Origin of the sequence: Pedobacter caeni (assembly GCF_900129215.1) — a bacterium.
Taxonomy (GTDB): domain Bacteria; phylum Bacteroidota; class Bacteroidia; order Sphingobacteriales; family Sphingobacteriaceae; genus Pedobacter; species Pedobacter caeni.
Window position 1 is genome coordinate 403700 of record NZ_FQUQ01000004.1, and the last position, 57671, is coordinate 461370.

53 protein-coding genes, 1 tRNA gene and 1 other RNA gene (1 of these 55 cut by a window edge) are annotated in these 57671 nt (G+C 40.8%); 19 read left to right on the forward strand and 36 right to left on the reverse strand.

Annotated features, from left to right (window positions below; genetic code table 11):
• Together BUC20_RS21225 and BUC20_RS21230 are read right to left on the reverse strand one after the other, a co-directional pair.
• Positions 1–833 carry the 5' portion of a site-specific integrase gene (locus BUC20_RS21225; protein WP_073233051.1) on the reverse strand. It extends 469 nt beyond the left edge of the window, so the window shows 833 of its 1302 coding nt (coding positions 1–833); its start codon is at positions 831–833; the stop codon falls past the left edge of the window.
• Positions 834–1015: 182 nt separating this feature from the next.
• Positions 1016–1089 (reverse strand) — tRNA-Ile (locus tag BUC20_RS21230).
• A gap of 437 nt (positions 1090–1526) precedes the next feature.
• Between BUC20_RS21230 and BUC20_RS21235 the strand changes: the two genes are divergently transcribed.
• The 3 genes from BUC20_RS21235 (at position 1527) to BUC20_RS21245 (ending at position 4132) form a co-directional block, all read left to right on the forward strand.
• On the forward strand, positions 1527–2162 hold the full coding sequence (locus tag BUC20_RS21235; protein WP_073233052.1) for an HAD family hydrolase: 636 nt from the start codon (positions 1527–1529) through the stop codon (positions 2160–2162).
• Between the two features lie 50 nt (positions 2163–2212).
• Complete coding sequence (locus BUC20_RS21240) at positions 2213–2530, forward strand: Mpo1-like protein (protein WP_073233053.1); 318 nt, start codon at positions 2213–2215, stop codon at positions 2528–2530.
• 99 nt (positions 2531–2629) lie between these two features.
• The gene (locus BUC20_RS21245; protein WP_073233054.1) at positions 2630–4132 is read left to right on the forward strand and encodes a catalase; all 1503 of its coding nucleotides are present in this window, start codon (positions 2630–2632) and stop codon (positions 4130–4132) included.
• A gap of 63 nt (positions 4133–4195) precedes the next feature.
• Here the strand turns inward: BUC20_RS21245 and BUC20_RS21250 are convergent, their stop codons facing one another.
• Positions 4196–5380 carry a proline dehydrogenase family protein gene (locus BUC20_RS21250; RefSeq protein WP_073233055.1) on the reverse strand — a complete coding sequence of 395 codons (1185 nt, stop codon included), beginning with the start codon at positions 5378–5380 and terminating at the stop codon, positions 4196–4198.
• A gap of 97 nt (positions 5381–5477) precedes the next feature.
• Here BUC20_RS21250 and BUC20_RS21255 point away from each other — a divergent pair, with 97 nt between their 5' ends.
• From BUC20_RS21255 to aroC, 6 genes are all read left to right on the forward strand, one after another.
• Positions 5478–5684: an RNA-binding S4 domain-containing protein gene (locus BUC20_RS21255; protein ID WP_073233946.1), complete on the forward strand. Its 207-nt coding sequence runs from the start codon at positions 5478–5480 to the stop codon at positions 5682–5684.
• Positions 5685–6749, forward strand: a complete 1065-nt coding sequence (gene aroB, locus BUC20_RS21260; protein WP_073233056.1) for a 3-dehydroquinate synthase — start codon at positions 5685–5687, stop codon at positions 6747–6749.
• A gap of 402 nt (positions 6750–7151) precedes the next feature.
• Positions 7152–7988, forward strand: a complete 837-nt coding sequence (locus tag BUC20_RS21265) for a prephenate dehydratase (protein WP_073233057.1) — start codon at positions 7152–7154, stop codon at positions 7986–7988.
• Between the two features lie 47 nt (positions 7989–8035).
• Positions 8036–9175, forward strand: a complete 1140-nt coding sequence (locus BUC20_RS21270) for a chorismate mutase (RefSeq protein WP_073233058.1) — start codon at positions 8036–8038, stop codon at positions 9173–9175.
• A 2-nt stretch (positions 9176–9177) separates the two neighbouring features.
• On the forward strand, positions 9178–10431 hold the full coding sequence (gene aroA, locus BUC20_RS21275) for a 3-phosphoshikimate 1-carboxyvinyltransferase (RefSeq protein ID WP_073233059.1): 1254 nt from the start codon (positions 9178–9180) through the stop codon (positions 10429–10431).
• A gap of 23 nt (positions 10432–10454) precedes the next feature.
• Complete coding sequence (gene aroC, locus BUC20_RS21280; RefSeq protein WP_073233060.1) at positions 10455–11549, forward strand: chorismate synthase; 1095 nt, start codon at positions 10455–10457, stop codon at positions 11547–11549.
• 71 nt (positions 11550–11620) lie between these two features.
• On the opposite strand, the gene BUC20_RS21285 is transcribed toward aroC, so the two are convergent.
• Entirely contained in the window at positions 11621–14044 is a 2424-nt protein-coding gene (locus tag BUC20_RS21285) for an alpha-ketoacid dehydrogenase subunit alpha/beta (protein WP_073233061.1), read from the reverse strand.
• Between the two features lie 132 nt (positions 14045–14176).
• On the opposite strand from BUC20_RS21285, the gene BUC20_RS21290 reads away from it, so the two are divergent.
• The 6 genes from BUC20_RS21290 (at position 14177) to BUC20_RS21315 (ending at position 19077) form a co-directional block, all read left to right on the forward strand.
• The gene (locus BUC20_RS21290; RefSeq protein ID WP_073233062.1) at positions 14177–14569 is read left to right on the forward strand and encodes a DUF1573 domain-containing protein; all 393 of its coding nucleotides are present in this window, start codon (positions 14177–14179) and stop codon (positions 14567–14569) included.
• A 62-nt stretch (positions 14570–14631) separates the two neighbouring features.
• Positions 14632–15834 (forward strand): pyridoxal phosphate-dependent aminotransferase, encoded by a 1203-nt coding sequence (locus tag BUC20_RS21295; protein WP_073233063.1) that lies wholly within the window; start codon positions 14632–14634, stop codon positions 15832–15834.
• 30 nt (positions 15835–15864) lie between these two features.
• Positions 15865–16231, forward strand: a transfer-messenger RNA (tmRNA) gene (gene ssrA / locus BUC20_RS21300).
• Between the two features lie 568 nt (positions 16232–16799).
• Positions 16800–17369 (forward strand): hypothetical protein, encoded by a 570-nt coding sequence (locus BUC20_RS21305; protein WP_143166868.1) that lies wholly within the window; start codon positions 16800–16802, stop codon positions 17367–17369.
• Positions 17370–17730: 361 nt separating this feature from the next.
• Entirely contained in the window at positions 17731–18360 is a 630-nt protein-coding gene (locus tag BUC20_RS21310) for a hypothetical protein (RefSeq protein ID WP_073233065.1), read from the forward strand.
• A 144-nt stretch (positions 18361–18504) separates the two neighbouring features.
• Positions 18505–19077, forward strand: a complete 573-nt coding sequence (locus BUC20_RS21315) for a hypothetical protein (protein ID WP_143166870.1) — start codon at positions 18505–18507, stop codon at positions 19075–19077.
• Between the two features lie 831 nt (positions 19078–19908).
• Here the strand turns inward: BUC20_RS21315 and BUC20_RS21325 are convergent.
• Positions 19909–20619: an SPFH domain-containing protein gene (locus BUC20_RS21325; RefSeq protein WP_143166871.1), complete on the reverse strand. Its 711-nt coding sequence runs from the start codon at positions 20617–20619 to the stop codon at positions 19909–19911.
• Positions 20620–21240: 621 nt separating this feature from the next.
• Here BUC20_RS21325 and BUC20_RS21335 point away from each other — a divergent pair.
• On the forward strand, positions 21241–21486 hold the full coding sequence (locus BUC20_RS21335; protein WP_073233070.1) for a hypothetical protein: 246 nt from the start codon (positions 21241–21243) through the stop codon (positions 21484–21486).
• Positions 21487–21745: 259 nt separating this feature from the next.
• On the opposite strand, the gene BUC20_RS21340 is transcribed toward BUC20_RS21335, so the two are convergent.
• The 22 genes from BUC20_RS21340 to BUC20_RS33960 all read right to left on the reverse strand — a co-directional run bounded on the left by BUC20_RS21340 (position 21746) and on the right by BUC20_RS33960 (position 42880).
• On the reverse strand, positions 21746–22315 hold the full coding sequence (locus tag BUC20_RS21340; protein ID WP_073233071.1) for a hypothetical protein: 570 nt from the start codon (positions 22313–22315) through the stop codon (positions 21746–21748).
• A gap of 81 nt (positions 22316–22396) precedes the next feature.
• Positions 22397–23701, reverse strand: coding sequence for a hypothetical protein (locus tag BUC20_RS21345; RefSeq protein ID WP_073233072.1), 1305 nt, complete (start codon positions 23699–23701; stop codon positions 22397–22399).
• Between the two features lie 104 nt (positions 23702–23805).
• The gene (locus tag BUC20_RS21350; protein WP_073233073.1) at positions 23806–23988 is read right to left on the reverse strand and encodes a hypothetical protein; all 183 of its coding nucleotides are present in this window, start codon (positions 23986–23988) and stop codon (positions 23806–23808) included.
• Positions 23985–24362 (reverse strand): hypothetical protein, encoded by a 378-nt coding sequence (locus tag BUC20_RS21355; protein ID WP_073233074.1) that lies wholly within the window; start codon positions 24360–24362, stop codon positions 23985–23987. Before BUC20_RS21355 ends, BUC20_RS21350 begins: the two co-directional genes overlap by 4 nt.
• On the reverse strand, positions 24362–24832 hold the full coding sequence (locus BUC20_RS21360; protein WP_073233075.1) for a M15 family metallopeptidase: 471 nt from the start codon (positions 24830–24832) through the stop codon (positions 24362–24364). Before BUC20_RS21360 ends, BUC20_RS21355 begins: the two co-directional genes overlap by 1 nt.
• A 133-nt stretch (positions 24833–24965) precedes the next feature.
• A complete protein-coding gene (locus BUC20_RS21365; protein WP_073233076.1) occupies positions 24966–25364 on the reverse strand; it encodes a hypothetical protein in 399 nt (132 codons plus the stop codon).
• A 2-nt stretch (positions 25365–25366) separates the two neighbouring features.
• Positions 25367–25645 (reverse strand): hypothetical protein, encoded by a 279-nt coding sequence (locus tag BUC20_RS21370; RefSeq protein WP_073233077.1) that lies wholly within the window; start codon positions 25643–25645, stop codon positions 25367–25369.
• A gap of 83 nt (positions 25646–25728) precedes the next feature.
• Positions 25729–26886, reverse strand: coding sequence for a hypothetical protein (locus BUC20_RS21375; RefSeq protein WP_073233078.1), 1158 nt, complete (start codon positions 26884–26886; stop codon positions 25729–25731).
• Positions 26887–26888: 2 nt separating this feature from the next.
• Positions 26889–33065: a shufflon system plasmid conjugative transfer pilus tip adhesin PilV gene (gene pilV / locus BUC20_RS21380; RefSeq protein ID WP_073233079.1), complete on the reverse strand. Its 6177-nt coding sequence runs from the start codon at positions 33063–33065 to the stop codon at positions 26889–26891.
• 3 nt (positions 33066–33068) lie between these two features.
• On the reverse strand, positions 33069–33536 hold the full coding sequence (locus BUC20_RS21385; RefSeq protein WP_073233080.1) for a hypothetical protein: 468 nt from the start codon (positions 33534–33536) through the stop codon (positions 33069–33071).
• 3 nt (positions 33537–33539) lie between these two features.
• Positions 33540–37667 carry a tape measure protein gene (locus BUC20_RS21390; RefSeq protein WP_073233081.1) on the reverse strand — a complete coding sequence of 1376 codons (4128 nt, stop codon included), beginning with the start codon at positions 37665–37667 and terminating at the stop codon, positions 33540–33542.
• A gap of 1 nt (position 37668) precedes the next feature.
• Complete coding sequence (locus BUC20_RS34320) at positions 37669–37794, reverse strand: hypothetical protein (protein WP_262497434.1); 126 nt, start codon at positions 37792–37794, stop codon at positions 37669–37671.
• Positions 37795–37898: 104 nt separating this feature from the next.
• Positions 37899–38402 carry a hypothetical protein gene (locus BUC20_RS21395; protein ID WP_073233082.1) on the reverse strand — a complete coding sequence of 168 codons (504 nt, stop codon included), beginning with the start codon at positions 38400–38402 and terminating at the stop codon, positions 37899–37901.
• Positions 38403–38458: 56 nt separating this feature from the next.
• Positions 38459–38977, reverse strand: coding sequence for a hypothetical protein (locus BUC20_RS21400; protein WP_073233083.1), 519 nt, complete (start codon positions 38975–38977; stop codon positions 38459–38461).
• Positions 38978–39001: 24 nt separating this feature from the next.
• Positions 39002–39430 (reverse strand): hypothetical protein, encoded by a 429-nt coding sequence (locus BUC20_RS21405; protein WP_073233084.1) that lies wholly within the window; start codon positions 39428–39430, stop codon positions 39002–39004.
• Positions 39431–39641: 211 nt separating this feature from the next.
• Complete coding sequence (locus BUC20_RS21410; protein ID WP_073233085.1) at positions 39642–39965, reverse strand: hypothetical protein; 324 nt, start codon at positions 39963–39965, stop codon at positions 39642–39644.
• A gap of 35 nt (positions 39966–40000) precedes the next feature.
• Positions 40001–40459 (reverse strand): hypothetical protein, encoded by a 459-nt coding sequence (locus BUC20_RS21415; RefSeq protein WP_073233086.1) that lies wholly within the window; start codon positions 40457–40459, stop codon positions 40001–40003.
• Between the two features lie 72 nt (positions 40460–40531).
• Positions 40532–40774 carry a hypothetical protein gene (locus BUC20_RS21420; protein WP_073233087.1) on the reverse strand — a complete coding sequence of 81 codons (243 nt, stop codon included), beginning with the start codon at positions 40772–40774 and terminating at the stop codon, positions 40532–40534.
• Positions 40764–41627 (reverse strand): hypothetical protein, encoded by an 864-nt coding sequence (locus BUC20_RS21425; RefSeq protein WP_143166872.1) that lies wholly within the window; start codon positions 41625–41627, stop codon positions 40764–40766. The genes BUC20_RS21420 and BUC20_RS21425 overlap by 11 nt, the downstream gene beginning before the upstream one ends.
• A 2-nt stretch (positions 41628–41629) precedes the next feature.
• On the reverse strand, positions 41630–42478 hold the full coding sequence (locus tag BUC20_RS21430) for a hypothetical protein (RefSeq protein ID WP_073233089.1): 849 nt from the start codon (positions 42476–42478) through the stop codon (positions 41630–41632).
• Positions 42479–42512: 34 nt separating this feature from the next.
• Entirely contained in the window at positions 42513–42719 is a 207-nt protein-coding gene (locus BUC20_RS21435; protein ID WP_073233090.1) for a hypothetical protein, read from the reverse strand.
• A 14-nt stretch (positions 42720–42733) separates the two neighbouring features.
• Complete coding sequence (locus tag BUC20_RS33960) at positions 42734–42880, reverse strand: hypothetical protein (protein WP_159441140.1); 147 nt, start codon at positions 42878–42880, stop codon at positions 42734–42736.
• Positions 42881–43115: 235 nt separating this feature from the next.
• Between BUC20_RS33960 and BUC20_RS21440 the strand changes: the two genes are divergently transcribed.
• Genes BUC20_RS21440 through BUC20_RS21450 form a run of 3 tightly spaced genes read left to right on the forward strand, consistent with a single transcriptional unit; the run spans position 43116 to position 45255 of the window.
• The gene (locus tag BUC20_RS21440; protein ID WP_073233091.1) at positions 43116–43898 is read left to right on the forward strand and encodes a helix-turn-helix transcriptional regulator; all 783 of its coding nucleotides are present in this window, start codon (positions 43116–43118) and stop codon (positions 43896–43898) included.
• 8 nt (positions 43899–43906) lie between these two features.
• The gene (locus BUC20_RS21445; RefSeq protein ID WP_073233092.1) at positions 43907–44281 is read left to right on the forward strand and encodes a helix-turn-helix domain-containing protein; all 375 of its coding nucleotides are present in this window, start codon (positions 43907–43909) and stop codon (positions 44279–44281) included.
• Positions 44282–44289: 8 nt separating this feature from the next.
• A complete protein-coding gene (locus BUC20_RS21450; RefSeq protein WP_073233093.1) occupies positions 44290–45255 on the forward strand; it encodes a polysaccharide deacetylase family protein in 966 nt (321 codons plus the stop codon).
• Positions 45256–45411: 156 nt separating this feature from the next.
• Here BUC20_RS21450 and BUC20_RS34325 read toward each other — a convergent pair whose 3' ends face one another.
• The 9 genes from BUC20_RS34325 to BUC20_RS21495 all read right to left on the reverse strand — a co-directional run bounded on the left by BUC20_RS34325 (position 45412) and on the right by BUC20_RS21495 (position 57619).
• A complete protein-coding gene (locus BUC20_RS34325; RefSeq protein WP_084529131.1) occupies positions 45412–46125 on the reverse strand; it encodes an Rdx family protein in 714 nt (237 codons plus the stop codon).
• Positions 46126–46157: 32 nt separating this feature from the next.
• The gene (locus BUC20_RS21460) at positions 46158–46523 is read right to left on the reverse strand and encodes a hypothetical protein (protein WP_073233094.1); all 366 of its coding nucleotides are present in this window, start codon (positions 46521–46523) and stop codon (positions 46158–46160) included.
• Between the two features lie 48 nt (positions 46524–46571).
• Positions 46572–47936 (reverse strand): aldehyde dehydrogenase family protein, encoded by a 1365-nt coding sequence (locus BUC20_RS21465; protein ID WP_073233095.1) that lies wholly within the window; start codon positions 47934–47936, stop codon positions 46572–46574.
• A complete protein-coding gene (locus BUC20_RS21470) occupies positions 47923–48645 on the reverse strand; it encodes a gamma-glutamyl-gamma-aminobutyrate hydrolase family protein (protein WP_073233096.1) in 723 nt (240 codons plus the stop codon). Before BUC20_RS21470 ends, BUC20_RS21465 begins: the two co-directional genes overlap by 14 nt.
• Positions 48646–48784: 139 nt before the next feature.
• Positions 48785–49933, reverse strand: coding sequence for an iron-containing alcohol dehydrogenase (locus BUC20_RS21475; protein WP_073233097.1), 1149 nt, complete (start codon positions 49931–49933; stop codon positions 48785–48787).
• A 12-nt stretch (positions 49934–49945) separates the two neighbouring features.
• On the reverse strand, positions 49946–51304 hold the full coding sequence (locus BUC20_RS21480; protein WP_073233098.1) for a glutamine synthetase family protein: 1359 nt from the start codon (positions 51302–51304) through the stop codon (positions 49946–49948).
• Positions 51301–52617, reverse strand: coding sequence for an ethanolamine permease (gene eat / locus BUC20_RS21485; RefSeq protein WP_073233099.1), 1317 nt, complete (start codon positions 52615–52617; stop codon positions 51301–51303). Before eat ends, BUC20_RS21480 begins: the two co-directional genes overlap by 4 nt.
• A 63-nt stretch (positions 52618–52680) precedes the next feature.
• On the reverse strand, positions 52681–54243 hold the full coding sequence (locus tag BUC20_RS21490; protein WP_073233949.1) for a SusD/RagB family nutrient-binding outer membrane lipoprotein: 1563 nt from the start codon (positions 54241–54243) through the stop codon (positions 52681–52683).
• A 52-nt stretch (positions 54244–54295) separates the two neighbouring features.
• On the reverse strand, positions 54296–57619 hold the full coding sequence (locus BUC20_RS21495) for a SusC/RagA family TonB-linked outer membrane protein (RefSeq protein ID WP_200800983.1): 3324 nt from the start codon (positions 57617–57619) through the stop codon (positions 54296–54298).
• Positions 57620–57671: the final 52 nt, after the last annotated feature.

Sequence of the window (57671 nt, forward strand, 5' to 3'; positions counted from 1 at the left end):
TTTGTTATATGATAAAAATCTACCGCATTCATCCCGCATAGATAAAACGAAAGCATATAGAGTTCCTTCGCCATTTCTGCCCGGCTTCCTGGTTTTGTTTCGCAATCACGGATGGCCCTTATTTGATCTAAAGTATTGTTTCTCTTTTTTGTTAGGGGAGAAGAACCAATTTTATACTTTTTAAAGGGATAATGCTTTATACGGTAGATGCCAAGGTCTTCATTATTGTACATATTTCGAGCAGCATTAAAAAGTGTTCGCAAATCACGCATGTGATTGAAAAGACCACTATCTGACAAACCTTTGCTTGTTGTTTCTTTGGTGATATTCTTCTGCCCACTTTGACGAATCATTGTTCGCTCACTTCGCAAATAACGCTCATAGGAAACAAGCATATTTGAATTGATTTCCGTTATGGAAACAGCTTCTCTTTTAAAATAGTCAATTAAGCTGTTACGTATTACGCGATGATTATGAGCAGTACCCTTTTTTCCGTCCTTGTCGCTTTGGGCAATGTGTTCTGAGCAAAATTTGATAAAATCTACATCAGCATCTTTTTCGCGTAAATATTCGCTTAAGGATTCGACATTGAAGTAGTTGAGCTTTTCGCCAAGTTCACTAATAATTCTTCGATAGCCTTTGAGTTGTTCATCGACTAGATCATTTACAAAACTGTCCTTGATTTTTAGTTTTGCAGTTAACTGTTTCTTGACTACATAGTGAACAGTATCGAAATACTTTCTTTGGCTTTTGTGATGGACGCAGATTTTCACATTGTAGGTTCCATCTGTTTTTTTGTGGTGTTCAAACACCTTGGCGCTAACGGTTGCCATAATTCTTTTAGGTTAGCACGCAGAACCGTAACTATTTCGTAACGATTTTACGTGGAGTTAAACAAAAAATTATGTAAAACCTGCTTTCAGGGGGATTCCTGAAGGCATAGCTGCTGGCAGTAACCAGCACTAGAAAAAATAATAAAACCGTCCTCAAATTTCTTTGTAGAACGGTTTTATAGTGGGCCCAGCTGGGCTCGAACCAGCGACCAAGAGATTATGAGTCTCCTACTCTAACCAACTGAGCTATAGGCCCGTACGCATTTTTTTGCTACCTGCGTGAGGCAAATCTAAACAAAATTTTTAAGACCTTAACATCTTTTTTTCCCTCAGAAAATTTTCGAAAATTTTCTGAACTTTTTTCAAAACGTCAAGCTTAAAAAGCTTATTTTCAATTCATTAGCCCGTAGATTATGAGTCTTCTACTCTAACCAGCTGAGCTAATGGCCCTGGTCTGTAGTTATTTTCTACAGGCCGCAATATTACAGCTTTTTTTTTATTCCTCAAAATTTCTGTATTAGCTATCTCCTGTCTTTTCTTAAAACCATTGATCTATAACATGATAATTTTTACATGATACAGGTCGACCAAAGCTGAATCCACCTTAAATCCAAATTTTCCCTATTCAACAAATGAATTGATTTTGCGGTTACAATACCTCATCTTTGGAGCGAATTTTGGAAACCGTCTGACATGAAAGAAATAAAAAACATCATTTTTGATTACGGGAATGTAATCTTTGAAATCGACTTCAAAAAAGCGCAGCAAGCATTTGTAGCGCTTGGCATCACCGATATAGAAGCCTTCTTTGCCCATAAAAGTCATCATGATATTTTCAACAACCTGGAAACCGCAGCGATTAGCCCTGCAGAATTCAGAGCAGGAATTCGTGAAGCATCCTCCAATAAAGAGATCACAGACGAACAGATTGACGCGGCATGGAACAGTTTATTGATTGGTGTTCCTCCAAATGTTCATCAAGTCCTGTTAAAAGTAAAGGAGAAATACCGTACGTTTTTGCTGAGTAATAACAATGAAATCCATTACAACTGGATCGTAGACTATTTGAAACGGGAATTCAATATGCCGGATAACAGCAGCTTATTTGAAAAGGCTTATTATTCTCAACAAATGTTTCTGAGAAAGCCTCATGTAGAGATCTTCGAAAAAGTGCTGGCAGAGAACAACCTTGATCCGGAAGAAACCCTGTTTATCGACGATAGTCCGCAACATCTGGTCGGTGCCAAACAAGCTGGCATGCAGACCTTACTAATGACTAAACATCCAAAAGATCTGGAAGAGGTATTAAGGGAGCACCATATATTATAAGGCTTCGTTAAAATATCGTAAATTGCAGGTCTAAATAAAACTCAAATACGATGACGGAAAAAAGGTTCAAAACTCTGAAAGAATTCTATCCATTCTATTTAACAGAGCATAGAAATTTAACCAGTCGTGTATTACATTTTATTGGAACAGGCCTGGTTGTCCTTTCTGTATTTACAGGAATCCTGTTTCATGAATGGCGTTTCATTTTAGCGACGCCATTCCTGGGATATGGTTTTGCCTGGGTAGGGCATTTCTTTTTTGAGAAGAACAAGCCTGCCACTTTTCAGTATCCCCTCTTCAGCCTGGCCAGCGACTTCCTTTTGTTTTGGGACTTACTCACAGGAAATCAGCCATTTAAGGTGAAATAATTTTCCAGCATAGAAAGGCTCTATATCTGTATAGATATTTGGTGTTTGATCCCCAGTCCATTTAGCCATAGTTTTACATCAACACTAAAATCATTGGTTATGGAAAACAACACGAACAAGCGCAAACTAACGACTGCCTCCGGCAGGCCTTATGCTGAGCATGAAAACACACAATCTGTAGGAAGCAGAGGACCTTTATTACTTCAGGACTTTATCCTTCATGAGAAAATGGCTCATTTTAACCGTGAAAGAATCCCTGAACGTGTAGTCCACGCAAAAGGTACCGGGGCCTATGGTACCTTCACGGTTACTCATGACATTACTAAATATACCAAAGCTAAAATCTTCGGTAAAATTGGCAACACCTGTAAAACATTTCTACGCTTCTCTACAGTAGGTGGAGAAAAAGGAAGTGCCGATTCTGAAAGAGACCCACGCGGTTTTGCCCTTAAATTTTATACAGAGGACGGAAACTGGGACCTTGTAGGTAACAACACTCCTATCTTCTTTATAAAAGACCCTAAAAAATTCAGTGATTTCATTCACACACAGAAAAGAGATCCAAGAACAAACCTGAAAAGCCCAACCATGGTGTGGGACTTCTGGTCCTTAAATCCGGAAAGTTTACACCAGGTGGTGATCCTGATGTCAGATCGTGGAACTCCTTACTCTTACCGTCATATGGATGGTTTCGGAAGTCATACTTACTCTTTTATCAATAGTGAAAACGAGCGGGTATGGGTAAAATTCCATTTCAAGACCCAGCAGGGGATTAAAAACTTCACTGGTCCGGAAGCCGATGCCATGCGTACTCAGGATATGGACCATTCTCAACGTGACCTTGTAGAGGCGATTGACCGTGGTGATTTCCCGAAATGGAATGTAAAGATCCAGGTGATGACGGAAGCGGAATCCAAAACTTTCAGATGGAACCCTTTTGACCTGACCAAAATATGGCCTCATGCAGAGTTTCCTTTGATTGATGTAGGTGTACTGGAATTAAACCAAATCCCTAAAAACTACTTCGCTCATGTGGAACAAGCTGCTTTTGCACCTTCCAACACCATAGATGGAGTTGGTTATTCTCCGGATAAGATGCTTCAGGGACGGATATTGTCTTATGCTGATGCTCATCGTTACCGCTTAGGGGTAAACTACGAACAGATCCCTGTAAACAGCTGCCCGTTCCTGGTTGCCAATTACCACCGTGATGGACAAATGCGCATAGATGACAATGGAAACGACGATCCGAACTACTACCCTAACAGCTTTGGGGATGTCATTCCTGACGAAAGCTATAAAGAACCGGCATGGGAACTGGATTCAAATGTTGCAGACTGGTACGACAGAAATGCTGGTCCCGGCGACAATGACCATTATACCCAGCCTGGAGACCTTTACCGCAAAGTATTGAGCCCGGAAGACAAAGTTAATCTGGTCAACAATATTGTAGGTTCAATGAGTGGCATCACCGGTCCTAGAAAAGAACAGATCATCAATTTACAATTGTGTCATTTCTTCAGAGCAGACATTCAGCTTGGAATGGCCATTGCAAAAGGATTGGGTGTGGATATAGATCAGGCTATGGTGAGCAAACACTAAAATTACCCCATAAAAAAAGACCGGCCTGATGATCATGCCGGTCTTTTTTAATATCAAATGAGCTTATAATTTTCTACGTTTCTTCTCTTTCATGATCAGGCCAAGCTCTCTGCTCGTTGCTCCCGCGATAGAAGTATTTTCCTGTGCTCTTCTGAAAAGATAAGGCATTACTGCTTTTATCGGTCCGTAAGGAACATATTTAGCCACATTGTATCCTGCGTCAGATAAGTTAAAACTCAGGTTATCGCTCATACCCAGCAATTGTGCAAAATATACATGAGGGTGGTTATGGTCAATCTGGTGTTTGTCTAATAATTCGGCCAATACACGGCAGCTCTCTTCATTGTGCGTACCACATACGATCGCAATTTCATCAATATGCGCCATACAATAGTTCAAAGATTCGTTATAGTCTATGTCTGAAGCTTCTTTTGTAGGTTGAATCGGAGATAAATAGCCCATTTCTTCGGCTCTTTTTCTTTCTTTCTCCATATAGGCTCCTCTTACCATTTTAACACCAAGGATATAACCGGAAGCTTTGGCAATGAGGTGATCTGCTTTTAAATCAGCCAGTTTATCATGACGGTACATCTGATAAGTATTATAAACGATGATCCTTTCTTTGTTAAACAGACGCATCATATCTACTGCCAGCTCATCAATGGTATCCTGGATCCAGGTTTCCTCTGCATCCACCATGATCGGTACATTTTTATCGAATGCCCTTCTGCAAATCTTTTCGCATCTGGCTTTTACCTTATCAAATTCAGCCTGTTCTGCTGCTGTTAATTCCTGTTTTGCATCCAGTTTCTCCAATAGCGCAAAGCGGCCAATTCCGGTCACCTTAAATACTGTGATCGGAATGCGTGGATCTCCTGCAGCTCTTTCTATGGTTCTGATGATCTCCTCGCAGGTGAAGTCGAATACAGATTCCTCTTCTTCCCCTTCTACAGAATAATCTAAAATGGTTCCTACATTACCTTTTGTCAGCTGCTGAATGGTGTGTTCGCATTCGGCAATCGTTTCTCCCCCGCAAAAATGTTTAAAGATGGTTGCCTTGATGATCGATTTTATTGGCAGGCCTATATTCAGAAAAAAATTAGTGATTGGCGGGCCTACTTTTGTCAGAAAATTACTGCTGATTACTTTAAAAAGCCAATATCCGGCATTTAGTTCTGAATTTGACTGGTTACGAAAAGCGATTTCAGTGTTGTCAAAGTTCAAGGTTTTTTTGGGGAAAGTTTCCATTTAATTCTTATGGTTAGTCAAATTGCATGCAAAAGTATAAATTCCAAGGCTATCCATGGTAAAACACTTTATAAATAATTGTAAATTTGCTGGTATAATGATAGAATTCAAATTAGAAGGTGAATTTATTCCCCTTATTCAGTTGCTAAAAGCAACTTCACTGGTACAAAGTGGCGGCGAAGCACAAACTGTTGTTGAAGACGGCCTGGTAAAATACAATGGTAAAGTTGACTTTCGTAAGAGACTGAAAGTTCGCGTTGGCGATGTAATTGATTTTATGGGACAAAAAATAACAGTAATCTAAATGAACGTAATAGAAAGTTCAGGCCATCGCATTCATTTTGAATCAGAACTTGCGCCATTAGCAGAAATCATAGAAAATGGCAAATACAGTAAAGTATTTGTCTTTGTAGACCGCAATACTTCCGAATTTTGCCTGCCTTTCTTTCAGGAAATGCTTGGAGATTTTACAGGATTTGACCTGATTGAAACTGATCCGGGAGAAGAAAACAAGAACATTGATTTTTGTATTGGTATATGGAAGACCTTACTTGATTTTGAAGCAGACCGCAAATGTCTGATGATCAATCTGGGTGGAGGTGTCATTACTGATATGGGAGGATTTATTGCATCAACTTATAAACGCGGCATTGATTTCATCAATATTCCAACCACCCTTTTATCTCAGGTAGATGCTTCTGTAGGGGGCAAAACCGGAATCGATATCGATAATGTAAAGAATATGGTGGGTACTTTTGCGCTTCCACAGGCGGTATTTATAGAAAGCTCTTTCTTAAACACCCTGCCTGAAAGAGAATTACTTTCCGGATTTGCAGAAATGATCAAACATGGTCTGATTGTAGACGGGACTTATTACAATGACCTGAAAGCTGCCGACTATAAACACATCCAACCCATCGCCATTCATCGTTCTGTAGAGATCAAAAACGAAGTGGTCACAGAAGATCCTCAGGAAAAAGGAAGACGTAAGATCTTAAACTTTGGTCATACCATCGGCCATGCCGTAGAAAGCTACTCCTTAATCAATGACAAAGCTCCTCTGACTCATGGGGAAGCAATTGCCATAGGAATGATCTGTGAAGCCTTTTTATCAGTGAGCAATAACACGCTGAGTCAGGAAGAACTGGAAGACATTACCAGGTATATTTTGAGTCTTTACCCTGCTTATGAGATCAAAAGCAAGAGCTTTACAGATCTTTTAGGCTTCATGCAAAGCGATAAAAAGAATGAACACGGACAAATTCTGTTCTCATTACTGAACAAAATCGGAGCCTGTGATTACAATTGTATCGTGACGGAGAAGGATATCCTGGAGAGTTTAAACTATTACAACAATCAGGTTAAATAGTACTGCCAAGGGATTTAGCACTAAATTTTAGCAATAAAATAAACAGCAGAAAACCCCTGCAAGTACCTAATGTTTTGTTGTACAGGGATTCACAGCTTTGGGACAATAAATAATTTTTTTTATTAAAGTATTGACAAATTAAATTTTGTTAGTACATTTGGCAAAACGAAAAACGAAAAAACAATCGAATGAAAAATGTTACTACATATTGGTTTGGCTACTTTTACTACTTTAGTAAGAGCCGGGACTGATATGCAACATAAATCATAAGATAAAAGTGTATATGAAAAGTCCCGGCCTAAAGCCGGGACTTTTTTTGTTTAATGCAAAAACCGAGACCTGCAGAAGTTCAAAAAACAAGCCTTCCGCAAGCTTCATGACCATAGAAACTCAATAGCTAAAATGAAACAGAAAAAAACAAGAGTAGCGATTCAAGGTATTAAAGCGTCATTTCACGAAGAAGCCGCTTTCAAATTCTTCGGAAAAGACATTGAAACCATAGAATGTAATTCCTTCAAACAGACTTGCGAGAGCCTGGAGAATAAGGAATCTGACTTTGTGATCATGGCTATTGAAAATTCTATTGCAGGCAGCCTTTTACCCAACTACACTTTGATTCGTGAATACAATTTCGCAGTTGTAGGAGAAGTTTATCTGCCTATCCAGTTGCACCTGATGGCTTTGCCAGGAGTGAAATTTGAGGACATTAAGTATGCCACCTCCCACCCTATTGCGATCCGCCAGTGCGTAGATTTTTTCGATGATTTCCCGCACATTCAGGTGATTGAAAGTAACGATACCGCAGCTTGTGCAAAACGCATTAAAGAAGAACAATTAACAGATACAGTGGCCATTGCAAACACGCTGGCTGCAGAATTATACGGATTAAATATCATCGAAAGAAGAATTGAGTCCAACAAAAAGAACTATACCCGTTTCCTTGTGCTTAGAAAAGATAAAACAGAAGAACTTCAGGACATCAATAAAGCCTCAATTTGTTTCCAGGTAGGAAACCATGTAGGTGCACTTTCCAAAGTGCTCAACATCTTCGCCGAACAGGAGGTGAATTTAACAAAGATCCAGAGTATGCCTGTTCTGGGAAAAAGAAACGAGTATTACTTCTACGTAGATATGGAATGGAATAACATGGAACAATACGATAAAGCCATCCGACAGACCTTAAAATACACGGTAAACTTCAACATTCTGGGAGAATACCAGAAAAACGATAAAGTATAAAAGATAAAACACCTTCATAAAACATACAAAAATTAAACCCCAAAAAAATGAAATTACAATTGAACATCCAGCCATTAAATACCTGGCTTAACACCAACAACGAGCCATTGATCATCTCAGGACCATGCAGTGCAGAAACTGAGGAACAACTATTAACTACTGCACATTTATTGGCTGCAACCGGAAAAGTATCGGTTCTGAGAGCTGGTATCTGGAAGCCACGTACCCGTCCGGGAGAGTTCGAAGGTATTGGCAGCATCGGATTAGAATGGTTGAAAAGAGCAAAAGCAGAAACAGGATTACCAACTGCTGTTGAGGTTGCAAATGCGAAACACGTTGAAGAAGCTTTAGCTGCTGGTGTAGATATCCTATGGATTGGTGCACGTTCGACTGTAAATCCGTTCACAGTTCAGGAAATTGCTGATGCTTTAAAAGGTGTTGACATTCCGGTATTGGTTAAAAACCCGGTAAACCCTGATCTTCAGTTATGGGTTGGTGCATTAGAGCGTATCAATGGTGCAGGAATCACCAAATTAGGAGCGATCCACCGTGGTTTCTCTTCATTCGAGAAAAGCTCTTTCCGTAATGAACCAATGTGGGAACTTGCCATTCAATTGAAAACTTTATGTCCTGATCTTCCGATCATCAATGATCCAAGTCATATCTGCGGTAACCGCGAACTGATTCCTTACATTTCTCAAAAAGCACTGGATTTAGACATGCAAGGTCTGATGATCGAATCACATGTTGATCCTTCAGTAGCCTGGACAGATGCAAAACAACAGGTAACGCCTGCTGCTTTAAGCGAATTGGTAGAGCGTTTAACGGTACGTGAACCAGAATCTCAAAACGAAGCTTTTGTAGATCAACTGGCTGATTTACGTAAGCAAATTGATAAAATTGATGATCAGTTGTTGCAAAAACTAGGTGAGCGTATGGCCATCGTAGGCAAAATTGGTGAGTTCAAACGCGATAACCAGGTAACGATTTTACAGGTAAACCGTTGGGATGCGATCATGAACAAAGGAATTTCCTTTGCTAAAGCTTTAAAATTAGACTTAAACTTTACGGAGAAATTCTTAGAATTGGTTCACGGTGAGTCTATCCGCAAACAAACAGAAATTATGAATGCAGGCAAAGCAGAAAAAGGCATTGCAGCAGAAACACATACAGAAGTTAAATCTTAATAATGAGTAAGCATGCACTTGTTTCTTTTACGGGAAACACAAAAATCCATACAGAGATCGCGCTTACGGGCTCTAAAAGCGAGTGCAACAGGGCATTAATCATTAGTGCTGCAAGCAAGGGGACAGTAAAAGTAGACAATATGTCTATCGCAGCGGACTCCGTTACGCTTGACCGCATTTTAAAACAGATTTCCAGCACAGCTCCACATCAGCAAACCGTTGATGTGGGCCCTGCCGGTACGGCCATGCGCTTCTTAACCGCTTACCTCCCTACCCTTCCGGGTAATTTTTTACTGACAGGAACGGAACGGATGAAACAACGTCCGATCGGGATCCTTGCTGAGGCTTTAAAAACAATCGGTGCAGAAATCAGCTATGCAGAAAAGGAGGGTTTTCCTCCATTGAGCATTACCGGTCCACTGCCTCAAAGCAAAGGGACGGTTAAAATCAAAGGCGACATCAGCAGTCAGTATATTTCTGCGTTATTGATGATCGCCCCTACATTGGAGCAAGGTTTAACCTTACAGATCGAAGGAGAATTAACCTCTCTTCCTTATGTAAATATGACCCTGAATATGCTGGAAGAAGCAGGAATCAGTCATAACTGGGATGGCAATAACATCAGCATCAAACCGCAGCCTTTCAAAGCAGCAACGCTGGTGGTAGAGCCCGACTGGAGTGCGGCATCTTACTGGTACAGCATCGCATGTTTAGCAAATGAAGCAGAAATTTCTTTACCCTATTTAAAGGAACAAAGTTTACAGGGAGACAGCAGAATCCGGTCTATCATGACTGCATTCGGTGTGCAAACTGCAACCACAGCTACAGGAATTACCTTAAGCTCCTCAACCACTGATTTTACTGATGCCATTTTAGATTTAAAAGATTGCCCGGATCTGGCACAGACCATTATCGTATGTGCTGCCGCTTTAAAGAAAAACCTTTCCTTTACCGGACTGGAAACTTTAAAGATTAAAGAAACCGACCGCATTAAAGCTTTACAAAATGAACTCGCCAAAATTGGTGTAACTTTAACTGAGGATAACCTCGTTTACACGTTAAATTGTGATGGGCTTCATTTCCCTGATCGTGTGACTTTTGGTACATATGAAGATCACCGCATGGCGATGGCATTTGCACCGCTTAGTCTCCTGATTAAAGAAGTGGTATTGGAGGAAATGGATGTAGTAGAGAAATCTTACCCTGACTTCTGGAAAGACCTGAGCAAAGCAGGATTTACAGTGGCAGCGATTTAAATTAACTTATAAAACTAACAAAAATGGCAGGTAATACATTCGGACAACTATTTCGCATCAGCACCTTTGGCGAATCCCACGGTGCAGCTATTGGTGTTATATTAGATGGTTGTCCGGCACAATTGCCAATTGACCTGGATTTTATCCAGTCTGAATTGGATAAACGCAGGCCAGGGCAGTCAAAAATCACTACTCAAAGGAAGGAAAGTGATACTGTTCAGATCCTTTCAGGAACTTTTGAAGGTAAAAGCACAGGTACTCCTATTGCCATGCTGATCCCTAATGAAGACCAAAGAAGTAAGGATTACAGTCATAATACAGATGTTTACCGTCCTTCGCATGCAGATTATACTTATGATGCAAAGTATGGCATCCGTGATCACCGTGGTGGTGGCCGTTCCTCTGCAAGAGAAACTGCTGCCCGCGTTGCTGCAGGGGCCATTGCCAAATTGCTGTTAAAGCACCATGGCATAGAAATTTTCGCCCATGTTTCTGCCGTAGGAAAAATCAACGCACCTAACCTGGAATCGTCCTTAACTGTAGATCAGTTATTGGAGATCAGGGAAGAGAATATTGTCCGCTGTGCAGATCCTGCAACGGCAAGAGAGATGATTGAATGTATTGATGGCATCAGAAAAGACGGAGATACTATTGGTGGTAAGGTCAGCTGTATCATCAGAAACTGTCCTGTAGGCCTTGGTGAACCCGTATTTGATAAATTACATGCAGATTTAGGTAAGGCCATGCTCAGCATCAATGCCGTTCATGGTTTTGAATACGGATCCGGTTTTAGCGGAAGCGAAATGAGAGGTTCTGAACATAACGACATCTTTATTCCGGGAGATGATGCCCCTAAAACCTTAACGAATTTCTCCGGAGGAATCCAGGGAGGTATCTCTAATGGGATGGAAATCAATTTTACTGTTGCATTTAAGCCTGTAGCAACGATCATGCACAACCAACAAACGATCAATGCAGCCGGTGAGGCCGCAGAGATTAAAGGGAAGGGCCGTCATGATCCATGTGTGGTGCCGCGTGCGGTAGTTATCGTGGAAGCCATGGCTGCTTTGGTACTGGCTGACCAGTTGCTTAGAAATAAGAGCAGCAAGTTGGATTAGCAGAGATCTTAATTGTATAAAAAAAGGTGTTCCATTTATGGAACACCTTTTTTTATGTGGTATGTTTTTGATTAAAATATAGCAGGGTATTTAACTGCATTGTGATCGTGCATCATTTGATATACCGCTTCTACCACATCATCTACGGATGGTTTGCTGAAATAATCACCATCAGAACCATAAGGAGGACGGTGTGCTTTAGCCGTCAGTGTTTTCGGCTGTCCATCAAGGTGATAATATCCTTTTTGTTCTTCTAAAATCTGTTGCAGAATAAATGCGGCTCCACCACCGGGAACATCTTCATCAACCACTAATAATTTATTGGTTTTACTTAAAGATTTAGCGCAAAGCTGGTCTGTATCAAAAGGCAACAGGGTTTGTGGATCGACAATCTCTACAGAGATCCCGAACTGAGCCAGTTCTTCAGCCGCTTCTTCTACGATCCTGAGTGTAGATCCATAAGATACGATCGTGAGGTCGGATCCTTCTTTAACCACTTCAGCTTTACCCAATGGAACGGTATAATCGCCCACATTTTCCGGAAGTTTTTCTTTTAATCTGTATCCGTTCAGACATTCAATTACCAGGGCAGGTTCATCAGATCTGAACAGCGTATTATACATTCCCGCAGCCTGGGTCATGTTGCGGGGCACACAGATGTGTAATCCACGTAAAGATCCAAGAATCATTCCTATTGGTGATCCTGAATGCCATACACCTTCTAACCTATGTCCACGGGTCCTGATGATAACAGGTGCTTTTTGTCCGGCTTTGGTGCGGTAAGATAAACTCGCAAGATCATCACTCAGTACGTTTAACGCAAACAAAAGATAATCCAGGTACTGGATTTCTGCGATAGGTTTTAAACCGCGTAATGCCAATCCGATTCCCTGACCAACAATGGTCATTTCCCGGATTCCGGTATCCGTGATTCTAAGGTCACCATATTTGGCTTGTAATCCGGCAAATCCCTGATTTACATCACCAATAGCACCAAGATCTTCACCGAAAGCCACCAGGCGCGGATCGCGTCCGAAGTTCGCATCAAAGCAGGCATTCAGCAATTCACGTCCATCCACCATTTTACTGGTTTCTGTATATTCCGCGGCAATCATATCTACTAAAAACGGGCTTTCTTTACCGTCTGTAAATAGTTTTGAAGAGTAACGCTCCTCATTCATTCCACTCTGAGCGGTGTACCATTCCAACAGTTCATTTCTTTCTGCTGAAGGATGTTGCAGGCTTAGTCGCAATGCTTTTCTTGCAGAAGAGATTACTTCTTTACGTTGTGCATCCGGAGTATTTGCCAGTTGAGTCGTAATTTTTGTCAGAGCAGGGTTTCCTTTTGCAAGGGTATTGATCAATTCAATGACCTGATCTTTTTCTGTTTTTATATCAGCAAGAAACTCATTCCACGCTTCTTTCTGTGTTTCACGAACAAACTTCTTTGCCGTATCTTCCAGGGTAGCAAGCTCCTCTTCAGGGATAATGGCGGATTCAATCATCCATTTGCGCATCTGAGCGATACAATCGTATTCTTTCTCCCAGTCTAAGCGGTCTTTATCTTTATAACGTTCGTGTGAACCGGAAGTAGAATGACCTTGTGGTTGTGTCACTTCAGTTACATGGATCATTACCGGAACATGTTCTTCCCTGCAGACATCAATTGCCCGCTGATAGGTTTCACATAGCGCAGGGTAATCCCAGCCTCTTACCTTATAAATTTCATATCCGGCCGCATTTTCATCTCTCTGGAAGCCTTTCAGAATTTCTGAAATGTCTTCTTTAGTGGTCTGATATTTCGCAGGAACGGAAATTCCATAGGCATCATCCCAAATGGAAATGGCCATAGGGATTTGTAATACCCCTGCGGCATTGATGGCTTCAAAGAACACCCCTTCTGAGGTAGAAGCATTACCAATTGTTCCGAAAGCTACTTCGTTTCCTTTTACGGAGAAGTTTTTCAGGTATTCCAGTTCCGGGTTTTGTCTGAATAATTTGGAAGCGTAGGCCAATCCGACTAACCTGGCCATTTGTCCACCTGTAGGTGCAATATCGGATGAAGAGTTTTTCATCTCGGTAAGGTCTTTCCAGCTACCGTCTTCATTAATAGAGCGGGTGGAAAAATGACAATTCATTTGTCTCCCTGCAGATGCAGGTTCAGCTTCAACGCTGGGGTTGGCATATAGTTGGGCAAAAAATTCTTTGATGGTGCAAATGCCTGTAGCAAATGCAAATGTCTGATCTCTGTAATATCCCGAGCGCCAATCACCATTCTTAAAAGCTTTGGCCATGGCGATCTGAGGAACCTCCTTACCATCACCAAAAATACCAAACTTAGCCTTACCTGTTAAAACCTCCTTACGACCTAATAAACTGGCTTGTCTACTCTCGAAAGCTATTTTATAATCGTTTACCACAATGGTTTTGAAGTCCTCAAAACTTAACTCTGAAGCGTCAATGGGATTAGTAGTAGGTTTTATATCCGGCATCATAAGCAATATTAGTTAGGCGACAAAGATACATAAAATCTAAAGTATGACTTATGGCTGTCCTGTAATTTATATATTGGAATACTTTTTGATTTATGAATCAAAAGATTAAATTTGTTTTAAAACACCATAATCATGAAAAAGTTATTACTATTATTTACATTAATTTTAGGAGTAAGTGTTGCAACTAACGCTCAAACAAAACCTGCAGAGTTCAAATTTGATAAAGAGCTTCACGATTTTGGTAAAATCCCATTGAACAAAGCTGCAACGGTTGAATTTAAGTTCACCAATGTTGGAGATCAACCATTAATTCTTACTAAAGTAGAAACTACTTGCGGATGTACTGTACCTGAATACACACAAACTCCCGTTAAAAAGGGAGAATCAGGTGTGATCAAAGTTACTTACAACCCTACTGGTGCTGCCATGCCATTCAGCAAAAGCATTACCATTACTTCCAATGCAAAAACAACGACTAAAGTGTTGTACATTAAAGGAGAAACTGTAGCTGCAAACAGCAAGTAACATTTTTAAAGATATTTTTTATTAAAACCTCGTTAATCAACGAGGTTTTTTATTTTTGTGCCATGCCTAACATTTCAGAAAAAGGGTTACAAATGCCCGCCTCGCCGATTAGAAAACTTACCCCTTATGCCGATCAGGCAAAAAAGGAGGGTAAAAAGGTTTATCACTTGAATATTGGTCAACCCGATATTGCTACCCCAGAGGGCATGTTAAATGCCATTAAAAACATTGATTTTAATGTTTGGGCATATACCCCGTCTGAAGGTACTTTATCTTACCGCAGCAAATTAGCCGAATACTACAACAAACTGGGTTATAACATCACCCCTGAAGATATATTAGTGACTGTTGGTGGCTCTGAAGCGATCACCATCGCCATGCAAACCTGTGTAAATGAAGGTGATGAGATCATCATTCCTGAGCCTTTCTATGCAAACTACAATGGCTTTGCCTGCATGAGTAATGTAGTGGTAAAACCCATCTTATCTTTCATTGAGAATGGTTTTGCGCTCCCTCCTATCGCAGAGTTTGAAAAACTGATCACAGAACGTACTAAAGCCATCATCATTTGTAATCCAAATAACCCTACCGGTTATTTATATTCAAAAGAGGAACTGGAAGCATTGAAGGAATTGTGTCTGAAATATGATTTATTCTTATTCTCTGATGAGGCTTACCGCGAATTCTGTTATGACGGAAAAGCATTCATCTCTCCAATGCATCTGGATGGAATTGATGAGAATGTGGTCATCATGGATACCGTTTCTAAAAGATACAGTGCCTGTGGTGCAAGATTGGGATGTCTGATCACCAAGAATAAAGAAGTAATTAAATCAGGATTAAAGTTTGCACAGGCAAGACTGAGCCCTGGTATGGTAGAACAAATTGCCGGTACCGCAGCTGTAGATACTCCGGACAGCTATTTTGAAGCTGTAAATAAGGAATATACCTTACGCAGAGATACGATCGTTAAAAGGTTAAACGCAATTGAGGGTGTGTTCTGTCCAAATCCGGGTGGCGCATTTTATGTAGTGGCTAAACTTCCGATTGATGATGCTGATGTATTTTGTCAGTGGATGCTGGAAAGCTTTGACCATGAGGGACAAACGGTAATGATGGCTCCTGCTACAGGATTCTATTCTACCCCTGGTTCAGGAAAAAATGAAGTAAGAATGGCTTATGTATTGAATACTGAAGACCTGAATAAGTCGATGGATTGTCTGGAAATCGCATTAAATCAATATCCAGGTAGGACAATCGCATAATTTTTTGTAAGTTTGTAATCCTAACAAAATGGGGCCGTTTTGGATTTGACAGGGTGGCGCTATGTATGTTAGCATGCAGTGCGTTGTACGGAGAGCACTTTAAAGAGAACGTTCACACTATAATTGGCGAAAATAACTACGCCTTAGCTGCCTAATTTAGAATTAGCTTAGCTTTTGTCCCTCTGACTGCTGCATTGTTAGGTTAGAATCCGGGGCATCGAAATAACAAAGCTGGCCGCTGTAGGGTATGATACAGTAGCGAGATAAAGTACCTAAGGAAAAAGGCAAGGTAGGTTTCCGGCCCGTCTGCTCCCGACAATTGAATGGAAAACAAGCATGTAGAAGGCATAACTTATCACACAACTGGACAAGGGTTCGAACCCCTTCGGCTCCACAAGATTACAAACGAAACGGCTAAGATGAAAATCTTAGCCGTTTTCTCTTTTAAGCGGTGTCACTAATAAAATTAGTATTTTTAATATCAAATCGAACCGCTGTTTGTTGACACCATGTGAACACCAACTGGCAAAATCTGTTGACACCATAAACATTACTCTAAATTAGATCTGAGGATACCAATCTCAAAGTTTAATACGACGATATTGTAGTTTCCTTCTAATAGATCCATAGTAGTACTTATTTGCTATATACGTTCCTAATAGTTATGTTTATCTTTGTTATTATTGAACAATACAAATGCAAACAATCTATTTACAATTGACTATAAAGGAGGAAAGTTTGTGACCTCAATCCAACAAATACATTGGGTGTTACCAGGCAAACAGGTCAGGATGATACCAACAAACTCCAAATGCTTTGTAAAAAAGACTTCTATGCCGTCGGTAAACCCCAAAACCTCACACGGTAAAAATCCGATTAGTGCTCCTGATTGATGGCAAGGAGAAGAAAATAAGATTTCAATTTTAAGATGGCACCAGCAACAAAGAACAAACAACTCAATAATCATGAAAAAACAACTATTAACGCTCTTGGCGGTTACATCGGTACTCTTTTACTCTTGCTCTAAGGAAGACAAAGCCAAAAAATCTATCAAGGAATATTTATCAAAAACAATGCATGATTTCAAAAGTTACGAGCCAGTTGAGTATGGAACTTTGGATTCATCCTATAGTGACTATAAATCTTCGGACATATATAAGAAAAAAAACTTAACAGCCGTAAAATTGATGGATAGTGTCGAAAAATTAGAAAAAAAGATTGAGCAGATTGAAAATAAAAATCAACTATCAAAAATAAAATATTACGATTGGTATGAAGGTAGTAAATTTGACAATGCTGAACGGGAGGAGATGCTATCAATTCTAAAAGTTAACAAAGAAATGCTGCTATCTGTAAAACAGATATACAAAACAATGAGTGCTGATAGCGCTGCATTTAAACCTGAATTTAACGGATACAAAATGAGTCATACATTCCGCGGCAAAAATATAACTGGCGCGACCATCATCAATACAGAAGTTTTTCATATGAATAAAGCGATGGACAAGGTAACAGACACATTTAAGGAAAAATAACAATGTCTAAACCAGTAACAAATAAGCCTACCCAAGTCGCATGAGCATTTGCGACCAAAATTTAAATTATCAAATAGTTCGGAAACAGTTATTGTAGGCCGACTGGATGCCAAAGGTACTGGTGCTTTTTATGATAGGTATGGTTCAAAAGTATCCTAGATATATCGTAACCTCTAGTGTTCGACAATTGGGCTGAGAAAACACTCAAAATTTCTAATTTCTGTTAATTTTAGCCCTAGATTTGCAAAAAATTTAAAATATTGGATTTATTAAAGGTTCATAAAATGGGAATCAACAAAAATTAAAAAACACAATAACTGCCTAATAAGCCATTAACCATCTAATTTAAGGCTTTCAAAGAATGTTATATAAAGCAGAAAATTTTAAAGAATACTCTTATGATAGAACCAGCAACTTAGAAAAAAACAACTCAATAATCATGAAAAAACAATTACTAGCGCTTTTTACCTTAACAATCCTCCTATCCTCAACTATTGTTGCATTTGGTCAAAATGAAACAGGAACCGCACCAGCTGCAGGTAGTCTAAAGTATTTAGATTATAAGAACGGTTTCAAAGAAATAAGACTGGGGGCAGATATTTCTACAATCTCAACTAAGGTCAAACTTGTCGACAAGGAGAATCAATATTATGATTACATGGATAATTCCGGATTGAAAATAGGGTCAGCTAACGTTAAATCTATAACCCTAATAGCATTCAATGGAAAGATAAAAGATATTTTTATTTTTCTTGAAAAAGAAACTGGTACCGCTGTTAACCGTATTTTAAGAGAAGCTTACGGAATGTACTCCGAAAAACCCAATAGATTTATGGATAAATATTACTGGAAAGGATCTAAAGTAAGGCTTATATACAATTTTGCATCTGAGCATAAAGAGCCAACTGTGTGGTTTGCTGACGTTGAGCTCTCTGATAAACACGAGAAAGCTATTAAAGAAACCGAAAAAAAAGCAATAAACGATCTGTAAACACAAAATAAATCAAACTATTGGGAAGCAAATAAACCTACTGGCTTTATTGAGTGATGGCCAGGTGAAGAAATACGATTTCAAATTCACAATGGTACCAGCAACTAAGAAAAATAAGTAATAACTATAAAACTCTCAAATACAATGAAAAAACATCTAATAACACTCTTAATTGTTGCTGTATCAACAATTGCATTTTCTCAAACCACACCGATAACCGGAGTTTATGGAATACCGTTTGGCTCATCTCAGGAAACAATCATTTCTAATATGAAGGCAAAGGGTTATACTAGAGACTTAACGGAAAAAGAAAACCTGACATTTAAAAAGGTTAAATTTGGTGCGTTTAATAATTGTCACCTGGTATTTTATATGTTTAAAAACAAATTATTCCAGGGTCTAATTTTAATGATCCCAGATTTAGACGCAAAAATAATTGACAGGTATGAAGATGTTGTAGAAGAATTATCTAGAAAATACGGAGAAGGCGAACCTTTTACAAAATTCAAATATCCATACGAAAAAGGCGATGGTCACGAACTTACCGCGATAAAATTAGGTAAAGCTGAATACAAAACATTTTGGGCAAAGGATGAAATCGGCATTATAACTGCATATATTTCTTCAAATTTAGTGGTTGGTGTAAAATACCAAGACAAAAATTTAATTAAAGAAGCTGTTGCTGAGCAAAACAAGAGTAACACTAGCGAATATTAATTAACAGGATTATAAACACTTTCGCTATAATTTAGGATTCAATCAATATAAGACTAAACACAAGGAATTCAATTGGCACCTAGATGACATACAGGCAATATTTAATGTAGTAAGAATAATAAACGAACTATAATCTATTTCCATGAAAAAACACATATTAACATTTCTAGTTTGTATCACAGCACTCGCTAGCTGTAAAAAGAACAATAAACCCGAAGAACAAACCCCTTCACTCAATGTAACAACCTATATCTTGGACAACAAAGCGCAATCAGCTATTGAACCCTGGAATGAAGCAAAGCCGTAAACTCATGGATAGTGTAAAGTGTGATAATTGCAACTCTTATAAAATTACTGTTTTCGATCTGAAGTATAAGCTTACCTATGGAATACTTCTTATTGTGTCAGGATACGGTTTAAGTCTTTTGTTTAATTCAGGTGGAATAGGTGTTCTATTCGGTATTATTGGTTACTCATTAATGTTCATTAGCCTTGGATACTTCTATATGGCTATAACCCACAAGAACACTAAATACAAATGCAAAAATTGCAATAAAGAATGGAGGGTATGAAAGCAGAAAGCTACACCGAGAATTTCATGCTTTTAAGACCGGATCCTAGAAAACCAAAACTGAACAATCAACTGACAATATGATAAAAAAGGAAGATATTAAAGCCTTTCTAATGACAAATAAGCGGGTTAATGGGGAGAAAAAAGAATCATCCAATGATTCGAATCCCCTCCCCTCCACAAGCTTACAAACGAAACGGCTAAGATTTTCATCTTAGCCGTTTTTATCTGCAGGTAGTTTACTAAAATGCCCTTTTAAATTAATCCTCTTTAACTGCCTGATCTTCCTTAGTAACTTTCACTTCCACCTTGGTTGCCCCCGCCCTTGCAGCTGAAACAGCTTTACCTATTTCGGTTAGTCCCTTTGATTCATATATTTTCATCGCAGTTACCACATCGATAGCCTGCCTGGTCTGTTCTTCCGGAATTGGAACAAAAGAAAGGAAGTTTAAAGTTACTCCTTTTGTTTTAAGGAGGCTATTCACATTTTTAAGAAGGTCAGCTTCAAACTCATTTTGATTAAAATCAACGATATCTTCGGTTAACAACAGGTCCCTTGCAATCTCCTTAATCCTTTTGTCAATAACAGAGTTTTCTGCTGTTTCATAAGCTTTTGAACTGTTAACCTCGCTATCACTATCACTATTCATTTTCCCCAGGTATTTAGCTTCTCCGATGTAAAGTTTTGCATCTGTGATGGAGTAATCATATGTGACTTCGATTTTAGCCATTACACGGTTCTTAAATGCGCTTTTGAAGACACTTTCTCCCTGCATTGGATAATCCGGAACAGTGATTTTATAGGAGCACATACCCACGCCCTTAGGCACAGTTTCACCGGCTTTGATGAGTTCCCAGCTCACCCCGCAATTACTGGTATACAAAGTTTGAACATTCGACTGAGCACGATCACATGAAGAAAGGAACAAAGCCGTTAGGCCGATACAGAGTGTTGTAAATAGATTTTTCATTCTTAATTTTTTTGATGTAAATTATTAATTTAATGGACAAAATGATCACCGCAACTGGAATTATTGCGCCTATGGTCGCTAAAAATAGACCAGCATGGCTGTAATACCGGCCAACAATGTAAATCTGATACCAGAAGTTGATCAGGCAGACCGCAATTAGGGCGATCAGGATGCAAAAAATTGTTTTCATGGTTTTATTTTGAGTTTATCGAACAATTGAACAAGCCAGGTAGATGATTATCCCTAAGATTGATAGGCTGACGACGATCGAAAATATCAACTTTTTCATAGTTTCTGACTCTCCTTTAACGCTTTTAATTTGTGTACTATCTTGCTCCTATAGTTCTTGCCATGGCTATTTATTTTAAAATCTCACCTCAATAGTTGTTTATTACTTTTCAATTAAATAGTTTACACAAAAATCATCCCTATGTCGTTACTTCAGACCTAAATAGGGCCAAATATTCCGTGAGTTAGTTGCTTGGAAAGTACTTCTTAATGTATTAAATTCTAATAGTTTCTTTTTGTAATTTCTGAATTATTGACAATTAATACTTGAATTTTATTATTGTAATAATTTTCTTTTTACTGCTTTATAATGAAATTATTTAAATTTTAATTATGATAGATTTAGACAATTTTAACCTAAACAAATTCGAAGTAAACGAAGGTGGTTTGTTAGCAGCAAGTCTTGAAATGACCATTTTTCAGCGTGCTGCCATTCAAGTTATTTTAAGAAATCAAGCTGAAATGGCCCACAAACTTGACCCAACTATAGATGAAGAGATATACTTCAAATCTTTAATGGATGAGACTATAAATGGTCATGATCAACTTAAGGCAATGATTTATTCCAAAATAATTTAAATCAGATTTAAAGTGTTTATGATGACGGATGGAAAGAACCAATTCTAACCGTCATTATACTGGTTACTTTTCGTCTTAATCCTATTGATATCCCCTACCTTTAATTGGAAACAGATCATATTCATGTTCACAAACGAGAAGACCATCTTCATTATAGTTCTTTTATAATAAAAAAAGCACCTCTTACATTGGACTTTTTATCCTGAACCCGGTAGAGACCAAATATTGATCTTTCAATGATATCAACATATCAATCGCATTAATAATACCTTTTCAGCCAATAAAACATAGAAAAACCAATCATCACAAGTATTCCCGCTCCAAGTAGGTAAGGCCAGACCGCAACAGGGCTTTTCTGTACTATCGCGCTGGATTGCTCTGATTTTGAAATTCTCCCCGAAGATTCCGACTGCCTGATCTTTCTGACCTTATCATTCTTTACAATCGTTTCTTTATCAAATTTAACCGGGAGAGAACGGGCGTTCAATGTAGCGGTAGCAGAAAGAATACCCGTTTCAGGCTGAAGCCTCAGCTTCACATCAACAAAATCACTCTTAATGATATGGAGGCCATTAAAGAGACTATCCAATATAAAAGGAGTCTCTTGTTCTATGATTTGAGCAGGGACCATTATCAATGTATCAGATTTTTCCCGGATAGTGATGATGGACTGATCACTACTCCAATCCTTAAGCGTACGCTTCTCCGTGGACCTGATCTCTCCTTTACTGTATTCGGTTGATTTATACACCTTCCGAAACATACCACAGCCGGACAACAAAACAATTGCCAGCAGCAATTGAAAGCGCTTCGAATATCTGTTTTTCATAGTAGTTTTTTTAAAGTCATTCTGACCTGTTTAAGAAAGAAACTGGTTGCAGTTCAAAAGATCTGCAACCAGTTTCGCTAGCTATTGGGCACCCACTCCTGGTAAGAGCGATACAAAATTTACGGTATCTGCCACCGCTTCCTGCTGCGTAGGAAAGTAATAATTGTTCTCCTCACGGGTGATCGGGGAGCCTCCCATGTTAATCATGTTTCCAATCGGATGCCAAACCGTATCCTGCTTATACATCTGGAAACCAAGATTATTGTAATACTCAAGTGTCCCTCCAGTAAAGTAAAGATCAAGCAATACCCCATCCCAGTCGTGGGAGGTATTCATGAGGCCGGCTGTGTTATTATAAACCTTTCCATTTGTCGGCTTAATCCTTGACGGATACTGAGCCATATAACCCTGCATCTGAGGACTGAACTGCAACTCAAAGGCACCATACTTCCAGCTATTCCAAACCACATTATTATAAATCTGCACATCTTTAACGTCATTGCCGTAAGACACTCCCCAGGCACGAATCGCATTTCCCTGATGGTTTGTGATTTTATTATCATGGAAAGAGCCGTTCCCCATCATCTGAAAAATACCGTTATGATATCCGTTTGGCGCATTTGGATCAGGAAATGACCTGTTAATGTTGTCAATAAGATTATGTGCAACTTCATAATTTTCAGCTTGCCCCATCCAGACTACATTTCCAATTCCCGGGCAATCTTTGATTACACAATTAAGAAACTTAAAATTCTTCATTAAGTTCTGGATTCCCTCATCAGCAAATGCACCGTAACAGTTGAATCCTGTACTCGTATTCTCGAAACGAAGTCTTTCCATTTTCCAATTCATGGAAGCAGTGCTGTCTGTACCATCATAAACCAGCCTGTTATGATAGGAAATTGTATAATCACCTACATTTTTAAAGCTCATATCGTGGAAATAAACATAATTACTGTGATTCTGAACTGAGATTGCCCGATAAGGCTGGTTAGTCACAGAAATACCCCAGAATTCCAGGTGATCGGCCTGACCGATATCAACAGAACCACCAGGCAAGTTCACCCCTGTTCCATCAATTTTAACATTTGTTGCTTTTGGGATGGAGATGTAAGAATAATTTCCTGGTACAATTTTAATATTAATGTCTACCAATGGATCCAGAATCAGCTGTCCGGAACCGGTGCCGACACTAACGAAGACTGGGTCTACCGGAGGTGCTACTGCCGTTGCATAAGCTTTCAAAAAGTCGGTGCTGGATATGGAGGGGTAAGCAATCTTACCATCCGAATAGGTAATTTTATCTGATGATGTGGTATAGGTAATCACCTGACCGTCGATAATAATAGAGCCAGACTGCTCTGCAATTGTTTGTTGATTGTTCATGTTTTTGTTTTTATGTATTAATTTGTTTAAGAATTTCAGGTCATAGCGATCCCCTTAGCCCCGAAATAAAGGGCTATTCAGCTGTTTGTCCGTCTCGTTTTATATTAGTTCAACTGATACTCTTTCACCAACATTTCCAGCTCCCTGACCTTCACATTAATGCTGTCAAGTTTTAAGTGAATAGGTTCGATATATGTCGCTTTAAAGATTTTTTGCGTTCCCTGTTTGCTCGAGGAAGCCCCGGATACCATCAGCATAAATACAGTGATCATAAATAGCGTTCTCATTTCCTTTTATTTTTGTTAAAGTATTGTTTAACGGATTCAACTGTTCCGTTTAAATTGATCAGAGAGGTATCTAATCTTTTGCTGTTGCTGTCTTGTTGTTCCTTATACGGAGCCAGTTGCCTTGGAAGCTCCCGTTCTACACCTTTTGCCACTGCAACGTTTATCTTTTCATTCAGCATGGTAATGTCCTGAATCCTCAACCTGTTCATTTCATTGATCACATTGTATTGCCAGAAGTTCAGTCCGACAGAAAGGAGTAGCATTGTTGCAAAAGGATTCTGCTGGACTGCAAAAAACAGTCGGTCAAACATCCTTTCGAACCAGGCGGCCTTACGATCAATCATATCTTGTTTTGTTTCTATCTCCTCTTCCATTATCTTCCAATTTCAAAATGCATCCAATCATAATTTTTCTCTCTTCCCAATGAGATAAATCCTTGTTTATAGAAAATATCAATCATTGGTTTATATTCCGGCCGGGCAAAACGTGCAGTTCTGGAGCTTTCTTTTAGCAAATTCCGGTCAGGGTCAAGATCTATCGCAGTTCCCCAGGAATGCCGGGAAAGAGTGGTCTTACTTCCTCTCATTAATCTGTAGTTGAAACATCCGCCATACAGGTCGATACCCAGGTCGACAATTCTTTGGTAACCATAGTACTGAAGAATATCTTCGAAAACGGCCAGCAAGGAATCTGCAATTAATTCATGACATTGTATTTGCGTAACTACGCTGTTCTTTTCCCAGGCAACCCTCATTTTATAAGGAAGTTTTATCGTTTTCAGATAGCCCTTACCTGTTGGATTCGGGATGCCATATTTCTCATTCAGCTGCTCGGTAGTTATCATATTCGTATCGTCTTATTGTGCTATACAAATTTACAAAAACCACCTATCAAGCTCAATTTTAAGGTTTTACAACTCACACTTTATAAAGAGAAAGCCAGATCATTGCTGGTTTTCTCTTTATCTGAAGCGTAGATTACCCTACAAGTCCGATCAACACCTCCAGCTCGTTAGTGGTTAGCGTTGGGTTCTCATTGAACAGTTCCTGCAAGTGGTTTTCGGTAAACAGTTTTGCTTCTTTTTCGGTTACATCCGTTGCATCTTCAGAGAGCTTTTTAAGTGCCTGATTAACGTTGTTTACATCATTAATGCTTCTTGCTCCGGAAATGGAACCATCTGCATTGGGTGTTAGTCCACTTTCCGTATAAATTGCTTCCTGAAGCTCATGAAACTGTTTCACGGCAACAGAAAGTCTGGCTTTTAACTTGATCACCGGAAAGAGCAGTTCTGAACCCAGTGATTTGATGGTACATTTTCCAAGAATGGAAGAAATGGCGTTTGCTTTGCTGTAGCTGATGGTTAAATTGTTGCTCATGATTAGATAGTTGTGTTTAAAATGGTGGTCATTTCGGTTAATACGGTAGTAGCAATTTCTGCATCGTGATTCATGCCTTGAAATTGAATAGACTGGCTATTGCTTGTCATACTGGCATTGATGTTTACATTTTCTCCGTCAACAGTTTTATTGCCATACATGTTAACCGATTTCGGGGTAGTTTCTCCCTCTTCAACATTGTAAGAGAATGTCAGGGCAAATCCTGATAATGTAGCCTCGTCTACCTTGGACGTGATCGTACTTTTGTTTGTTCTTGTCATATTATTTATTTTTCTATAATGAAGTCCTGACCACAATACATATGGCTATCAGACTATTGATTGATACTACTTTTTACATTGTTTTATATTGCACATTGGAAGCCCTGCATTACTTTAACACCATCTGCGATAAACCAGGTTGACCCGCCACTGTCTGCATACCAGCCTACCGGTATAATATTCTCCTTTGATGCATCTGTAAACAAAATTTCCTTTTTTGTCGTTAGCACTCTGTAGGGGGTGATTTGGTTTGTATTATTAGCCACGCTATTACATGCATCCTGATTGCTACTTCCAAACCAGTATGACAAAGACCATCCTTCAGTCAACAGAGACTCATAAGCCGGATCCGTAGGTGGCCATTGATTCGCAAAAGGCCCGCTTTGCTGTATGCTTCCCATAGATACAATCTCATTTCTGTCTCTTTCCGCAACATATTGAACATCGTACCAGCTGGCCCCGTCGCTATAATAAACCGCCCCGGCATCAACTCCATCATTTAAAATTTCGGGATCATTACTGAATAATCTTGCATACATACCAAAGGATCCCCGATCAGTTGTGTATGTTGCATTGTTTACACCGTAATTGGCTGCAGCCTGAGAAGCAAAGTCTCCCCTGGACAAAACTATTTTTCTGACACGTACTAAGAAATAGGTTTCAGGTCCATTGTAGACACCTTCCTCATTAGTAATTACTCCTCTGATCCGTACTTCCCGTCCCGCCTCCATAAATTCAGTAGTTGTAAAATTAAAATCACCTTCTGAATTTTTGGCCAATGAACTGATTGGAAAACCTTGCGACCATACTCCATTGCCTATTTTGTATTGCCATGATAGCTGTGAATTACTAAAATATGACGACCTGAAGAAAATATCTCCGGTAACCTGTTGAATTCTAAAATTAGTGATATAAGGCTCCTTTGTCCACCCTAAAGTATTTAACCCCGAATCATTGAATGTCCTTTTAGACTGACCTAAAGTAGATCCGTAAACATCAACGATTCTATTCGTTCTGTGCATTTTTTCGTTCTGACCTCCAACAATACATGTTCCCCAGAAACCATGGTACATTGTTCCGCCATAGTTTGCTGTAAAGGCAATCACATCATCCAGATAAAACAATGATTTTATCTGGGCCAGACTCCACTGAGCTTTGGCCGGATTGATCTTCATTTCTACATGATTACTTCCCCGAAACCTTGCTTCTACCTGAAAGTAATTATTAATCTCTGCTCCCATATTTATATTGTTATTCCTGATAAATTACCGATCCATATTGCGGCTTCTCCTGGAGCCAATGTTGGTGCAACTGTAGGTATTTTCAACGCCGCCGTTGCTTTCAATACCGGAGAGGTAACCGAAGCTGTTGACGAGAAATCACCCCATTGGCTAAATGAAAACTTCCGCACGTTCCGATCTCCAAAATGCATCCCTATATAATCGATGCCACCTTCATTTTGATAATAGGCAAGACCGTGCTCTGGCGCATTTCCAAGTCTCCATATATTGTTATGCCCCTGGTTATAGGCACCATTCTCATACCCACCATTTGTTCCTGTCCCTGAGATCATTTTATTACGTGTCCAGATTCCTTCACCGATAGCTGATGCAGTCTGCCCAGCAATAACAAATAAGGCTTGATGTGACAGGCCAGATATGGATTGACCTCCTGCATTTGAATGTGTCCAGGCGATACCATACATATTTGCCAAAGAACTGCCATCTTTAGCCGGCTGATAAATTCCGCCCATGCTAAAAACAGCCTGATATTTTGTTGCATCATATACGCCAACCAGACCAGCACCAATGTTATTAACCTGATATCCTTCACTGGTAAGCATGAAATTATCACAATAAAACACCTTACCTCCATAGGTCCTTACATAAGAGGAATCAGCCATATAGATACCACCCCCATAATCCTGGCTATACCAACCTGTAGCCCCCAGACTTCTGAACCAGTTTGTTGCATTTACTGAACCTGAAACGCCACTGTCATGTCCAAATACACCTCTTGTACCCGCAACTAAACCGCCAGCTACGACCGCACCTGTAACGTTCGCATTTGAACTCGGATCCATTCTTAATGACCAGCTACCTGCCGAATTCAGTAATCCAAAATTATTTGAGCCATCACCATGTATCGCCCCACGCACATTATTTTGGCCACTACCGGAAAACTCCAAATAAGCCCCTTCGGCAGTATCCGAATAAATCCTCCATTGAGAAGAACTCAAAGCATATATACCATTAAGGTATGTTGAATTGTAAAGTCCGGACTGACCAGCTGCATAAAACCAATTACCCGATTTTACCGATCCTTGAGCTGTGATATTCCCTTCAGTGATTACATGACTGTTAAACCAGGCTTGTCCGGTGGAGAGGCTTATTCTTGATTTCACAACCGAATTTTCCGCAAAATTAATCGTATGGCCAAATGAAGAGCGTTTCTCATATTCGTAACCCAATCCATAGTAGTTGTCAAGCCCGATCCAATTTCGTCCAATAGTCCATAATATCTGATCTCCTGTATTGTTCATTTCGTAGTTACCTACTGCATTTACATATCCCTGAGCCTTAAAAAACGTGTTTGTTTGAATACTTCCGGTTACAGCAAGATCACTGGCTATATCCGTTCTGCCATCAACAGATAGTCTACCGTTTTGCACATAAAACCCTTTATTCCCATAAGTTCTGATCCAATCGTTATCATTCATCATTATTCCACCACCATGAACTTCGTGATACCAGCCTCTTCCAGAAGTTAAAGACCTGAACCACGAACCAGAATAATTTTCACCTAAAGTTTTCGAGTTACCTAAAACATCTAAATTACCTCTAACCTGGGCGTAATTATTAGCTGTTAAATCTCCAAAAACTGTTATATTCTTAGCTCTAAAACTCTCGTAATCAGTACCAGGGTTATTCCTTATTTCTATAACACCGTCGCTCCCCAAAGCTATTTGGGCAGCAACCCTACCTCCCCAATGAAATGATAAATTTGGACTATATGTACTTTCAAAAGGCCTGAAAACTTCTAAATTCGCCGTATTATAGGATGTCCCTGCCCCTCCTGCAAACTGAACCTTGTCAATATTCCATCCGTTCCATAATATCGGCCTCCAAACTGAGCGTGTACCATTGTCACCGTTTATCGTTCTAAAAGCCAACTGACCTCCACCATCGTAGGAACTATTTAATTGCAGTCCGTAATTGGTACCAAACTGCCCCAGGAAGCCAGTATAAGGAGCGTTAACAGCATAAGTAAAAGAAGAAGTATTCCAGTCTACTGTATTGGCATCTACACCGAAAACATCATTCAATTGGTGATATCTCCCACCCTTATCCATGCCTAAGCCATTTTGAATACGGGTAGCACTTGTATAACTCCATACATTATCTTTGATGGTCATTATAGCATCAAAAGTATTATTCCCAGTGCTTGCATATGCGTTTTCAGCCCAATACGTTGCTCCCCTTACGTTGAAATTAGCAGGATTGTAAACGTATGCGTCATTAGGCACATTTGATCCCCACATCCATGCTGGTTGCCCCGGTTGACCTTTCCAATTAAATTTCATGGAAGCACCGGAATTATCAACAGCCTGTGCTACATCTGAGATTCTTGCCGAATCTACTCTAACCCCATAAGTACTAGAGCCATTGAAACCCATTAATATCGGATAGCCCTCCACCCATGGTGCTGCTGAATTGATTCTATTCGCATGAAGATCTCCTGCAGAATTATCTGCGATAACATGGCTGTTTCCAAAATACGCCCATCTCAAATTAGTAGATACACTGACATCAAAAGTTCTGTTTCCAGGTCCGTTATTAATCTCATTACCATTAATGGAGTTACGATAAGCAAAAGACCCAAGACCAAGAAAGGCTTGTACTGTCCCTGCATTATAGTAATTATAGGAAGCAGTCGTTCCTGACAATCCTAAAATACCAGCCAATGATCCACTGGCAGCACCAAAATTCTGTGACCAGCCATTGTGAAGTATTGAATTAGAAGCCGTTGTTGCTGTAGCTGCATTTCCTGTAATACTGATTCCCCAGGTACCAGAAGCATTCCCTCCACCAACAAAGGCATAACGGGCATCACTTTGTGCCTTTGTATAATAATTTGTTAAATCAAAAATATCCCCGTTCACACTTAACACCCCTGTATTGGGATCCATCAAAAGACCTGTCCCTACCTTGACACCCCCAAGAACAACAGCTGTAGCCAACGGAAGTGTATAACCTGAAGGATCTGAAGTTAATCCGGAAAGGTCCCCCAACCATATAGAAGCCTGACCTGGGAGTAAAGTCGGACTCTGAGTCGGTATGATCAGATTTTTAGAAAATACCGCCCCATTGTCAAATATTTTTATTCCCTGAACACTTTCATTGGATCCTAAATCCACAAAATTCCGGGTAGCACTTCCTGTGCCTCCTTTACCGATCTGAAGAACAGAAAAACCAGGTTCATACCATTGGTCGGTTTGGGCTTTGGTAATCCAGTTGCCAAAATTCCCTAAATCATTGGTAAAATGGCTCAGGTTAGTTGGTCTGTTTGTGATATCTGCCCATAAATGACCATGATCAATCTGGCTGTACCAGCCATCAGCCTGACTTTTGGTGATCCAGCTTCCATAATTGCCAAGGTCATTCGTGAACTGACTAAGACTACCAGGTTTACCGCTAATGATATCCCAGCTCACCGCTTTAAGGTACCCCTGACCTGCATGATTGCCCCAGCCAAACGCTAAATTCCAATTGACACGTTCCGTATCAGTAATGAACCTATGAGCGGCGTCTTCCAGAATAGCCACACTATTTCCGGTCCTCACCAGAGGAGACACGAAGCTAAGCGGGCTTTCCCCTGCGGAAACAGAAACAACACCTGTTGCCGGATCGATATTAAGACCTGAACCAATCTTAATTCCTCCCAAAATTCCGGATGTAGCAATTGGCAAAAGATAGCCTCCTGTTTCATGTGTTAAGCCCGACAGGTCACCGACCCAAATTGCTGCCTGTCCGTTATTTAAAAAATCAGGTGCAACAATCGGAACAATCAGTTTTGAGGCTTTACTAAAATCCGCAACTCCTCCATTAAATACCTTTATGCTCTCATCAGGTTTGATTTCTACTTTTGTTCCTGAGATGTTCAGTTTTCCTGCGGCATCAATCAGAATGTCTCCGATCTTTGAGCCGGCACCAGCTGTGATTTTCCCTTCGAAAACACCTCCTGCAGCATAAAGAGTTCCATCGCGTGTTACTCTGAATTTTGCCTGATTAGCCAAACTCAGAGAAGGAGCTCCTATAAACAAAGGGAACTCCCCTTCATCTCCTACTGCAGAATAATAGTCGCCATATCCTACCACCAGTTTTTTGGACACTACACCTCCCTTAACAGTCAGTTGACCAGGCACAGTAACACCAAAATCTATTCCCGAACTCCCATCCCCCAGGTTGAACTTACCATCCGTAAGGTTAAAATAGTTTAATCCTGACAAAGACTTCAGCACTCCTGATGTTACCTGATCACCAATGATAAAGGTCATTCCTTTCGTCAGTTCATGGTCTCTCCTTCCATCTTTGGCAGCATATAGAACACCGGTTTGAAAATGCCAGTATCCTGGTACTTCTTCCACCCGGATCAACTGATCTGTGAATAACCATTCGCCAGTCAGGCTGGTCCTCGAAACTTTCGCATAGATATAATACTCTTTGGCACTGACTAGTAGGTCATTTTCAAAAGGCAGCATGTTCCAGATGAAACCCACACCCTCAATCTGCAGCTCATAATGAATCAACTGACCTGCCGATACCCTTATTTTATTCTGATCTCCAAGGTAATTCGGATGAAATACAACACCTTTCAGGGAAAAATTAGTTGCCTTGGCACCTGCTGCGAAATATAGTGTTTCGATACTGCCTGGCCTTATTTTATCCGTGAAGTAATTGCCATCCGGATCAATCACTTTATTTTGTAACCGTCTTAAATTAACCGCATTGTTACGACTTTGTTCGATCACATTCCGTTCTGTTTGTCTGATCAGCTCTTCATGCTTAACATTATCCTTGATCAGCTGTTCAGCCAAACTATAAGAAACCGTATCACTGATGGTTGCATTGATACTTTCCGGAGAAAATATCGGATAGGAAATAGATTGTACCCGCAGTTTTTCATCAATAACCATGTCCTCGTCCACAATTGGCAACCGGTCGCCAACCCTTATGGCATTGGTTAGACCCGATTCTTTCAGGTAAAGCGAATCTACCCCAAGTGTGAAAGAAACAGGAGGATTACTATGGTTCTTTGCATACTCAATTGTTGCATTTTTCAGCCTTAACTCTGCATCAGAAAGATAAGTCTCCGGCATCTTTATGCCTACAAAAGTATAGCGGTCACCGATTACGACTTTTGAGTTTACATTTGGAAGCTGATAACCATTTTCCAGCTCATTCACTTTAAAAGTCACAGTTTTGCTCGTATGATCATACTTTGTGATTTCAAATTCCTGTCCGTTAAGCGCACCTGACTTAAATACGATCTTTGCCTGTCCATCAACAATGACCTCATTCAGGTTAAAATTAAGACTGGAATCCAGGACTGAGCTCAGAGAGGGGGTAGCTGTTACCGTTCCCGTTCTCTCCGGAAAAATCTCCGGGAACCGGGCAACCACCTCTATCCGACCATATTTATCGACATTTCTTTCTACCTTTCCTCCTTCAAAAATCAATTCACGGACTCCGTTCCGGTAATCAGCAGGTAAATTTGCTGTTCCCCCAAAACCATAAAACACCGTTCCATAACCCGAATCGTCCTGAGATTGGCGGCTAAGGCTATACAGTCCTTTATCATGCCCATATTTAAATGTCACTTCATGCAGGGTATTTCCTACCACTTTTTTCAGATAAACAGACTGGTCCCGAAACTCATACTCCAGTTTAAAGGCTTCTGCTATTTTAGTAATCGCTGTCCGGCAATTGTCGTCATTATACTGGATGGTCATCGAATCAGGGGTCTCATCAACTTCAGCGATCAACCAACCCGGATCACTCACATTTGCATTGCTGATGATCAGTGATAAATGTTCCGCTGCCTTACCGGTATAAAAGAAGTTCATGCTCCCTTCATGAAAAACTTTTTTGTGATACAAAGCATATTCCCTCCCCAAAAATATTGCGGAGTAATCGAAATTTCTCTTTCCGTTCCGCGTTTCGGTTGCCGCTCCTTTTAAAGTGAATACATGGGAATTATGAATGATGTAATCTCCCTCCAGCAGGTTCAATGCCACAGGACTTTTGAACTGAGCAGAGATCTTGTTCTGCCCCATCAGGTCTCCATTGTAAACCGTCTCCCTGCCGGTATCTACCTGAGCAAATACGAGCTTGTTTCTATATATTGTTAATGTTGACATAATTTAAGCTGAAACTCCTGTGAAACCTTGATAATTATATTCTGCCTGCAGACTGAAGGTGGCAGCAACCTTTCCGTTACTTTGTTTGATAGGACTCAGCAGCTCATAACCGTCAACACCTTCGTATTTTAGTAAAAACCCTCTGTTAAGATCAATGACCTCAAACCTGAAAAATCTATTGGAGGAAAAGAACAGGTCAAAGCGACTGTAAAACTCCCACCAATCGGTTTCATTTAAAGCCTCCAGCATCACCGGAAGTTTGATCTTTTTGGACTCAAAGTAAATGGGTGCTCCCATGTCATATTTTGTCCCGTTCATATCCGGGAAGTTCATTTTATACTCCGGTTCTTTTGGGATTCCGGGTTTCAACAACTCTCTGTAGGTTCCTTTTTTAAAAACCAGCCCGAAATAGATCCCTGAGTCCACCCTTTCGGTACCGTCATGTTTTGCGATGAAATATTTGCCTTTCATATGTTATTTTTTTATACCCAGATCAGAGGGTGTTTGAATTGATGTTGTTTTCGTATTGGCAATCACCTGGTCGAGTTTGGAAATCATTACTCCGGTATTGTCTGCGGTTCTGAAGGTATTTGCCTCAATCTTCATTGCCACATCGAAGTTTGACCTTGCTACATTCAACAGATCCTGTGCATTTCCTCCAATCGAGCTCAGCACTATATTTCCCTCCGTTGAAATTGAAAGCATTTGCCTGGTCATGTCAAACTGCCCCCTCCATAATCCTGTAAGCACACTTGCGGTCTCTTCCGTGATTTCTCTTTTGATCGTTCCTGAACCCGTTAATGAAGAAGAATCAGTTTTGCTACCTCCCAGATCCTGTCCGGTGATTTTCTTCAGCTCTTCGAATCTTTTTCCGGCATCCCCCATCAGGTTATTGAAAATAGTTTTCAATTCAGTAATTTCGGTATCAGTTAACTCTTCATCACTCGCTCCCCGCTTGGCAAACTCACTATAGAAACTTTCCATTGCCCCTGCAAGCACCTTGTTTTTAAAGATGCTGAGTGCAGCATCATCCATGGTCTGTTTAAAGAAATCTGCCAGATCCTGAGCACCTGTTTTTCCTTCTTTAAACATTCCCAGAAGGCTATTTGCAAGATTATCAGAAGTTGTTCCTGTAAAGATCTCGTTGGTTTGCTTAGCCAGATCAGCAATTGCCTTTTCGGCATCAAAACCCTTCTGTTCCAGTTCTTTTAACCGCTCTACCAGTACTTTGGCATCCCCTTCAAGTTTCCCCTGGGAAAGCAACATACTCAACTCACCAAAATCTTTGCCGGCCAGACTTTCATAGGTCTTTATGACCTTTGCTTTTCTGAACCAGGTCCCATGCTTATAAGTTTCACTCGCAATACTGCTCATTCCACCAAGCTTGCCCATGATCTCATCAGACTCCTGTTTCCAGGCAGCCATCTGATCCTGACGGATTTTAAGCTCATCTTTGATCCCATTCAGTGCAGTCTTGTTGTCACGAACACGCTGTAACGCCCGTTCTTTTATGGATTCCTGATACTCGCGTTCTCCCTTAATTGCATTCGCATAGAAATCCTCCACTTCTTTACGCGCTTTTTCATTCATCTCCCGAACGCGTTTACCAATGGAGAATAATGTTCCAACCGCTTTAATGGCCGAACCCACCATTTTCAGGGGATCTCCAGACACAATGGCTCCGGCAACATCTCCTGCAGCCCCTGCAAGCTGACCAATCGTGTCCAGTGTATAGCCTGCCTCTGTATCTACTCCACCCAATGCCTGGGACATGGTCGAGGCCGCTTCTGAAGCCGCATTCAATCCTGTAGAAAGACCCTTCAGCGTTTTGTTGTCTTTTAACTTTTCCAGGAATTTATCCAGTCCCCTCTTGTTGATCTGATCAGTTTTATCCTGAACTTCAAGTAATTTATCCCTGAGCCTCTTTAACTCAGCGACATTTTCGGGCTTGTTAATGTCCAGCTTTTTTACCGCTGCAATATTCCCCTCCAGCGTTTTTGCTTCCACACTGAGAGCTTTTAAATTGGCATCATCAACCCCCAGGCCCAAACGCCCTTCCAGGCCCGCCAACTGGGATTTCACATCCGCTTTCATCTCCTCAGAGATTTCAGAATTCTTCAAAAGAGATCGCATGGTCTTGATCTGCTTTTCAATCTGTTCCCGATTCAGGATCAGCGTTTCCTCCGCCAGTTTCTTGTAGATCTCACTCTTCTTATAAGCTTCTTCCCGGGTAGCCTGAATTGAGGCATCCCTCAAATCTTCCAGATTTTTTCTTTGATCAGCTGTGATCCCTCCATTCTGCTCGTTATTAATCGTATCTATCTTACTTTTATATTCCTGACGGATATTATCCTCTTTTTGAGCATAAGTTTCCGCTTCCTTATACGCATTGGCGAAACGCTCAGCTACCTGATCTTTTTCCTGTTTCGTTAATGCTTTACCCTCTTTATCCAGAATAGCTAGTTGCTTATTGTCTTCATCCGTACGAGTCTGTTCAGGCTTTTTCTTAATCAGATCTTCTTTGGATTTCAGATACGATTTATAATCTTTGATCTCTAAAGCATATCTTCTGTCCGCCTCAAGTGTGCCAACCTTTGTTTTGAAAGCTTCATATTCGGCATACATAGATTTCCGGTTTTCCAGATCTGATTTTAAATCAGCAGTCTCTTTTTCCCCCTTCAATTGACCTTCAATTATTTTCTCAGCCCGGTTGATACGCAGCACAACACCATCATCCAATTTTTCGCTTTCTGCTCTTTTTCTTAAACTTTCTGCATTCTTCTGAGCGGCTTTAATTTTATCCTCATCTTCAGGGTTTCCGCTTTTTGCAGCTTGTTTTTCAAAGTCAAGTACATCGCTGAGAATTTTATCCTTTTTAGTTGGCCCAGAATTTACCTTTGGGCCACTTTCCCCTGTTATCCGACGTCTTTCCTCTACAAGTTTTTTAATTTCCTGATTGTGTTTTCTATACTGAGCTGAAGTTTCAGAAAGCCCCTTTTGCAGTATTCTCTGTTTCTCTATTTCCCCATCAAGAAAGGCAACTGTTCTCCTTGGAGCTGACTCGGTTTTCTCATCCCCTGAGAGAATTGTATTTATTTCCGCTTTTACAGCATCCTGTTCTTTTTTATTTTCCGCATTGGCCTTAAGATCCGCCATCATTGTCCCGGCATAGAGTCCATACTTCGAAACACCGATTACTTTATCAATAAAACCGGCTCCTTCATCTTTCGCTCTGATCAGTTTTTCCAATTTTTCGTTGGCCACTTTCAACTTGATAGATTTCTCCAATGAGGCCAGATAACTATTAATTGCGTCCTTAGCCTTTTCTGTTTTGATCGTTTCCAGCGTAAGATTTCCAAGGAGTTCAGGTGAAAGCTGGTTGATCTCGGAGATCGCTCTACCTCTGCGTTCTTTGGACAATGTTTCATCTCTTGCCACATCAAGAAGCTGATCCAGTTTATTCTTCTCCACATCCAGATTAGCAGAAACCTCATCGTTGATTTCCTGTAATGACCTGGAAGCTTCTGAACTGGCATCCGAAAATACCACAACCGCGGCAATAAGTGCACCTAAAGCGGTAGCCACTACAATATAAGGATTTGCAAGAGCAGTCGCATTCATTATCCTCTGATACTGGGTTGCAACAGCAAGAGCCCCGGAATAAAGCATTTGAGCAGCAGTGATTCCACTCGTAGCCAATGTATTGGCAATTATTGCTGCCCTGTAAACACCGTAAGTAACCACAAGAACTTCCAATACCTTTAGGATAGTTTCATAATTCTCCACCAGGGTTGCAGCTGCGGCTATAGAACCAGAAAACACACCTTCATTCCTATCGCCTATATAATTTAACATAGCGTCCCAAGCACCTTGCAACCGCTCCAGTTCAGCACCTAGTGTTCCTGACCTTAATTCCATCAAGCCATAAAAAGTCCCCCCCGCATTAGTCAGGTTCCGAAAAGCCTGCTCCACCTGAGGAAAACCTACCTGCCCAGCAGCGACAAGTGTATTGATCTTCTCTTTCCCTACATTAAGTACCGATGCCAGCTCTTCATAAATTGGAATGCCCCGACTTGCCAATTGATTGATATCATCCTCTGATGCTGTTCCTTGTTTTTTTAGATTTCCATAGATATTGGCAAGGTCAGCTATCGGAACCGATACCCCTGAAGCTACATTTCCAAGTATATTTAATTCCGTAACCACATCTTTTGCAGTCGATCCGTAATTCAACAGCTGTTTTGCTGCATCTGCCGATTCTTTTAAACCAAAAGGGGTAGTCCCCGCGAATGAAGACAGATCTTTCATAAGTGCATCGGCAGCAGTTTTACTTTTAAGAATAGTCGAAAAAGTGATATCTAATTGCTGATATTCATTTCTCACCTGTACTACCGAAGAAAGGAAGGCTGCAATGTTATCAAAAGAAAAAAATGCGTTAGCAACATCAGTCGCCTTTTTTGCAAAAGTTTCCAATTCCCCATTCTGGTTCATCAACTGACCTGTCATCCTTCCAACATTTGCCTCCATACGACCTATAGCCGCCTGAAACTGCGAATCGTCCAGTGTACTTCTATAATTTAAATTCTCCTCTGCTGTGCTCATGTTAATATCCTTGTTTTCTTAATTCTAATTCTTCTTCTTCAGGAGAAATGACCTCATCCTCCTCTTTTTTATCGGTATCCAGACCAGGTATAGTGGCCAGATCCATGGTAAAGTTTACCCAGCTCATGCCCCATAACACCTCAGCTCTGCTACATTTAAAATACTTCCGGTAACTACCGAGTAAACTCCAGGGGCTATCAACTCCCCTGGCATCTTTAGGCTCCTCTTGAACTATTCCTGTTCCTGAGCAGGATTCGCAACCGGCTCCTCCACATTCAGGACACTTGCTCCGCTGATCAAGACGATAGAATTTATAAAACTGGTCACACCAGCCTGGCTCAGCGCGGCATCCAGAATTTTAAGGAATTGCTGATCATCCATCCAGCGCAGACTTCGTAACAGCCTCTTGGACGGCTCCTTTTCTGTATTCTGAATACAAACCCCAACTACATAGATAAAATCTTCTGTATGCTTTTGAATGGCCTCCCACGCCTTCGTCAGGTTCACTTTCCCATTCTGAAAAATATCTTTAGGCAGATTGACCGCCACGGCAGAAACCCTGTACCTGTTTCCCACTAAAATCGGACTGATCTTAAACACTTTCTTCGACTTCAAAAAGCCCTTTTTCATAAGGAGTTTCTGCAGTTTGCCGGCAGGTTTGATCTCGATCTCAATCGTTTTATCCTTTTGGGTTAAAGCCTCACCAACTTTTCTTAATAACTCTTGTTCTTCCATCTTTGGGGTGTAAAGAGGGTGCCCTGAGGCACCCTCGTTTTAAACTAAACCGTACCTTAAACTGTAGTACCGAACACAATCGACATCGCAGGAGTTCCGGCTTTGTCCGGGGTAAGTACTTTACCTGTCCAGTCAATCTGACCCAGTTTTGCTTTATCGAATGAGATGTTAGCAGTTGCAGTTAATTTCATTTTCACGAAATTGAACTTGGTGCCACCTCTTGTTTCTGCGCTCACCGACTGGTGAACCGCTACAGTTACTCCACCTACCGGTGCACTCCAGGTCTGATTCGGAGCGGTTCCTGCTACTGTACCGCCAAATAATTTCTTCATCGTTTCTGCAGAAATATTGTAGGTACTTGCTTTTAATGACCATGATCCTGCTTTAGTCTGGATCTCATCATACAGCTCATCTGTTTCTTCGATTTCTACTTCTTCACTGGTTGGCTCAGTAGAGGTTAAGGTAGCTGTACCTTTAACTGTTGCACCGAATACTTCTGTAAGTGCTGTTCCCATGCCACCGTCTGTAGCAGGATCTCCCATTGTAATGGCTTTTAAGCCGTAAATTTTGCCCATGATTTTGTTGTTTTTATTTGTGATTTAATTAATTGCGTAAAATTGTATGTCGAAACTGACATAGTGTTCCCTCGCCTCATTGTGCTCAATCTTATCCGTCAGGACTTCAAAACAGAACTTACCGGATGGATCCCAGATTTCCTCTCCTTCCCCGAGTGCAGTATTTGCAAGTCTGGATAAAGAAAGGATGCGTACCGTATCCGGAAGGTATTTATCCTCAGGACGATCCGGAAAAACCAGGTTTGGCACGTAGATGTTTAGTTTTAATATTCCTTGCTGTACATCTTCCCTGTCAAAACTAAGTGCCAGAATGACCACATCTTCAAGTATGGAACCTGCAGGCCGCTCGTCCTTATAGATACTTCCATTTGGTTTCTGTGCATCACTCATCAAAATACTGTTCGCAATAGTTTGATTTAGCACATTTACAATCTCAATTGATGAATAACTCATTTCTATATTTTTAAATATTTAATTGCTGTTGATCACAATGACCACTCCCCTTTCAGGCTTTCCATAAGCACCTGATTTGTCCTGAATTTCAAGGCAGAAACCGTGTTTTTCAATTGTTGTGAGGAATGATATAAAGGTAAGGCAAATGCCTGTATTTTTATTTTTTAAGCCTTTATAGTATCCTGATTATAAAGCTTAAAGGCCGTATCTGCTACTCATTCAAGCCATTAATAAAATGCATCATACTTTTCTTTCCTTTGGCATTTAAAGGTTCCTGAACCTGATTCCATTTCTTCAGTAAAGGTTCCAGTAAAACTCCGGAAACTACATCGTATTCAAGATCAGTAGTTACGATAAAATAGTATTTTGTCCTTTCTTCCAGCGCATTTGCCAACTGCTTGTCCCATACCAGACTCGCCAGTTCAGCCCTTTTCTGGTCAATGTGTTTTGTACTGCAGAAATACACGATCTGTTCTGGTTTAAGCACAGACAAATCAATTGTTGTTAATTTTGGTTTTTTACTAAATCCTATCATGATACCTGTTGTTATTTGTTTATAATTCTACTTGTTTATTCAAAAAAGCCATGTTCCCTGCGAATCAGGTCATAGAGCCGATACACTTCTTCTCTAAACTCTTCATAGGCTTTAAAAGCAACGATCACACCTGGGGTCGACATGCTCAGGACTTCCTGTGAGGTACCGATCAACATAGAAGCCTGCTTCATAATACCAGGCACTGTGTTTCTCCGAACCAGCTGCATGATTTTTTCCGGATCGTAAAACAAAAGCAATACGGCCACCAGCAAATCTCTTTTATAAGTAATGTTGGCCCTTCCTTTCCCATTGGTCCAGTTGTCCGTTTTCACCTGCTTTTCTCTTTTAAAAGTGCTGATGATCTTTTCAATATTCGAAAGGTCAGTTAGCTGTGCCCTCGGTAAAGTATCTTTTATTTTTCTGGTGATGATTTGTGCGATTTCCGGATACTCTTTTCGTAAAACGGAGATCATTAAGTTTGAGCTGTATTCCATAGCAATCTATTGAGCTAAAATATTTGTGCTTCATAGTTGTATTCAGCACAAAAAGGGTGAGTAAAAAATGTATTAATAAGCCTGTCTGACTTCAAAAGCCCGGTAAGTAGCCATGTTTGCATCCGAGATGATGGTAAGATGGAGGCCCAGACTCAGAACCAGTGCTTTTGCCGTAGCCACATTGGACTCCAGATCAGGTTGCCCGCGGACTTCAATTCCGTTTTTCAGCCTTTTGTATTTGCTGGGTTCGAAAAGCAGAATGAATTTTTCCAGATCATCTCTTTCTGTTGTAAGTATTGTGGTTTCAATTTTCATGTTTTGTTTTATTTAAAGTGATAAACATAGTCCGCCGTTCTTCTATCAAAACCTCCAGGTCCAGCTCCTCCATCACGACCGACTTAAAGAATGCGGAAAGCGCAAATCGCTTCGACATGCTCCGTATCATGTCTACCGCAGAGCGGTCTTGAAGTGCGTTTAATTTCCGTTGTATTTCCTCCCTTTTTATCCTTGATCCGGTACTGATCAATTGTTGATTAAGCATCCGGGTCAAATAAAGGCAAGCCTCCTCAACAAATTCCCACTTTTCAGCAGCACTAAAGGAAATGAGACCAAGGCCATCCAAAAAGCCATACACGACAGCCCCTGAGATCATCTCTTTCCCAGACTGAAGTTCATTAAATGCATTGAGCGCATTCTTTTTAGCCACTCCAAATTGGGTCATCAGGTCTGGCACCTTATTTTTGTTCGGAATCAAAACTTCTTTAGCCAATTGCTCCCGGGCTTCACTATTTAGATGGGCTTCAATGAACTTTTCAAAAGACACCACACTAAGCCCATAAAATGTACCGTACTTTTCTCTGATCCCGTTCGAAAAGGCCAAAGGGATTTCATGTAATCTGATAGAAGGGAATTTTCTGGGAATACTATCCGCAAGCTCATTCGCCAGGTAATCTTTGTCCTTCTGTGGAGGCTGTTCCCTTCCCAAATCTGTGTAGGATTTAGCCAAAGACATCAGAATGACCTGAAAGATCTCCTGATCTTTATGGTTTCTAATCGACGGCAGTACCAAAGGATTTCCCTTCATTATTGCAGTCTTTACTTCTGTTGCCCCCTGCATCATTTCTCCTGCTGCAGTAAGTTCAGTTACAATTGTTAATAATGGTCTCATGATTAAAGTGTCCTCCTTTCTATGTTTCCCCATTCCATAGCAGCTTCAACTCCTCTGGATGAGGTATAAATCATCTTTTCCTTTTTGACAGATTTCTTTCCCTGTTCTACTTCCAGTTTCATAATCCAGTTCTCTCCATTCCAGGCACCGTCCTGAAAAAGCTGCTCATCTGTACCTAAAAACTTTTTGAAGGAATGAGGGAAGCTGTCGTTAATGGTCTTAAATGCAACATAAGCATCAAACTGTTCTTCAAAATAGCCTACCCGACCAGATTGCTGAAGGCATTTTATGAAAACCGAAACTGCTCTTAGTTTATCAAAATTAGCCAGCTCATTAAAGCCAAAGTATTTCATAATCTTATCTCTTAAATCAAGGTTCATTTCAAGATGGGGAGCTTTCCCTTCTACTTTCCCTTCCTCATCCAGTTCCTCTTCCTTTCCCTTCCTTTCCTGTACACCTGGTTGTTTCCCTGGCGTTTCTCCATTCAACCCCGCTCCATCCAAATCCGGCTCAGCGGGAAACTTTTCCCCTTCGGTTAATTCCTTCCCGGTTATCCGCTGATGATCCCTGAATGTCGGAACAACGCCATACCTGCAGCCATCCACCTCATAAGACCTGATGAAACCATTCTTTTCCAATACTTCCAGGCTCTCCTGCATATTGTAATCCAGAAAAGGCAAAATATCCAGCTTCATAGAGCGGGGTTTGTATTCAAACCTTCCCTTACTATCTGCCAGCATCCATAACCCCATAAACACGATCATAATATACTTTCCTGGGTTTTCATACTCCAGGTCCTGTAGTTTTTCATGTCTTAAAAAAGCGGGCTTAACAGTTCTTATCCTTGCCAATGTGATCAATTTATAGTGTAAAAATTAAAATAAGTCAGTCCGGAATCTCGTGGCCGGGGCAGCCCTTGAAAGGACAAAAACCCTGACACCCAAAGGCACCTGACCATAACTCCCCATTCTTTATCCTGATCCGCAGCTGATCCCGTATTTCAGATACCACTCCTCCAAATATGGATTGTAAAGCATCGTCAGTACATCCCAGCAGCTGCGTAATCGGAATATCTATATGATTCTTTTTCATCTGATGATTTCCGACTAGTTTTCCAAACGCAGTTCAACCTTAATATTCGTTAAACCTAACTTTTCGTTCATAAGATCGTTTTTAAGAACTTCTTCCAAAAGCAGCTTCTCCAGAATTTCAATTCTCTGCCTTAATGCCTTTACTATTTTCCTGTCTTCCATACTTATAAAATTATAATCATCTAATAATCAACACAAAAAGAGCCAATCAATTCCTATACAATTCAACTCAGCTTGTTTAATCAGGTCAGTTCCAATTGATAAATATTTACTATTAATTTGGAATGTGATTCTTAAAATATATATTTGCTGAACTATACAGAACAAATATAGTTCGTATTTACGAACTATTACAAACAACTATTCGTAAATCAAGACATTTAAATCATAACGTATTGTGAATCAAGAAGAAAAATATTCACAAAAATTCCAGAGGCTTAGAGAAATTATCAGTTTCTTTAAATTTAAGAACGATACAGAGTTTGCAAAAGCAATTAACATGTCCAAATCTTACGTCTCGGAAATTTTGAAAAGTGAAAAGGCACCCAAGACCATGGGACAGAAACTGGAAGATCATCTTCGCGTTTCAAGGAAGTGGTATGAAGATGGAGAAGGAGAAATGCTGTTGGAACAGGCTGCAGCTCAAAAAGCAAACAGTACTTCATTAGGCGAGATCCATTACCCGCTGGAAGTAGGAGACTCCCCTTTCATAGACCTTGGAGAGGGAAAATATATAATGGTAGTTCCATTAGTTAATGAATATGCATATGCCGGGTATTTACCAGGCTACAGAGATCCCGAATATTTAGAAGAATTACCAAAGCATACAATTATTGTGGACAAACATCATAAAGGGCAGTACAGGGCTTTTGAAATCGTTGGAGACAGCATGGACGACAATACCAAGGAAAGCATCAGCGATGGCAGCATTGCTACCGGAAGAGAAATCCAGCAACATTTATGGACCAGCAAGTTTCACACCCACAGGTTCAAAGATTACATCATCGTTCACAAGAAACACGGCATTATCGCAAAGAGAATTACCCATCACGATACAGACACCGGTGTAATTACCTGCCATTCGTTAAACCCCGATAAAATCAGGTATCCTGATTTTGACATTCACCTGGATGATGTCAGACAGATGTTCAATATCGTGAATGTATTACAAAAAAGGTAAAAAACCACATGGCAGAACTCAAAGAAACAACAGAAGAAGCAGAGCGATTAAAAGTTTTCAGGAAAGCAGAGAAGATGGGCCAGGAGGAATTCGGAGAACAGCTTGGTCTTCATCACTCTGTAATCAGCAGGTATGAGAATAACCGCTTAAATATTCCAATCGATTTCGTAAAGAAACTCCATGAGGTTTTCAACATGTCTTTTGAATGGTTTTATACCGGAAAAGGCAATAGGAAATTCACTCCTGAAAAAGGAACACTGATCAAAGACATTAAAACACTGGAAACAAATCATAAAATTTTAACAGAGCAGGTTTCGGCTTTGAAATCAGAATTACTAAAACTTCACAGGGAATTCCATGCTTTTAAAGCGGAAATAAAGTAAATTAGGGGATGAAGAAATTCGTCCTCTTTCTCCTCATTTCTTCCTCGGTAATCCGGTCAAATGCCCAGGAAGAAATCAAAGGGTACAAGCAGTGCTTTGCCCTCGGTGATGATCATGGCAAAAGCATGATGATCTTAAGAGAATTTGAAAAATCGGGAAAGTCATGCTATCTGGCTGTAGACCCTGTAAGCCTGGAAACAAAAATCATCAGCGCCGGAGAAATCAAAACCAAACCGGCTTCCGATTGGCAGAACGCTGCTGAGCTTAAAAACAGCCCATACTTAAAAGCCATTCAAACAGCAAAACAACAATCCATTGCGCTTCAGGACGCCGGGATCAGCCATGGCTTTCCAAAAGAAAAAGGAATAACCCTAACCATAGACCTCTGTCCTTCTCATAAAGCCTTAGACAGGGTCATATTCACTTCTTTAATTGCTGAATTTCAGAAAACAGAGAAACCGGTTCCCTTAGCTTTATCCATTACCGGCAAGTTTATGCTCAATCATGCTGCAGATATCGAATGGCTAAAAGGACTGGAGAAATCCGGAGATCTAAACATCACCTGGACCAATCACACCTTTAACCACCACTACGATCCCAAGATCCCCTTGAACTCGAACTTTCTGCTGGAACCAGGGACCAGCATCAATTATGAAATCCTGGCAACAGAAGTCATGATGATTCAAAAAGGACTAGTACCTTCCATTTTCTTCCGCTTTCCGGGATTGGTATCAGACCAAAAACTTGTCGATGAAGTGTTAACTTATGGCCTCATTCCGATAGGAACTGATGCATGGCTGGCAAAAGGTCAGAAAACACATTCTGGCAGTATTGTTTTAATACATGGGAACGGCAATGAGCCAACGGGCGTACAGGATTTCATTCAGTTGTTAAAGACGGAAAAACAATCTGTAGTAAACAAACAATGGTTATTATACGACCTGAGAGAAAGCATTAAAGACGAATTCAAATAACTTACCGGAGCCTTATGTTTAGAACAAATGACCGCTGGGAGAAGCAGTAGCATTTTGAATTAAATCTATCTTTCTCATAATTAAAGGTAAATATAAAATCAACCTTGGGCACTTACGATTTTCAACTTCACCCCACCGATCAACGGCTCCCTATCCTTATAAATCATCAGCTATTTCACCGTTTAGTGGCGGAGTTAAAAGAAAATCTCTATAGACCTCTACGATTCGTTTAAAGTCAGGTGTAGGCATAGAAACTTCAATTTCGTCCCACCGATCAAGAGTTACTTTATCTTTATAAATCATCACATTAATTCCCTCAGTCCCGGTTTCAATCTGAGTACTCGCTCCGCTCAACACCTCCTCAATCTTAGGAAGAATGGAATCAGTAAATTTATAAATGTTACATTCGTTTAAAAACGCATCTAAATACGCAATATCACTAATGGCATTTTTTCGGATTGTACAATCTTGACGGACTTTAATTTGAAACCGCAGGTTATATTTCTCTAATCCCTTAATATTTGCTTTTATTTCTTTTACATCAGAATGGCCCGGACTTTTATCCGGAGTAATCACATCACGTTTTTCCTTTATATCAGAATGGCCCAGACTCTTATCCGGACTAACCACATCACGAACAATCTGTTTTAATTCCTTGATTTCAGGAAAGCGCCCTTCTTCTTTTCTATCAAACACCACCATTCCACCTATGGTAATGGTATAAGCCCCTCCTATTTCACTAGGCTTAAGCAAAACCCCATAAATCTCATCAGTAAATGTACTTAACAACTCCTGCGCCATATATGCAGCTCTAAGCATCCAACCACATTTAGGGCAATATTCAATGACAACGGTAGGATTCAAGTTCATGGTGAAAAATATTTATGATAAAAATAACAACATTAGTCTTGTGTAATAAACAATTTGTTTCCTTTTTCTATAGCAGAGCAACTCATTTCAATCAAAGCCTCCAGCCCAGTCTGCTCTTCGACATTGGAAAGAGGGGCAATCGCTTTTAATTGATCATAAAATTCGGGAATTCTCTTGCATTCCCATGGCTGGTGATCCTCATGCCAGCCTTCCAAGTAAAAGTAGCTAAACATAACACTTTCAGGGTGATATTCACCTAAAGGTATGTTTGATAAGATCTCATCAAAACGAAAATGCAACATTCGCAATTCAAACAGCACTATTCCATCCAATGTTTTTTCCTCAACAACAATCTCTCCATAGCCCTCGTAGCCTTTATAAAGGTCAATATTCTTCATATTCTAACCATGTTTTAAAACAAATTATGGTTTAACATATTTACAATATTAACCTCTCATATGCCAGCCTTTAGGCTTAGTAAAAGCACGCAATCCCTGATGAGATAAGGTCGATCCTATTCCCGAATGTTTTCTTCCACTCCAGGGAAGTCCGGCACTTACCCTATCACAGCAATTCCAGTATCCCGAGCCCGAATCAATCTGCGAAAGAATTCTTTCTGCACGATCACTACCCCTGGAATAAACAGCCGCTGTTAAACCATAAGTTGTATCCTGCATCATGGCAATCGCTTCGTTGTCATCTTTCACTTTCATAATTCCAATGATGGGTCCAAAACTTTCTTCCTGCATCACTTTCATATCATTCGTTACATTACTCAGTACGGTAGGTTCAAAGTTATAACCTTCTCCGGCTCCTCTTTTCCCTCCGGTTAATAACGATGCCCCTTTTGCCACAGCATCTGCTACCTGACCCTCCAACACCTCTAACTGTTCCTTTCTAGTCAAAGCTCCAATATAAACCCCTTCTTCAGTTGGCAATCCTTTTTTCCAGGATTGTACTTCCTTCAAAAAGGCTGTAACATATTCTTCATAAACCTTTTCGTGTACATAAATCCGCTCTACTGCACAACAACTCTGTCCATTGTTATAAAAAGCCCCATCTGCTGTCCCTCCCGCCACCGCAGCGACATCATTCACGTCATCCGCTACATATAAAGGATCTTTCCCTCCCAGCTCCAGCTGACAAGGCACCATTTTCAAAGCCACTTTTTCATAAATATACTTTCCGGTTTGATATGAGCCCGTAAAGAAATACCCGTCAAAATCCATATCCAGCAATTCCTCACCAACCAACTTACCGCCAACAGCAATCTGAAAAGCAGCATCAGGCAATCCTGCTTTCTTCAACAGCTTTTCTATTTCAAGCCCGGTTAACGTTGCATATTCCGAAGGCTTATACATTACGGTATTTCCTGCAATCAAAGCGGGAATAAAGACATTCACCCCCACCAGATAAGGATAATTCCAGGCAGAGATATTACATACCACCCCCAGCGCATCATAAGAAATCTTTTCTTTCAGCTCTTCCGTATCAGTTACCCATTCATCAGAAAGGTATTTCTCCGCATTGTTCATCATCCATTGAATCCTTGTTTTTGCTCCATTGATTTCATTGCGCGACTGCTGTAAAGGTTTGCCCACTTCTGAAGTCAGTATTCCAGCCAGCACCTCCTGCTCTGCCCCCAAAAGATCATAAAACCGATGAATCACCGCCAGGCGCTCCGTCAGGTTCTTTTTTGACCATTGCAATTGCCCTGCCTTAAGCAATTCATATTTTTTATTCAATGTAACCTTGTCATCTTCCTGAAGTATCCTGATGACCTCTTCTGTAGCGGGATTAATGATGTTCATATTTTCTTACTTCAATGATAAATTGTTCTTTGATCTTTTGTGAAAACGGATTGTTCTCTTTTTCTTTCATTCGTTCCGGGTGCCATTGCACCCCGATCATGAATCCTGTATTGCTTTTATCTTTATATTCCAGGCCTTCAATAATTACACCTTCATCATCAGAGAAATAAGCATTTACCATCAGGTTTTCTCCAAGATGATCAGGACGAACGGCCTGATGATGGGCACTGTTTACCGAACCTTGCAATTGCCCGGTAATGCCATGTAACAAGCTATGTTCTTCTAAAGTCACGGAGTGAACTTTATCTTCCGCAGCTTTTTTATGAAGGGCATTGGCGCTTTCTCCGATGTCATCAAAAACTTTTCCTCCTTCCAGAATATTGATGTATTGCATGCCTCTGCAGATTCCCAATACAGGGATCTTTTCCTTTTTTGCATACGTATAAATCAATTTTTCAAATGCGTCTCTTTCTGGTAAAAACGATTCCGGACGATGAGGATATTCCTGGGCTCCTCCCGATATGGAGGGCGCTACATCAATCCCGCCTGTTAGGACAAAGCCATCACAAACTGCAATATCTTCGGTGTTGTTCCTCAGAAAGGAGAGCTCAATCAGCTCCAGATCTGCACCAAGGTCAGCCAAAGTAAACCAGTTCCAATAATTAAGGGAATTCATTTCGGTATAACTAACTCCTATCTTCTTTTTCATTGATACACAATTGTTTTTTTATAGCTAACGAAGCGATCATGATCCGATATCAATTTCTTTATACAGCCATTAGTTACAGCTAATTACGCAACAAGAAAGATCCTGATGGCCTCATCACTCATTAACGTTTCAACACCTATTAAAGCGCTTTTAAATATAGTTGTTTAAAATCTTCCCTGCTCACTGGTTTTGGATTATTCGGATGAGCAAAATCTGCAAATGCCAGATCTGCCAGTGTATCTATATGCGTAGACTGTACGCCAATTTCGCTCAGACGATGTGGTATATTCAGTTTCGTATTGAGTTCAAAAAGATACTTCACCACTGCTTCCCCACTTTCTTCTTTCAGTTCCAATGTTTTTGCCATCCGGCGAAATTTATCTTCAAACCCGGCAATATTGAATTCCATTCCATAGGGGATATTCACTGCATTCGCCAATCCGTGATGGGTATCCAGCAAAGAAGAAAGCGGATGGGCTAAAGAATGAACCACTCCTAATCCTTTCTGGAATGCAATTGCTCCCATCATGGAAGCCATCAGCATCTTACTCCTGCTTTCCAGGTCAGAGCGATGGGTTGCATTCTCAATTGCATCTTTGATCAGGTAAATTCCTTCAAGGGCGATTCCATCACATAAAGGATGCGGATTTTTTGCCAGAAAAGCTTCCATATTATGAGTCAGGGCATCCATTCCTGTTGCGGCGGTAATATGCGGAGGTAAATCCATCGTTAACACCGGATCTGCAAACACAATTTTCGCCATCAGTTTAGGAGAAAACAAGATCTTTTTCTGATGTGTTTCATCATCAGAGATGATCGCACTCCGTCCCACTTCACTTCCCGTTCCGGAAGTCGTTGGCACGGTTATAAAATGAGGCACATCATTCGTCACATATACATCACCGCCAATCAGATCGTCGTATTTAAACAAATCTTCACGATGGTTCACCCGTAACACGATGGCCCTGGCCACATCCAGACCTGCACCACCACCAATCCCGATCACACTGTCTCTTGACGTTTGATCCCAGACCTCTGTACCTTTATAAACATCACTCTTTACCGGGTTTTTATGAATATCACTAAAAACCTCCACAGAAAAAGAATTCGCTTCGAGGTCTGCCACAATCGCCTTAAAGAAAGGCAATGCAGCTACAGTAGGATCTGTTACAATCAACGGGCGCGCTAATCCGTTTGCTTTCAGATAAGCTGGTAATTCTTTTATTGCTCCCGCACCAAAACGGATGGTGGTAGGGAAATTATATTGGTATACTTTATCAAATGTCATCACTGTTATTGCTTAAATAATTTCAAAATATCTTTTCATTTCCCAATCGGTCACTACTTTTGCGTACTGCTTCCACTCCCATTCTCTTGTTAACGTAAAATGCTCTACAAAGGAAGTTCCGAACAACTCCCCTGCCAATGGAGATCCTTTCATTTTAAGAGTAGCCTCATGCAGATTCCCCGGAAGGATTCCGTTTGAAAGGTCCTTATAACCATTTCCTGTTGTTGCCTCCTTGTCCAGACTGAGTTTGTTTTTTACACCATACAAACCTGCAGCCAGACAAGCTGATAATGCCAGATACGGATTGGTATCCGACCCCACTACCCTTGTTTCCAAACGGGTAGCTTTCAGATGGCCAGGCAAAGCCCTTAAAGCAACGGTCCTGTTGTCTATGCCCCAGGTTAAGGTTGTGGGCGCCCAGGCTCCTTCTACGAGCCTCTTATAGCTGTTAATAGTAGGCGCGATCATCGGCAGAATGAAAGGAAGGCAATGCAGCTGTCCGGCGATATAACTCTTCATCAGGTCACTCATTTTATGTTCAGCATGTTCATCATAAAACAAATTCTGCTTCCCTTCTTTATCCCATAAACTCTGGTGCACATGCCCACTGCAGCCTGGTAGGTTTTCAGAGATTTTTGCCATAAAGGTGGCCATAATCCCATGTTGGTAGGCAATTTCTTTTACCGCAGTCTTAAACAGGATCGCCTGATCTGCAGCTTGCAAGACTTCCGCATACTTAATTGCCGCTTCATATACCCCAGGCCCCGTTTCAGTATGTAAACCTTCCACAGGGATCCCAAATTTACATAACAGATCAAACAGGTCTGTCATATAAGGGTTTTTCAGGCTGCTCCGTAAAATAGAATAACCGAACATGCCAGGGGTTAATGGATTCAACGCCTGAAAATTCTTTTGGTGCACACTTTCAGGTGTTTCTGCGAAATTAAACCATTCAAATTCCTGAGCAAAATATGGACGGAACCCCAACTCTCCCGCTTCTGCAAGCACTTTGCGAAGCAGTTGCCGCGGACAAGTATAGGCAGCTTCATTATTTTCATTTATAAAATCACCAAGAAAAAAAGGAACATCGTTTTCCCATGGGATTTTACGGAAAGTACTCAGGTCCAGTTTAACCAGGGCATCAGGATAACCGGTATGCCATCCGGTATACTTCACATTGTCGTAAGCCACATCTCCCATATCCCACCCGAAAGTCACATCACAAAATCCCAGACGGCCTTCCACCATGGAAGCAAATTTATCCGCGGCAATGTATTTACCCCTTAACACACCATCAATATCCGCCACAGCTACCTTTACCTTCCCCGAAGGGTGTTGTTTTACGTACGCTAATATTTCTTCTGTTGTCATTTATCCGCTGTTTTAAAGGTTCTGTATAACAAAAATGTAATGGCCAGAATAGAGAAATAAATCAGGCCAAGTTTAGGATTAAAAATAAACATGGCGATGATCGATACTGAGGCGATGATCAGGGCCACTATTGGAAATAAAGGATAAAACCGGATCCGGAATGGACGCGGCAGTTCCGGTTCTCTCTTCCTCAGGATCATGATGGAGATCATGGAAATGATGTATAAGGTCAAAGCCCCAAAAACAGAAACAATGATGATCTCTGAAGTTTTTCCGGAAAGAAGGGCCAGGATACCAATCACCATATTGCCAATCAGCGCATTCGCGGGCGTATGAAAACGGGGAGAGATTTTCCCCAGAAAAGAAGGAATATTCCGAACTCTTCCCATTTCATAAGTAGACCTTCCCGCAGCCAGGATCAATCCATGGAAAGAAGCCACCAAACCAAAAAGACCAACTGTAATCAGCAGGTGATACATCAGGTGGTTATTCCCTGTAATTTTGGCGAGTGCCAATGGAAGCGGAGAATCAGAGGTCTCTCCATTCAAACCGTTCTTATAGACGATCGCTTCCCATCCGGCAATCCCAGTGGCCGAAATAAAGATGAGGACACAAAGAATCGCCAGCGTAAATATTGCCCAGCCAAATCCTTTACTAATATCTCTCTGGGGGTTCTTGGTTTCTTCCGCCACATTGGCAATCCCCTCAATGCCCAGGAAAAACCAGATGGCAAAAGGAATGGCCGCAAATACGCCAGTCCATCCATTTGGCAAAGCATTCCGTGTTAAGTTGGCTACCTCAAATTTTGGAAGCGCTATTCCGGAGAACAGCAGCAACTCTCCCACTGCAAAGACGGTTACCACCACTTCAAATGAAGCTGCAGCTTTCACCCCGTAAACATTCAGTGCGGTAAAAATAAAATAGATGGCAATGGCGCTGGTCAACACAGGAACCTGTGGAAAGAAAGCATTAAAATAGGCACCTATCGCAAAAGCAATTGCGGGAGGTGCCAGTATAAATTCAACAATCTGGGCAATACCGGCTATAAAGCCGATATTTTCCCCCATTGCTTTATTTGCATAGTCGAACACACCCCCTGCTTTAGGGATTGCGCAAGCCAGTTCTGCGTAACTAAATGTAAAGGTGACATACATCACCATAATGGCCAGGGTGGCAATGGCCATTCCCCCTGTACCCCCTTTTTCAAGGCCAAGATTCCAACCGAAATACATGCCTGAAATAACGTACCCTACTCCAAGCCCCCACAACATAAAGGGAGTCAGCGTTTTCTTTAAACCCTTGTTTTGTGTCATTCGATGATCTGTTTTACATAAAAAATAAGCTGTTTTACATGATTATAAATATAACATAAAATACTACTTCAGCAACCACATCACCTGGTTAACATCATCATTCCCACCAAATTGACTTTTAATGGCTGCGGAAACATTCGCTGAGTTATAATCCAGCTCATTCGAAGGGTACAGCCAGCGCAAAGGAAACTGATTTGTAGGTGCATTTAAATTCGTCGTGCTGTTTAAAGTGAACTTCGGATATCCCGTTCTTCTGTTCTCATACCAGGCACTGTACTTACTGCCATGCAGAAAGTTAGCCAGGTATTTCTGAGTGATGACCTGCTCAATCTGTTGTTCGTTCGTTCCTGCAAGACTTACAGCCGCTGAAGCCGGAAAGGCAGCGATGTAAGCCGCATCCATTTTCATATTGTGATGATAATCCATCAGATCAGGTGTATTGGAAGCAACGAAATTCATTGAACTGCCAATTCCTGCAGCATAATAGGTCTGGGCCGGCGTTCCGGTAATCCAGCCTCTGATGCTTCCCTCAGCGAGAATAAACTGAAGATCCCAATAACTGAATACACTTACAGCTTCCGCATTTACCAATTGCACATAACGGTTATTCAGATCTGCATAATCCTTGCCTACCCTTCTGGTTTGAAGACTGGAAAAAGCATCTGAAGGCTCCACTCCGGGATAAGCATTGTAATCTGACTCAGATAATCCGGAAGTAATTTTTACCGGGGATGGTTTAGCATAATAAAACAGACGTCTGTCTTTCAGTGTTTTCAGGGGATCAAGCAGTGTATTGGAAAGCATGGTGTAGTTCGATTTCACGAAAGAATTGCCAGATCCTGCCGGAACATCAGACCATGGGTAATTTTGTCCCGCAGTAGCATTATAGGCCAAAGCAAAATTATCTTTAAAGTCCCGCATCAGTGGGCGATTGGCTACAATATCCTTAAAACGCTCCACTACTTTTAATTCAGCATCAGCAGTCTTTTTATACAGGTTCATCAATACATGCAGTTCAAAGCTGTTGACCAGTCTTCTCCAGTTGTCTGTCTTACCTCCATAAATCGGGTCGCCATCAAAGGCCGCTCCTTCAGAAAAAAGCTGGTTGGCCTGATCAAGTTCATTAAGAATCCCAAGAAACACCGTTTTCTGGGCATCGTACTTCGGATTCAGGATATTTTCCGACTCTCCTTTTATGGCATCAGTATATGGGATATCCCCTACCTGCATTGTTGCGCTAAAAAACTGCCAGGCACGGATAAAATGGCCCAGGGCCTGATAAGATTTTTTCAGCGCCTCACTCGTTGCGTATTTTTCCATTGGAGGAATGTTTCGTAAAATGGCCACCTTACTCAGGTCTGCCCTATTGAACTTGTTGTACTGAAGATTCTCCTGTCCCTCACCCCAGGTGATGTATTTCCCTAATAAAAAGGGTTGGATAAAAGACTTCTGGGTACTGATATCGCTTCTGGTAATACTCAGAATCATACCTGTTGCCAGATTGGAAGAGTTCACCTGATCTGTCTTATTCGGGTTTCTATTGATCTCCTCAAATTTCTTACAACCTGTGGCCAGTACTGCCATCAGAGGCAATACCGACATATATTTTAAAAGAATCCTTTTCATTGGAATATTTTTTTGTGAATGGTTATCCTGTAGTTTCATCTGATATCTCTGGCTACAAGCCTACTTTAATGTTAAAACCGATCATACGTTGAGATGGCGAGTTCAGGTTTTCTGTAAACACGTCAGGATCGGAATATTTAAAGTCCGTCCACATCCATAGATTCTGTCCTGTAACAGAAAAAGATGCTCTTTTTAACCCTAACCTATTGACAAACTGAGCCGGGAAATTATAACCCAGAGAAAGCTCACGAAGCTTCACAAAAGATTGATTCTGAATTCCCTTATCACCGCCTCTGAATTTCTGTGCAAAATCCTGATAACCTACCTTTACATCATTTGTTGCATACTGACGGGTATCACTCGTGATGTTTCCGTATTTATCAAATACCACCGAACCGGAAATCACCTTTACTCCTTGTCCCACATAGTTATTCAGTCCGTTAACCACCTGATCATAGCGATACTGGTTGTCAGAATCCGGATTGGTTCCTGTATCCCACATCTTATCATACATATAATTGTACATTAATCCTCCGATACGTCCATCTACATTGATCCCCAGGTTCCAGTTTTTATACCTGAAGTTATTCATAAAGCCGAAGCTGAAAGAAGGATCACCGTATCCATATTTTTTGTTATAATCACTTTCAACAGGATATCCATTATTGAAGATCACATTTCCCTGAGGATCTCTTAACCAGTATTTAGCCTTATAAGTGTCCAGTCTTTGTCCTTTTTTAGTCCACAACTCGTCCGGAGAATACTGAGGGTCCAGATCTACATAATAGCGGTGCTGTGTAGCCCAGTTTACCGTCGAGTACCACTCAAAGTCCTTGCTCTTAATTACAGAACCATCAACAGTAATCTCCAGTCCGCGACGCTCATAAGTTTCCTTGGTATTGACAATTGCCATATTGAACCCGCTAAAATTCGGAAGATATGCGGTCTGACTGCCTCCTAAAAGATCGGTTTGTCTGTTGTAATAGTATTTATTGTAGTAAGCCACATCAAAATGCAGGCGTTTTTTAAACAGATATCCTGCCACGCCGACTTCCCAGGTACGCTGAGAACTTGGCAGTAGTCCTTCCCCTAACAGGTAGTTAGGATAAGCAGCAGAGTTCAAAGTATTCCAGACTGCGGTGCTTGTACTGTATAAACTATTGATCGCATAAGGGTCAAATGCATTTTTAAAGACAGCCCAGGATCCGCGAAGCTTAAACATATCAATCACTTGTGGTAATTTCACCAACTCAGAGATCACTACACTGGAACCGATGGAAGGATAAAAGAAAGATGCGGAAGATTTCGGCTGACTGGAATTCCAGTCATTTCTACCCGTAAAATCCAAAAAAACAGCATCATTCCAACCCACAGATACCCTGCTGAAAAGACTATTAATCTGTCTTTCAGAAGCGCCCTGTTTAACAGTTGGCGGTTCTACCGATCCGTTTAAAGAGAAGAAAGTCGGAGAGATCAGTCCATTTTTAGTAGTAGCAGACAGGGAATCTTTTCTTGTATAAAAAAGCGTTGCCCCGGCAAGTGCGTCAAAAGACCATTTACTTACTTTTTTTGAATAGGTTAAAATCAAATCGTTATTGGTACTGAATCCTGTTCTTGACAAATTGCTGTACATCCCTCTTGCATTCCAGCCTCCCCTTGTAGAGAAGATATTTGCAGTGGGGTTTCTCATCGTTTCCAGATTATTGAAATTATCATACCCCAGACGTAACATCAGGTTAAAGTCCTTATTAATCTTATAATTCGTCGTTACATTGGCATTTATGGTGTTTTCCGTAATCCCATTTAGTTTCTCATTTGCAATCAGATATGGGTTATCATACCAATTGGTGTACATCCAGTTTTGCGTCTTGTTAGGGACCACCCAATAATCCTTATAGTCGCGGATATCGTATTCTGTACCCGTCCACATTACCAATTGATAAAGATAGCCCTGAAGGTCATAACCACCACCCCAAACCTGAGGCGCAGATCTTCTGCTCATCCCAAGATGGGCTTCTATTTTAATCTTGTCGTTGACTTTGATTTCACCACCTGATGTTAAATTCATCATATTCAGCGTCTGATTCGGGAACTGACCTTTATTATAAATATGGTTTAATCCGATTCTGAAACTCCCGTTTTCGCCGGTCTGGGCAATCGCAATGTTGTTATTGGCAATCACGCCGGTTCCCATAAAGTTTTTCAGGTTATCCTTACCTACTGAAACCAGTGGTCTGTTGTCCTCGAATTGTTTGGTCGCAGGGTTCCAGTCTCTTGCAGTATTTCCCACGTCCAGCTTGGGGCCCCAAACGTAGTCGTTATCGATCTTACCATTCTGACCTCTTCCGTAAGAGCTCTGCACTTTCGGAGCAGCGAGATAGCCAAGCTGAAGCATCGTATTGCTATTGAAATCAACCGAGAAACCTTTTGCGGCCGCGCCTTTTTTGGTGGTGATTAATAAAACACCACCACTGGATCTGGAACCATAAAGTGCCGAAGCAGCTGAGCCCTTCATCAAATCCATGGTTTCAATATCATCGGAAGGGACATCCCGAAGCGTCATGTTATCATAAGGTACGCCATCAACTACCAATAAAACGCCCTCACCTCTTAATTCCAGCTTAGGTTTCGCATTAAACTCTGTAGAATTCTGAACCACTAAACCTGCCACCTGCCCGGTTAAAGAGGTTCCAAGATCAACACCTTTTACAGTCTGAACTTTCTCTCCTCCAATACGCTGAGTAGCATAACCAAGGGATTTTTCTGAGCGCTTGATACCCAGTGCTGTCACCACAATTTCTGATAATTCCTGTTTCTGGGCCTCCAACACAATGGTCAGAACCGAAGAAGCAGCGGCAACAGTCACCTCTTTGGTCACATAACCAAGCGAGCGGATGATTAGTACATCCCCCTCTTTTGCGTTGATTACAAATTCACCATTGGTCCCGGCAGATGCGCCTTCCTTACTTCCTTTGACCAAAACTGAGGCCCCAGGCAAAGGATTTCCTTCCGCATCCAGTACCTTTCCACGGACAACGACGAATACCGCCGCGTTTTCACTTACACCAGCCCCCTCTTCTACTCCTTTCTTTTTGATCACCACAGTTTTGTTAACGATCAGATAAGAAAACGGACGGTCTTTTAAAATTTTACGAAGTGCTTCATCAAGCGTTACATTCCTCAATTCCACACTGATCTTACCTTCTTCCTTGATCAGTTTGTTATTGTAGAAAAAAGTATAACCACTTTGTTTTTTGATGCTTTCAAACAAGCTGTTAAAGGAGCTGTTTTTTTCTGAAAGCGTAATTCTTTGAGCGAAACCATCTGCGGACACCTGAAGACATCCGAGAAAGAGTAAAATTACTGTTAGTTTCATTGCCAATAAAATCTTAGTTGAGCTTAGCCACCTCAGAAAAGGAGCTTTACTA

Excerpts from the sequence above, each read along its gene's own strand:
- BUC20_RS21235 (WP_073233052.1), top strand. The coding sequence starts at position 1,527 with ATGAAAGAAATAAAAAACATCATTTTTGATTACGGGAATGTAATCTTT.
- BUC20_RS21240 (WP_073233053.1), top strand. The coding sequence starts at position 2,213 with ATGACGGAAAAAAGGTTCAAAACTCTGAAAGAATTCTATCCATTCTAT.
- BUC20_RS21245 (WP_073233054.1), top strand. The coding sequence starts at position 2,630 with ATGGAAAACAACACGAACAAGCGCAAACTAACGACTGCCTCCGGCAGG.
- BUC20_RS21250 (WP_073233055.1), bottom strand. The coding sequence starts at position 5,380 with ATGGAAACTTTCCCCAAAAAAACCTTGAACTTTGACAACACTGAAATC.
- BUC20_RS21255 (WP_073233946.1), top strand. The coding sequence starts at position 5,478 with ATGATAGAATTCAAATTAGAAGGTGAATTTATTCCCCTTATTCAGTTG.
- aroB (WP_073233056.1), top strand. The coding sequence starts at position 5,685 with ATGAACGTAATAGAAAGTTCAGGCCATCGCATTCATTTTGAATCAGAA.
- BUC20_RS21265 (WP_073233057.1), top strand. The coding sequence starts at position 7,152 with ATGAAACAGAAAAAAACAAGAGTAGCGATTCAAGGTATTAAAGCGTCA.
- BUC20_RS21270 (WP_073233058.1), top strand. The coding sequence starts at position 8,036 with ATGAAATTACAATTGAACATCCAGCCATTAAATACCTGGCTTAACACC.
- aroA (WP_073233059.1), top strand. The coding sequence starts at position 9,178 with ATGAGTAAGCATGCACTTGTTTCTTTTACGGGAAACACAAAAATCCAT.
- aroC (WP_073233060.1), top strand. The coding sequence starts at position 10,455 with ATGGCAGGTAATACATTCGGACAACTATTTCGCATCAGCACCTTTGGC.
- BUC20_RS21285 (WP_073233061.1), bottom strand. The coding sequence starts at position 14,044 with ATGATGCCGGATATAAAACCTACTACTAATCCCATTGACGCTTCAGAG.
- BUC20_RS21290 (WP_073233062.1), top strand. The coding sequence starts at position 14,177 with ATGAAAAAGTTATTACTATTATTTACATTAATTTTAGGAGTAAGTGTT.
- BUC20_RS21295 (WP_073233063.1), top strand. The coding sequence starts at position 14,632 with ATGCCTAACATTTCAGAAAAAGGGTTACAAATGCCCGCCTCGCCGATT.
- BUC20_RS21305 (WP_143166868.1), top strand. The coding sequence starts at position 16,800 with ATGAAAAAACAACTATTAACGCTCTTGGCGGTTACATCGGTACTCTTT.
- BUC20_RS21310 (WP_073233065.1), top strand. The coding sequence starts at position 17,731 with ATGTTATATAAAGCAGAAAATTTTAAAGAATACTCTTATGATAGAACC.
- BUC20_RS21315 (WP_143166870.1), top strand. The coding sequence starts at position 18,505 with ATGAAAAAACATCTAATAACACTCTTAATTGTTGCTGTATCAACAATT.
- BUC20_RS21325 (WP_143166871.1), bottom strand. The coding sequence starts at position 20,619 with ATGAAAAATCTATTTACAACACTCTGTATCGGCCTAACGGCTTTGTTC.
- BUC20_RS21335 (WP_073233070.1), top strand. The coding sequence starts at position 21,241 with ATGATAGATTTAGACAATTTTAACCTAAACAAATTCGAAGTAAACGAA.
- BUC20_RS21340 (WP_073233071.1), bottom strand. The coding sequence starts at position 22,315 with ATGAAAAACAGATATTCGAAGCGCTTTCAATTGCTGCTGGCAATTGTT.
- BUC20_RS21345 (WP_073233072.1), bottom strand. The coding sequence starts at position 23,701 with ATGAACAATCAACAAACAATTGCAGAGCAGTCTGGCTCTATTATTATC.
- BUC20_RS21350 (WP_073233073.1), bottom strand. The coding sequence starts at position 23,988 with ATGAGAACGCTATTTATGATCACTGTATTTATGCTGATGGTATCCGGG.
- BUC20_RS21355 (WP_073233074.1), bottom strand. The coding sequence starts at position 24,362 with ATGGAAGAGGAGATAGAAACAAAACAAGATATGATTGATCGTAAGGCC.
- BUC20_RS21360 (WP_073233075.1), bottom strand. The coding sequence starts at position 24,832 with ATGATAACTACCGAGCAGCTGAATGAGAAATATGGCATCCCGAATCCA.
- BUC20_RS21365 (WP_073233076.1), bottom strand. The coding sequence starts at position 25,364 with ATGAGCAACAATTTAACCATCAGCTACAGCAAAGCAAACGCCATTTCT.
- BUC20_RS21370 (WP_073233077.1), bottom strand. The coding sequence starts at position 25,645 with ATGACAAGAACAAACAAAAGTACGATCACGTCCAAGGTAGACGAGGCT.
- BUC20_RS21375 (WP_073233078.1), bottom strand. The coding sequence starts at position 26,886 with ATGGGAGCAGAGATTAATAATTACTTTCAGGTAGAAGCAAGGTTTCGG.
- pilV (WP_073233079.1), bottom strand. The coding sequence starts at position 33,065 with ATGTCAACATTAACAATATATAGAAACAAGCTCGTATTTGCTCAGGTA.
- BUC20_RS21385 (WP_073233080.1), bottom strand. The coding sequence starts at position 33,536 with ATGAAAGGCAAATATTTCATCGCAAAACATGACGGTACCGAAAGGGTG.
- BUC20_RS21390 (WP_073233081.1), bottom strand. The coding sequence starts at position 37,667 with ATGAGCACAGCAGAGGAGAATTTAAATTATAGAAGTACACTGGACGAT.
- BUC20_RS34320 (WP_262497434.1), bottom strand. The coding sequence starts at position 37,794 with ATGAGCTGGGTAAACTTTACCATGGATCTGGCCACTATACCTGGTCTG.
- BUC20_RS21395 (WP_073233082.1), bottom strand. The coding sequence starts at position 38,402 with ATGGAAGAACAAGAGTTATTAAGAAAAGTTGGTGAGGCTTTAACCCAA.
- BUC20_RS21400 (WP_073233083.1), bottom strand. The coding sequence starts at position 38,977 with ATGGGCAAAATTTACGGCTTAAAAGCCATTACAATGGGAGATCCTGCT.
- BUC20_RS21405 (WP_073233084.1), bottom strand. The coding sequence starts at position 39,430 with ATGAGTTATTCATCAATTGAGATTGTAAATGTGCTAAATCAAACTATT.
- BUC20_RS21410 (WP_073233085.1), bottom strand. The coding sequence starts at position 39,965 with ATGATAGGATTTAGTAAAAAACCAAAATTAACAACAATTGATTTGTCT.
- BUC20_RS21415 (WP_073233086.1), bottom strand. The coding sequence starts at position 40,459 with ATGGAATACAGCTCAAACTTAATGATCTCCGTTTTACGAAAAGAGTAT.
- BUC20_RS21420 (WP_073233087.1), bottom strand. The coding sequence starts at position 40,774 with ATGAAAATTGAAACCACAATACTTACAACAGAAAGAGATGATCTGGAA.
- BUC20_RS21425 (WP_143166872.1), bottom strand. The coding sequence starts at position 41,627 with ATGAGACCATTATTAACAATTGTAACTGAACTTACTGCAGCAGGAGAA.
- BUC20_RS21435 (WP_073233090.1), bottom strand. The coding sequence starts at position 42,719 with ATGAAAAAGAATCATATAGATATTCCGATTACGCAGCTGCTGGGATGT.
- BUC20_RS33960 (WP_159441140.1), bottom strand. The coding sequence starts at position 42,880 with ATGGAAGACAGGAAAATAGTAAAGGCATTAAGGCAGAGAATTGAAATT.
- BUC20_RS21445 (WP_073233092.1), top strand. The coding sequence starts at position 43,907 with ATGGCAGAACTCAAAGAAACAACAGAAGAAGCAGAGCGATTAAAAGTT.
- BUC20_RS21450 (WP_073233093.1), top strand. The coding sequence starts at position 44,290 with ATGAAGAAATTCGTCCTCTTTCTCCTCATTTCTTCCTCGGTAATCCGG.
- BUC20_RS34325 (WP_084529131.1), bottom strand. The coding sequence starts at position 46,125 with ATGAACTTGAATCCTACCGTTGTCATTGAATATTGCCCTAAATGTGGT.
- BUC20_RS21460 (WP_073233094.1), bottom strand. The coding sequence starts at position 46,523 with ATGAAGAATATTGACCTTTATAAAGGCTACGAGGGCTATGGAGAGATT.
- BUC20_RS21465 (WP_073233095.1), bottom strand. The coding sequence starts at position 47,936 with ATGAACATCATTAATCCCGCTACAGAAGAGGTCATCAGGATACTTCAG.
- BUC20_RS21470 (WP_073233096.1), bottom strand. The coding sequence starts at position 48,645 with ATGAAAAAGAAGATAGGAGTTAGTTATACCGAAATGAATTCCCTTAAT.
- BUC20_RS21475 (WP_073233097.1), bottom strand. The coding sequence starts at position 49,933 with ATGACATTTGATAAAGTATACCAATATAATTTCCCTACCACCATCCGT.
- BUC20_RS21480 (WP_073233098.1), bottom strand. The coding sequence starts at position 51,304 with ATGACAACAGAAGAAATATTAGCGTACGTAAAACAACACCCTTCGGGG.
- eat (WP_073233099.1), bottom strand. The coding sequence starts at position 52,617 with ATGACACAAAACAAGGGTTTAAAGAAAACGCTGACTCCCTTTATGTTG.
- BUC20_RS21490 (WP_073233949.1), bottom strand. The coding sequence starts at position 54,243 with ATGAAAAGGATTCTTTTAAAATATATGTCGGTATTGCCTCTGATGGCA.
- BUC20_RS21495 (WP_200800983.1), bottom strand. The coding sequence starts at position 57,619 with ATGAAACTAACAGTAATTTTACTCTTTCTCGGATGTCTTCAGGTGTCC.